Annotated in this window: 50 protein-coding genes and 2 pseudogenes (1 of these 52 cut by a window edge); 34 read left to right on the forward strand and 18 right to left on the reverse strand. The window is 69.9% G+C overall.

Annotated features, from left to right (window positions below):
* Nucleotides 1-193: the 3' end of an ATP-binding protein gene (locus tag ACLVWQ_RS07655; RefSeq protein ID WP_414107467.1), read on the forward strand. 215 nt of this gene lie to the left of the window's left edge; 193 of the gene's 408 nt are visible here — the last part of the coding sequence; the start codon falls outside the window, past its left edge; the stop codon is at nt 191-193.
* 250 nt (nt 194-443) lie between these two features.
* Nucleotides 444-3,131 (forward strand): SpoIIE family protein phosphatase, encoded by a 2,688-nt coding sequence (locus ACLVWQ_RS07660; protein WP_414107468.1) that lies wholly within the window; start codon nt 444-446, stop codon nt 3,129-3,131.
* A 45-nt stretch (nt 3,132-3,176) separates the two neighbouring features.
* Here the strand turns inward: ACLVWQ_RS07660 and ACLVWQ_RS07665 are convergent, their stop codons facing one another.
* From ACLVWQ_RS07665 to ACLVWQ_RS07680, 4 genes are read right to left on the reverse strand one after another with little or no spacing between them, the layout of a single operon-like run.
* Nucleotides 3,177-3,953: a succinate dehydrogenase/fumarate reductase iron-sulfur subunit gene (locus ACLVWQ_RS07665; protein WP_414107469.1), complete on the reverse strand. Its 777-nt coding sequence runs from the start codon at nt 3,951-3,953 to the stop codon at nt 3,177-3,179.
* A complete protein-coding gene (locus tag ACLVWQ_RS07670) occupies nt 3,950-5,941 on the reverse strand; it encodes a fumarate reductase/succinate dehydrogenase flavoprotein subunit (RefSeq protein WP_414107470.1) in 1,992 nt (663 codons plus the stop codon). Before ACLVWQ_RS07670 ends, ACLVWQ_RS07665 begins: the two co-directional genes overlap by 4 nt.
* A 23-nt stretch (nt 5,942-5,964) precedes the next feature.
* A complete protein-coding gene (locus ACLVWQ_RS07675) occupies nt 5,965-6,786 on the reverse strand; it encodes a hypothetical protein (protein ID WP_414107471.1) in 822 nt (273 codons plus the stop codon).
* A gap of 19 nt (nt 6,787-6,805) precedes the next feature.
* Complete coding sequence (locus ACLVWQ_RS07680; protein ID WP_414107472.1) at nt 6,806-7,096, reverse strand: hypothetical protein; 291 nt, start codon at nt 7,094-7,096, stop codon at nt 6,806-6,808.
* 375 nt (nt 7,097-7,471) lie between these two features.
* Between ACLVWQ_RS07680 and ACLVWQ_RS07685 the strand changes: the two genes are divergently transcribed.
* The 8 genes from ACLVWQ_RS07685 to ACLVWQ_RS07720 all read left to right on the forward strand — a co-directional run bounded on the left by ACLVWQ_RS07685 (nt 7,472) and on the right by ACLVWQ_RS07720 (nt 19,670).
* On the forward strand, nt 7,472-9,679 hold the full coding sequence (locus ACLVWQ_RS07685; protein ID WP_414107473.1) for an ABC transporter family substrate-binding protein: 2,208 nt from the start codon (nt 7,472-7,474) through the stop codon (nt 9,677-9,679).
* Between the two features lie 180 nt (nt 9,680-9,859).
* Nucleotides 9,860-11,767, forward strand: coding sequence for a translational GTPase TypA (typA, locus tag ACLVWQ_RS07690; RefSeq protein ID WP_414107474.1), 1,908 nt, complete (start codon nt 9,860-9,862; stop codon nt 11,765-11,767).
* A 434-nt stretch (nt 11,768-12,201) separates the two neighbouring features.
* A complete protein-coding gene (locus tag ACLVWQ_RS07695; protein WP_414107475.1) occupies nt 12,202-13,239 on the forward strand; it encodes an ABC transporter permease in 1,038 nt (345 codons plus the stop codon).
* 101 nt (nt 13,240-13,340) lie between these two features.
* Nucleotides 13,341-15,143, forward strand: a complete 1,803-nt coding sequence (locus ACLVWQ_RS07700; protein WP_414107476.1) for an ABC transporter substrate-binding protein — start codon at nt 13,341-13,343, stop codon at nt 15,141-15,143.
* Nucleotides 15,144-15,248: 105 nt separating this feature from the next.
* Nucleotides 15,249-16,226 (forward strand): ABC transporter permease, encoded by a 978-nt coding sequence (locus ACLVWQ_RS07705; protein ID WP_414107477.1) that lies wholly within the window; start codon nt 15,249-15,251, stop codon nt 16,224-16,226.
* A 10-nt stretch (nt 16,227-16,236) separates the two neighbouring features.
* Complete coding sequence (locus ACLVWQ_RS07710) at nt 16,237-17,298, forward strand: ABC transporter ATP-binding protein (RefSeq protein ID WP_414107478.1); 1,062 nt, start codon at nt 16,237-16,239, stop codon at nt 17,296-17,298.
* Between the two features lie 12 nt (nt 17,299-17,310).
* The gene (locus ACLVWQ_RS07715) at nt 17,311-18,423 is read left to right on the forward strand and encodes an ABC transporter ATP-binding protein (RefSeq protein WP_414107479.1); all 1,113 of its coding nucleotides are present in this window, start codon (nt 17,311-17,313) and stop codon (nt 18,421-18,423) included.
* Between the two features lie 194 nt (nt 18,424-18,617).
* Nucleotides 18,618-19,670 carry a DUF6924 domain-containing protein gene (locus tag ACLVWQ_RS07720; protein ID WP_414107480.1) on the forward strand — a complete coding sequence of 351 codons (1,053 nt, stop codon included), beginning with the start codon at nt 18,618-18,620 and terminating at the stop codon, nt 19,668-19,670.
* A 97-nt stretch (nt 19,671-19,767) separates the two neighbouring features.
* Here the strand turns inward: ACLVWQ_RS07720 and ACLVWQ_RS07725 are convergent, their stop codons facing one another.
* The gene (locus ACLVWQ_RS07725; protein WP_414107481.1) at nt 19,768-20,025 is read right to left on the reverse strand and encodes a hypothetical protein; all 258 of its coding nucleotides are present in this window, start codon (nt 20,023-20,025) and stop codon (nt 19,768-19,770) included.
* A gap of 104 nt (nt 20,026-20,129) precedes the next feature.
* Here ACLVWQ_RS07725 and ACLVWQ_RS07730 point away from each other — a divergent pair, with 104 nt between their 5' ends.
* Together ACLVWQ_RS07730 and ACLVWQ_RS07735 are read left to right on the forward strand one after the other, a co-directional pair.
* On the forward strand, nt 20,130-20,960 hold the full coding sequence (locus ACLVWQ_RS07730; protein WP_414107812.1) for a helix-turn-helix domain-containing protein: 831 nt from the start codon (nt 20,130-20,132) through the stop codon (nt 20,958-20,960).
* Entirely contained in the window at nt 20,957-21,163 is a 207-nt protein-coding gene (locus ACLVWQ_RS07735; RefSeq protein WP_414107482.1) for a DUF397 domain-containing protein, read from the forward strand. Before ACLVWQ_RS07730 ends, ACLVWQ_RS07735 begins: the two co-directional genes overlap by 4 nt.
* A gap of 29 nt (nt 21,164-21,192) precedes the next feature.
* Here ACLVWQ_RS07735 and ACLVWQ_RS07740 read toward each other — a convergent pair whose 3' ends face one another.
* Nucleotides 21,193-21,594 carry a DUF4440 domain-containing protein gene (locus ACLVWQ_RS07740; RefSeq protein ID WP_414107483.1) on the reverse strand — a complete coding sequence of 134 codons (402 nt, stop codon included), beginning with the start codon at nt 21,592-21,594 and terminating at the stop codon, nt 21,193-21,195.
* Nucleotides 21,595-21,799: 205 nt separating this feature from the next.
* Here ACLVWQ_RS07740 and ACLVWQ_RS07745 point away from each other — a divergent pair.
* Nucleotides 21,800-22,165, forward strand: a pseudogene (locus ACLVWQ_RS07745) (VOC family protein); the annotation flags it as partial.
* Nucleotides 22,166-22,282: 117 nt separating this feature from the next.
* Nucleotides 22,283-22,753: a GNAT family N-acetyltransferase gene (locus ACLVWQ_RS07750; RefSeq protein ID WP_414107814.1), complete on the forward strand. Its 471-nt coding sequence runs from the start codon at nt 22,283-22,285 to the stop codon at nt 22,751-22,753.
* A 991-nt stretch (nt 22,754-23,744) separates the two neighbouring features.
* On the opposite strand, the gene tgmC is transcribed toward ACLVWQ_RS07750, so the two are convergent.
* From tgmC to tgmA, 3 genes are read right to left on the reverse strand one after another with little or no spacing between them, the layout of a single operon-like run.
* Complete coding sequence (tgmC, locus tag ACLVWQ_RS07755) at nt 23,745-24,887, reverse strand: ATP-grasp peptide maturase system methyltransferase (RefSeq protein WP_414107484.1); 1,143 nt, start codon at nt 24,885-24,887, stop codon at nt 23,745-23,747.
* Nucleotides 24,884-25,846 carry an ATP-grasp ribosomal peptide maturase gene (tgmB, locus tag ACLVWQ_RS07760; RefSeq protein WP_414107485.1) on the reverse strand — a complete coding sequence of 321 codons (963 nt, stop codon included), beginning with the start codon at nt 25,844-25,846 and terminating at the stop codon, nt 24,884-24,886. Before tgmB ends, tgmC begins: the two co-directional genes overlap by 4 nt.
* Nucleotides 25,846-26,118 (reverse strand): putative ATP-grasp-modified RiPP, encoded by a 273-nt coding sequence (gene tgmA / locus ACLVWQ_RS07765; RefSeq protein WP_414107486.1) that lies wholly within the window; start codon nt 26,116-26,118, stop codon nt 25,846-25,848. Before tgmA ends, tgmB begins: the two co-directional genes overlap by 1 nt.
* 851 nt (nt 26,119-26,969) lie before the next feature.
* Here tgmA and ACLVWQ_RS07770 point away from each other — a divergent pair.
* The 8 genes from ACLVWQ_RS07770 to ACLVWQ_RS07805 all read left to right on the forward strand — a co-directional run bounded on the left by ACLVWQ_RS07770 (nt 26,970) and on the right by ACLVWQ_RS07805 (nt 35,477).
* Nucleotides 26,970-28,310 carry a tetratricopeptide repeat protein gene (locus ACLVWQ_RS07770; protein WP_414107487.1) on the forward strand — a complete coding sequence of 447 codons (1,341 nt, stop codon included), beginning with the start codon at nt 26,970-26,972 and terminating at the stop codon, nt 28,308-28,310.
* 123 nt (nt 28,311-28,433) lie between these two features.
* Nucleotides 28,434-28,727: a GNAT family N-acetyltransferase gene (locus tag ACLVWQ_RS07775; RefSeq protein WP_414107488.1), complete on the forward strand. Its 294-nt coding sequence runs from the start codon at nt 28,434-28,436 to the stop codon at nt 28,725-28,727.
* A 264-nt stretch (nt 28,728-28,991) separates the two neighbouring features.
* A complete protein-coding gene (locus ACLVWQ_RS07780; protein ID WP_414107489.1) occupies nt 28,992-29,486 on the forward strand; it encodes a hypothetical protein in 495 nt (164 codons plus the stop codon).
* 269 nt (nt 29,487-29,755) lie between these two features.
* Nucleotides 29,756-31,405, forward strand: coding sequence for a peptide ABC transporter substrate-binding protein (locus ACLVWQ_RS07785; protein WP_414107490.1), 1,650 nt, complete (start codon nt 29,756-29,758; stop codon nt 31,403-31,405).
* 60 nt (nt 31,406-31,465) lie between these two features.
* Nucleotides 31,466-32,389 (forward strand): ABC transporter permease, encoded by a 924-nt coding sequence (locus tag ACLVWQ_RS07790; RefSeq protein WP_414107491.1) that lies wholly within the window; start codon nt 31,466-31,468, stop codon nt 32,387-32,389.
* A complete protein-coding gene (locus tag ACLVWQ_RS07795) occupies nt 32,382-33,422 on the forward strand; it encodes an ABC transporter permease (RefSeq protein WP_414107492.1) in 1,041 nt (346 codons plus the stop codon). Before ACLVWQ_RS07790 ends, ACLVWQ_RS07795 begins: the two co-directional genes overlap by 8 nt.
* A 5-nt stretch (nt 33,423-33,427) precedes the next feature.
* Nucleotides 33,428-34,411: an ABC transporter ATP-binding protein gene (locus ACLVWQ_RS07800; protein WP_414107493.1), complete on the forward strand. Its 984-nt coding sequence runs from the start codon at nt 33,428-33,430 to the stop codon at nt 34,409-34,411.
* Entirely contained in the window at nt 34,404-35,477 is a 1,074-nt protein-coding gene (locus ACLVWQ_RS07805; RefSeq protein WP_414107494.1) for an ABC transporter ATP-binding protein, read from the forward strand. Before ACLVWQ_RS07800 ends, ACLVWQ_RS07805 begins: the two co-directional genes overlap by 8 nt.
* A gap of 163 nt (nt 35,478-35,640) precedes the next feature.
* On the opposite strand, the gene ACLVWQ_RS07810 is transcribed toward ACLVWQ_RS07805, so the two are convergent.
* Nucleotides 35,641-37,806: a prolyl oligopeptidase family serine peptidase gene (locus tag ACLVWQ_RS07810; protein WP_414107495.1), complete on the reverse strand. Its 2,166-nt coding sequence runs from the start codon at nt 37,804-37,806 to the stop codon at nt 35,641-35,643.
* 194 nt (nt 37,807-38,000) lie between these two features.
* Between ACLVWQ_RS07810 and ACLVWQ_RS07815 the strand changes: the two genes are divergently transcribed.
* The gene (locus ACLVWQ_RS07815; protein ID WP_414107496.1) at nt 38,001-38,195 is read left to right on the forward strand and encodes a hypothetical protein; all 195 of its coding nucleotides are present in this window, start codon (nt 38,001-38,003) and stop codon (nt 38,193-38,195) included.
* A gap of 65 nt (nt 38,196-38,260) precedes the next feature.
* On the opposite strand, the gene ACLVWQ_RS07820 is transcribed toward ACLVWQ_RS07815, so the two are convergent.
* Entirely contained in the window at nt 38,261-39,130 is an 870-nt protein-coding gene (locus ACLVWQ_RS07820) for a helix-turn-helix transcriptional regulator (RefSeq protein ID WP_414107497.1), read from the reverse strand.
* A gap of 197 nt (nt 39,131-39,327) precedes the next feature.
* Between ACLVWQ_RS07820 and ACLVWQ_RS07825 the strand changes: the two genes are divergently transcribed.
* Nucleotides 39,328-40,077 (forward strand): SDR family oxidoreductase, encoded by a 750-nt coding sequence (locus ACLVWQ_RS07825; protein WP_414107498.1) that lies wholly within the window; start codon nt 39,328-39,330, stop codon nt 40,075-40,077.
* A gap of 52 nt (nt 40,078-40,129) precedes the next feature.
* Here ACLVWQ_RS07825 and ACLVWQ_RS07830 read toward each other — a convergent pair whose 3' ends face one another.
* The gene (locus ACLVWQ_RS07830; protein WP_414107499.1) at nt 40,130-41,023 is read right to left on the reverse strand and encodes a LysR family transcriptional regulator; all 894 of its coding nucleotides are present in this window, start codon (nt 41,021-41,023) and stop codon (nt 40,130-40,132) included.
* Between the two features lie 237 nt (nt 41,024-41,260).
* Between ACLVWQ_RS07830 and ACLVWQ_RS07835 the strand changes: the two genes are divergently transcribed.
* The 4 genes from ACLVWQ_RS07835 (at nt 41,261) to ACLVWQ_RS07850 (ending at nt 46,083) form a co-directional block, all read left to right on the forward strand.
* Nucleotides 41,261-42,028, forward strand: a complete 768-nt coding sequence (locus ACLVWQ_RS07835; RefSeq protein WP_414107500.1) for an enoyl-CoA hydratase/isomerase family protein — start codon at nt 41,261-41,263, stop codon at nt 42,026-42,028.
* A 194-nt stretch (nt 42,029-42,222) separates the two neighbouring features.
* On the forward strand, nt 42,223-43,242 hold the full coding sequence (gene mshB / locus ACLVWQ_RS07840) for an N-acetyl-1-D-myo-inositol-2-amino-2-deoxy-alpha-D-glucopyranoside deacetylase (RefSeq protein ID WP_414107501.1): 1,020 nt from the start codon (nt 42,223-42,225) through the stop codon (nt 43,240-43,242).
* Nucleotides 43,242-43,667 (forward strand): DUF6113 family protein, encoded by a 426-nt coding sequence (locus ACLVWQ_RS07845; protein WP_414107502.1) that lies wholly within the window; start codon nt 43,242-43,244, stop codon nt 43,665-43,667. Before mshB ends, ACLVWQ_RS07845 begins: the two co-directional genes overlap by 1 nt.
* A 160-nt stretch (nt 43,668-43,827) precedes the next feature.
* Nucleotides 43,828-46,083 carry a hypothetical protein gene (locus ACLVWQ_RS07850; protein WP_414107503.1) on the forward strand — a complete coding sequence of 752 codons (2,256 nt, stop codon included), beginning with the start codon at nt 43,828-43,830 and terminating at the stop codon, nt 46,081-46,083.
* A 96-nt stretch (nt 46,084-46,179) separates the two neighbouring features.
* Here ACLVWQ_RS07850 and ACLVWQ_RS07855 read toward each other — a convergent pair whose 3' ends face one another.
* Nucleotides 46,180-47,031 carry a tetratricopeptide repeat protein gene (locus tag ACLVWQ_RS07855; protein WP_414107504.1) on the reverse strand — a complete coding sequence of 284 codons (852 nt, stop codon included), beginning with the start codon at nt 47,029-47,031 and terminating at the stop codon, nt 46,180-46,182.
* Nucleotides 47,032-47,228: 197 nt separating this feature from the next.
* Nucleotides 47,229-48,269, reverse strand: a pseudogene (locus ACLVWQ_RS07860) (GNAT family N-acetyltransferase); the annotation flags it as partial.
* A gap of 111 nt (nt 48,270-48,380) precedes the next feature.
* On the opposite strand from ACLVWQ_RS07860, the gene fdxA reads away from it, so the two are divergent.
* Nucleotides 48,381-48,701 (forward strand): ferredoxin, encoded by a 321-nt coding sequence (gene fdxA, locus ACLVWQ_RS07865; protein ID WP_003973842.1) that lies wholly within the window; start codon nt 48,381-48,383, stop codon nt 48,699-48,701.
* Nucleotides 48,702-48,880: 179 nt separating this feature from the next.
* Nucleotides 48,881-49,987, forward strand: a complete 1,107-nt coding sequence (locus ACLVWQ_RS07870) for a bifunctional succinyldiaminopimelate transaminase/glutamate-prephenate aminotransferase (protein WP_414107505.1) — start codon at nt 48,881-48,883, stop codon at nt 49,985-49,987.
* A gap of 176 nt (nt 49,988-50,163) precedes the next feature.
* Here ACLVWQ_RS07870 and ACLVWQ_RS07875 read toward each other — a convergent pair whose 3' ends face one another.
* Complete coding sequence (locus ACLVWQ_RS07875; protein WP_414107506.1) at nt 50,164-50,568, reverse strand: ATP-binding protein; 405 nt, start codon at nt 50,566-50,568, stop codon at nt 50,164-50,166.
* Nucleotides 50,569-50,952: 384 nt separating this feature from the next.
* On the reverse strand, nt 50,953-51,927 hold the full coding sequence (locus tag ACLVWQ_RS07880; protein WP_414107815.1) for a heavy metal transporter: 975 nt from the start codon (nt 51,925-51,927) through the stop codon (nt 50,953-50,955).
* A gap of 166 nt (nt 51,928-52,093) precedes the next feature.
* Here ACLVWQ_RS07880 and dapE point away from each other — a divergent pair, with 166 nt between their 5' ends.
* Nucleotides 52,094-53,173, forward strand: a complete 1,080-nt coding sequence (gene dapE / locus ACLVWQ_RS07885; protein ID WP_414107507.1) for a succinyl-diaminopimelate desuccinylase — start codon at nt 52,094-52,096, stop codon at nt 53,171-53,173.
* A gap of 89 nt (nt 53,174-53,262) precedes the next feature.
* Nucleotides 53,263-54,021 carry a TIGR00730 family Rossman fold protein gene (locus ACLVWQ_RS07890; RefSeq protein ID WP_414107508.1) on the forward strand — a complete coding sequence of 253 codons (759 nt, stop codon included), beginning with the start codon at nt 53,263-53,265 and terminating at the stop codon, nt 54,019-54,021.
* 114 nt (nt 54,022-54,135) lie between these two features.
* Here ACLVWQ_RS07890 and folP read toward each other — a convergent pair whose 3' ends face one another.
* Nucleotides 54,136-54,996, reverse strand: coding sequence for a dihydropteroate synthase (gene folP, locus ACLVWQ_RS07895; RefSeq protein WP_414107509.1), 861 nt, complete (start codon nt 54,994-54,996; stop codon nt 54,136-54,138).
* 149 nt (nt 54,997-55,145) lie between these two features.
* Here folP and ACLVWQ_RS07900 point away from each other — a divergent pair, with 149 nt between their 5' ends.
* Nucleotides 55,146-55,496, forward strand: coding sequence for a DivIVA domain-containing protein (locus ACLVWQ_RS07900; protein WP_414107510.1), 351 nt, complete (start codon nt 55,146-55,148; stop codon nt 55,494-55,496).
* A gap of 8 nt (nt 55,497-55,504) precedes the next feature.
* Nucleotides 55,505-56,098, forward strand: coding sequence for a DNA-3-methyladenine glycosylase I (locus ACLVWQ_RS07905; protein WP_414107817.1), 594 nt, complete (start codon nt 55,505-55,507; stop codon nt 56,096-56,098).
* Between the two features lie 89 nt (nt 56,099-56,187).
* Here ACLVWQ_RS07905 and ACLVWQ_RS07910 read toward each other — a convergent pair whose 3' ends face one another.
* Nucleotides 56,188-56,994 (reverse strand): enoyl-CoA hydratase/isomerase family protein, encoded by an 807-nt coding sequence (locus tag ACLVWQ_RS07910; protein ID WP_414107511.1) that lies wholly within the window; start codon nt 56,992-56,994, stop codon nt 56,188-56,190.
* Nucleotides 56,995-57,177: the final 183 nt, after the last annotated feature.

Consider the following 57,177-nt stretch of genomic DNA (forward strand, 5'->3'; position numbering starts at 1 on the left):
CGAGGGCCCCCTCGGCGTGCTGCTCGTGGAGGTCTCCGACCCCCTGCCCGACCCACCCCGCGCGCGTTCCGCCCAGCCCGACGACGAAACCGGCAGAGGACTCCAGCTGGTGGCGAACTCCTCGCGCCGCTGGGGCACCAGACCTGGCGAAACGGGCAAGACGGTGTGGTTCGAACTCGCCGTCCCCGGCTGATCGCGGACCCGCCGGAGGCAACCGCGGGCGATCAAGCCGGCCCCGTGCGCGGAGGACCGGCCCAGACGTGGTTCGACGGGGCGCCACGTGGTTAGAAGACTGGGAGTGTTTGTCGCAGCCGGTCCTAAAAGCATCGGGACCGTGCTGTGATCGTGAACACCGTGTTGTGCGGCACCGTAGTGCTGGATACTGCGGGCAGCCGCTGTCGGTGACCGGTGCCGGGCGCGGTGAGCTGGAGGGGACGGTTCGCGTGAGCGAGATACCAGCGAAGGCCACGGAGTCCGAGATTCCGTCGGGCGGCGCGATGGCTGATGCGATGGCTGATGCGACGGCCGGCGATGGCGCCGCGCCCGCGGTGGGCGGCACGTCGGACAGGACGCCGCGCCAAGTGCCGTACGGCGCGGACGCTCCGAGCGGTACGCACGGCGAGGCGACCGGTGACGTCGTCTGGCAGAGCAGCCCGCCCGGCTCGATCTACGACTACATCAAGGTCGCCTCGTTCTCGATCGGCCCCGACGGCCTCGTCGACCAGTGGAGCCTGCGCGCCGAGCAGCTCTTCGGCATCCGCGCGGACCGAGCCGTGGGCATGGACCCCATCGAGGCCTTCGTCGCCGAGGACCGACGCGACTTCGGGCAGCGGAAGATGGCCGAGGTGCTCGACGGCAGGGAGTGGACCGGCGTGGTCCCCTTCCGGCTGCCCGACCCCGAGGGCACCGGCGAGGTCACCGAGGGACTCGCCGAGATCTACGTCATGCCGACGCGGACCGAGGAGGGCGAGCGGGCCGCCGTGTGCATCGTCGTGGACGTACGCACCCTGCGCAGCATCGAAACGGACCTCGCCGCCTCACAGGCAATTTTCGGTCAATCTCCCTTCGGCTTCCTCCTGATCGACCCGGACCTGCGGATCCGCCGCGCCAACCAGCGGTTCGCCTCGACCTTCGGCGGCACGGTCGACGAGCACCGCGGCCGCACCGTGCGGGACTATCTGCCGCCGGGCGAGGCCGACCGGGTCTCGGCGATACTGCACCGGGTCCTGGAGACGGGCGACTCCGTCACCGAGATGCTGGTCACGGGCACCACGCCCGGCTCCACCGAGCGCCGCCACTGGTCCATCAACCTCTACCGCGTACACGGCGGTTCGGGCCGGCCGATCGGTATCGCATGGCTGGCCACCGACATCACCGCGCGCCGCGCCGCCGCCCGCGAGGCCGCGCAGGCCCGGCGCAATCTCGCCCTGCTGAACGAGGCGGGCACCCGGATAGGGAACTCGCTCGACCTGGAGACCACCGCCCGCGAACTCCTCGACGTGGCCGTCCCCGGCTTCTGCGACCTGGCCTCCGTCGACCTCTACCAAGGTCTGCTCGCCGGTGACGAGACCCCGCCGGGCCTGCCCGACGGCAGCGCCGAACTGCGCCGGGTCGCCTTCGCCAGCGCCGTCGCCGACGCGCCCTTCGTCGGCGGCACGAAGCCCGTCAGCGTCGGCGCGGTCCACCACTTCGCCTTCAACTCCACCTGTGCGGACGCCCTGCGCACCGCCCGGCCGCAGTTCGTCCCGGCCGAGGAGGGTGGCCTGATCCAGTCCACGCTCGCGGTGCCGATGGTCGCCCACGACACGGTCGTCGGGCTCGTCCAGTTCTCCCGTACCAAGGGCAGCGAGCCGTTCGGGGAACGCGACCGGCTGCTGGCGGTCGAGCTGGCGGCCCGCGCGGCCGTCTGTATCGACAACGCCCGCCTGTACCGCCGCGAGCACGAACGCGCCCTGATCCTCCAGCGCTCCCTGCTGCCTCCCGACGACCCGGAGGCCTCCGGCCTGGACATCGCCTGCCGCTACCTCCCGGGGAACGCGGCCACGGAGGTCGGCGGCGACTGGTTCGACGTCATCGAACTGCCGGGGCACCGCACGGCGCTGGTCGTCGGCGACGTCATGGGGCGCGGTCTGCGGGCCGCCGTCGCGATGGGCGAACTGCGCACGGCCGTACGCACCCTGGCCCTGCTCGACCTCGAACCGGCCGAGGTGCTCTCCGCGCTGGACGAGATCGCCCGCGGTCTGGGCGCACCGGGCGGCACCCAGCAATCTACGCGCGGTGCCCGGCAGTCCCGGGACGCCGACCTCTCCGAGGTGTACCTCGCCACCTGCGTGTACGCGGTCTACGACTCGGTCACCCGCCGCATCACGTTCGCCAACGCCGGCCATCTCCCGCCGGTCCTGGTCGAGCCGGGCGAGAGCGCGCTCATGCTCGACGTACCGCCGGGGATGCCGCTCGGCGTCGGCGGCGAGCCCTTCGAGGAGGTGGAGGTCGAACTCCCCGAGGGCGCCCTCCTGGCGCTCTACACGGACGGTCTGGTCGAGTCCCGCGACCACCCCCTGGACGAGGGCCTGCAGGCGTTCGTCGGCGCTCTCACCGACCCCTCCGACCCGCTGGAGGACGTCTGCGACCACGTCCTCAACACCCTCGACACGCACCACGGCGAGGACGACATCGCGCTGCTGATGGCACGTGTCCAGGGGCTGCCGGCCGATTCGGTCGGCGACTGGACGCTGCCGCGCGAACCGCGCAGTGTGGGCCGCGCACGCGAACTGGCCCGGAACCAACTGGTCGGCTGGGGCCTGGAACCGCTCGTCGACACGGCCGAGCTGCTGGTCAGTGAACTCGTCACCAACGCCCTGCGCTACGGCGAGGGCGAGATCCGGCTGCGGCTCCTCCTCGACCGCACCCTGGTCTGCGAGGTCTGGGACGCCGGCCTGGTCCAGCCGCGCCGCCGCCGGGCCCGCGACACGGACGAGGGCGGCCGCGGACTCCAGCTGGTGGGCCTCCTCAGCGCCGCCTGGGGCTCCCGCCGCACCCCCCGCGGCAAGACGGTGTGGTTCGAACTCCCCCTGCCCAACGGAGGGAAGCCCCTCGCTGACCCGGCGGAGGCCATCCTGAGCCTGTTCTGAAGCCCGTACGGGCCCGCCCGCCCCCGCCGCCGCCGGCCCACCGCCTCAGTCTCCCGGGGACCGCCTCCTGATCTTCGAACCCAGCCAGACCAGGGGGTCGTACTTGCGGTCGGCCGCCCGTTCCTTCAGAGGGATCAGCGCGTTGTCCGTGATCTTGATGCCCTCGGGGCAGACCTCCGTGCAGCACTTGGTGATGTTGCAGTAGCCGAGCCCGTGCTCGTCCTGCGCGGTCCTCTTGCGGTCCAGGCCGCTCGCGTCGGCCGCGTCCAGCGGGTGCATGTCCAGCTCGGCCACCCGCATCAGGAAGCGCGGGCCGGCGAAGGCGGTCTTGTTCTCCTCGTGGTCGCGCACCACATGGCAGGTGTCCTGGCACAGGAAGCACTCGATGCACTTGCGGAACTCCTGCGACCGGTCCACGTCCTCCTGCATCATCCGGTACTCACCGGGCCCGACCCCGTCCGGCGGCACGAACGCGGGCACCTCCCGCGCCTTCGTGTAGTTGAAGCCGACGTCGGTGACGAGGTCGCGGATCACGGGGAAGGCCCGCAGCGGAGTCACCGTGATGGTCTCCGCGCGCGTGAACACCGACATCCGGGTCATGCACAGCAGCCGCGGCCGGCCGTTGACCTCCGCCGAACACGAACCGCACTTGCCCGCCTTGCAGTTCCAGCGCACGGCGAGGTCCGGGGCCTGGGTCGCCTGGAGCCGGTGGATGATGTCGAGGACCACCTCGCCGTCGTTCACCTCGACCCCGAAGTCCTCCAGGCCGCCGCCCCCGACATCTCCGCGCCACACCTTGAAGCGGGCTTCGTAGCTGCTCACTCGTAGAGCTCCTCTTCGGCGAGGTACTTGACCAGCTCCTCCTTCTCGAAGAGGGCGAGCAGGTCGGGGCGGATGGGCTCGGTGGTCTCCCGGGCGAGGTCGATCTGGCCGTGCACCGGGTCCGTGGCGGCCAGGCCGCCCGTGGGATCGGTCAGCCGGCACAGCAGGTTGACGCGCCGCCAGGCCCGGTCCATCGCCGGATGGTCCTCCCGGGTGTGGCCGCCGCGCGACTCGGTGCGCTCCAGCGCGGCCCGTGCCACGCATTCGCTGACGAGCAGCATGTTCCGCAGGTCCAGCGCGAGGTGCCAGCCCGGGTTGAACTGCCGGTGCCCCTCGACCCCGGCCCGCCGGGCCCGTACCCGCAGGTCCGCGAGTTTCTCCAGGGCCGTCTCCATCTCGGCCTCCCGGCGGATGATGCCGACGAGGTCGTTCATCGCCTGCTGGAGCTCCTGGTGGAGGGTGTACGGGTTCTCGGGCGGGCGGCTGACACGGGGGGCGTCCTGGGGGCCCTCGCCCGCCCCCTCGCCCTCGGCGGCCGGCTCGGGGCCCTCCGCCGAGAAGGGGCGCAGCGCCTCCGCGGCCGCCGTGTCGATCTGCACCTCGTCCACCAGGGGGCGTTCACCGGCGGGCCCGGTGAGGCCGGTGGCGTACCGGGCGGCGTGCAGTCCGGCCCGCCGCCCGAACACCAGGAGGTCGGAGAGGGAGTTCCCGCCCAGCCGGTTGGAGCCGTGCATACCGCCCGCGACCTCACCGGCCGCGAACAGGCCCGGCACCCCGCGGGCCGCCGCGGTGTCCGACTCGACCGCGATCCCGCCCATCACGTAGTGACAGGTCGGCCCGACCTCCATCGCCTCGGCGGTGATGTCGACGTCCGCGAGCTCCTTGAACTGGTGGTACATGGACGGCAGCCGGCGCCTGATCACCTCGGCGGGCATCCGGGTGGAGACGTCCAGGAACACTCCGCCGTGCGGCGAGCCGCGGCCCGCCTTCACCTCCGAGTTGATGGCCCGCGCGACCTCGTCCCGGGGAAGCAGTTCGGGTGGCCGCCGGTTGTGGTCCGGATCCTCGTACCACCGGTCGCCCTCCTCCTCGGACTGCGCGTACTTCTCCTTGAACACGTCCGGGATGTACTCGAACATGAACCGCTTGCCCTCGGAGTTCCTGAGCACCCCGCCGTCCCCGCGCACCGACTCCGTGACGAGGATCCCCTTCACGGACGGCGGCCAGACCATGCCGGTCGGATGGAACTGCACGAACTCCATGTTCAGCAGCGGCGCCCCCGCGAGCAGCGCGAGGGCGTGCCCGTCGCCCGTGTACTCCCACGAGTTCGACGTCACCTTGAAGGACTTGCCGATGCCGCCGGTGGCGACCACCACCGAGGGCGCCTCCAGGACGAAGAACCGGCCGGACTCCCGCTCGTAGCAGAAGGTCCCGGCGACCCGGGGGCCCTCCTTCAGGATCCGGGTGACCGTGCACTCCTGGTAGACCTTCAGGCGTGACTCGTAGTCGCCGGTCTCCTTGAAGTCCTCCTGCTGGAGCGACACGATCTTCTGCTGGAGCGTGCGGATCAGCTCCAGGCCCGTACGGTCGCCGACGTGGGCGAGCCGCGGGTACTCGTGCCCGCCGAAGTTGCGCTGGGAGATGCGCCCGTCGCCGGTGCGGTCGAAGAGCGCGCCCCAGGTCTCCAGCTCCCACACGCGGTCGGGGGCCTCCTGCGCGTGCAGCTCGGCCATCCGCCACTGGTTGAGGAACTTCCCGCCGCGCAGGGTGTCGCGGAAGTGGACCTGCCAGTTGTCGCCGGAGTTGACGTTGCCCATGGCGGCCGCGATGCCGCCCTCGGCCATCACCGTATGGGCCTTGCCGAACAGCGACTTGCAGATCACGGCCGTACGCGCGCCGCGTTCCCGCGCCTCGATGGCGGCCCTCAGGCCGGCGCCCCCGGCACCGACCACGACGACGTCCCACTCCTGCCGGTCGACCACGGACATCAGAAGCACCTTTTGTCTGTCTGTTAGAAGAGGGTCGGATCGTCGAAAGCACCGGACGCGACCAGGTACACGTAGAAGTCGGCGAGCGCCACGCTCACCAGCGACGCCCAGGCGAGCAGCATGTGCCGCTCGTTCAGCCGGCCGACCAGCTGCCAGGCCCGGTAGCGCACGGGGTGCTTGGAGAAGTGCTTGAGCTTGCCGCCGACGATGTGCCGGCACGAGTGGCAGGAGAGGGTGTAGGCCCAGATCAGCGTGATGTTGACGAGGAACACGAGCGTGCCGAGGCCCATGTGGCCCCACTCGTACTCCTCGTTGCGGAAGGAGAGGACCGTGTCGTATGTGAGGATCCCGGCGACCGGCACCGCCGCGTAGAAGAAGTAGCGGTGGATGTTCTGCAGGACCAGCGGGAAGCGGGTCTCACCCGAGTACTTCTTGTGGGGCTCGGCGACCGCGCAGGCCGGTGGCGAGGCCCAGAAGCCGCGATAGTAGGCCTTGCGGTAGTAGTAGCAGGTCAGCCGGAAGCCGAGCGGGAAGATCAGAATGAGCAGCGCGGGGGACAGACCCCACCAGCTGCCGAACAGCTCCCAGTTGGGCCCGCTCCTCATCGGCGCGCAGTTCTCCGCCAGGCACGGGGAGTAGAACGGCGAGACGTACGGGGCGGCGTAGTAGTCGGAGTTCGAGAACGCCCGCCAGGTCGAGTAGACGACGAAGGCCAGCAGCCCGGCCGCGGTCACGGCGGGCGCCAGCCACCAGCGGTCGGTCCGCAGATGCGGGGCGGTGATCGCGGCGCGCGTACCGTTGCGTACGCCGCCGCTCTTCAGATGGGGTTCCGTACCAGTGGCCAAGGAGAGCTCCGGTCGGGGATCAGGGGGCGCGACGGTCGCGGGCGCCGAGACCCTCGTCGTCGGAGTCCGTCCACAGGGTGGTGTCGTACGGGGTGTCGGGGATGGACACGAGGTCGGGGCGCTTGGGCTCGGTGAGAGACGGCGTGGCCTCGCGCAGCAGCGCCACGCTCTCGCGCAGGTGATCGGCGTCGGTGCGCACCCGGCGCATCTCCAGGCCGCCACCACCGAACTGGTGTTCCAGACGCTTCACCGATCTCACCAGATCGTCGAGGCAGCGCTGGACGGACGTCAGGTCGTCGTGCACGGACATGGCTAGCCCTCACTTTTGTGGACCCATGGTCCGAGGCGGCAACGTTCATGCGCCTGCGAGTGTCGCGCGTCACACCCGCTGGTGTGAAGGGATGTGCATGGATTGGCGGGGGCGTACGGGTGCATGACCGCTCCGGCGCGCGGGCCCGGCGTGTGGGGCCGGGGGTGTGGGGCCGGGGGTGCGGCCGGGGTGTTGCGCCGCACGGGTGGGCTTCGGCGGCCCTTCGCCGTGTCGCCGCCCGTCGCCGGACCCTTTCCCCTTCAGTGGCCGCAGAGATCTGCGTAGATCTGATCAACTCCAAATAGCACCGAACAGTCACATATCTGATCAGACCGTCCGTGTTCACCTGTGGAGCGGCCCCCGGAGGTACCAGTCATGTCCCACGACGGCGTCGGACTGCGCGCGGTGACGCGCTCGGTCGCGTTCCTCACGGCGGGGGTCCTCGCGGTGCCCGCCCTCGCCGGGTGCAGCGAACAGGACGAGGCCGGGCGGCCCGCCGCCGGCCAGGACATCGCGCCCGCGCAGCGCGACCGGGTCGCCGACGGCGGCACCGTGCGCTGGGCCGTGGACGACGTCCCGGAGACCCTCAACACCTTCCAGGCGGACGCGGACGCCGCCACCTCCCGGGTCGCCGGCGCCGTGCTGCCCTCCCTGTACCGGCTCGACGCGAACGGCAGGCCGCAGCGCAACCCCGACTACCTGGAGTCGGCGAAGGTCGTCGAGCGCGAGCCCCACCAGGTCGTGCTCTACAAGCTCAACCAGCAGGCCGTCTGGAGCGACGGCCGCGAGATCGGCGCCGCGGACTTCGCCGCCCAGTGGCGCGCCCTGTCCGGCAAGGACTCCGCGTACTGGACCGCCCGCAACGCCGGCTACGACCGCATCGAGAAGATCCAGCGGGGCGCGAACGACCTGGAGGTGCGGGTCACCTTCAAGAAGCCGTACGCGGACTGGCAGTCGCTCTTCTCACCGCTGTACCCGAAGAGCGTCATGGGCACCCCGGACACCTTCAACGACAGCGCCCGCCGCAAGCTGAAGATCACCGCGGGGCCGTTCGCCGTCGACTCGATCGACCGCGAGGCCGGCGACATCACCCTGAAGCGCAACCCCCGCTGGTGGGGCAGCCCCGCCAAGCTCTCCCAGCTGGTCCTGCGGGCGGTGCCCCGGGACGAACGGGTCGCCGCGCTGGCCGGCGGGCGGCTCGACCTGGCCGAGATCGACGCGGCCGACGCGCAGCGCGTCACCTCCGCGGGGCGGGGCGGGGACAAGGGCGCACCGCCCGCCCACGGTCCCGGCGCGGCCCTCACCCCGGGCAAGGCGCTGCGTTCCTGGGCGATCGCGAACGGTTCCGACGAGGAGGCGGCCGACGAGGAGGTCACGGCCCGCGAGAAGCGTGCCAAGGCCGTCGCGAAGTACGACCGCCAGCAGTCCGCCCTGAGCGGTTTCGTGGTCCGCAAGTCCCTCGAACCCGCCTTCACCCAGCTCGCGTTGAACGGCTCCAGCGGCCCGCTCGCCGACGAACGCGTCCGCAGGGCAGTGGCCCGCGCCCTGGACCGGGAGGAGCTCGCCCAGGCCGTGCTGAAGCCCCTGGGGCTGCCCGCCGAGCCGGTCGGCAGCCATCTCGCGCTCGCCGGCCAGCACGCGTACGCCGACAGCAGCGGCGCGCTCGGCGGCCAGGACACCCGGGAGGCCCAGGCCCTGCTCTCCGACGCCGGCTGGGTGGCGGGCGGCCCCGTCAAGGAGGAGAAGAAGCCCAAGAAGGCGGCGGGCGCGGAGGCCTCCAAGGCGGCCAGGGCGAGCAAGGACTCCAAGGACTCCAAGGACTCCAAGGACGACACGGACGGCACGTACATCGTGGGGCAGACGGACGGCCAGGACGACAAGCCGGCCGACAGCGACAGCGGCAGCTCCGCCGTGCGCAAGCACCTCGTGCAGGACGGAAAACAGCAGGTCAAGCCGGGCGGCGCCCCGGGCGCGTACGCGCCGATGGGCACGGCCGCGCCGGGCGCCGCGGCGGCACCGCTCGCGAAGAACGGCAAGCCGCTGTCCCTGCGCTTCGTGCTCCCCTCGGGCCCGGGTTCCCAGTCGCTGCGGGAGGTGGGGGAGCGCATCGCCCGGATGCTGGACCGGGTCGGCATCCGCACGGTGATCTCCAAGGTCGAGGACGACAGCTACTTCAAGGACCACATCGCCTCGGGGGAGTACGACCTGGCGCTGTACTCCTGGCCCGCGTCCGCGTTCCCCGCGACCGACGCCCGGCCCATCTACTCCAAGCCGGTCCCGGCGGCCGACGGCTCCCTGAACGTCGAGCAGAACTTCACCCGGGTCGGCACCGACCAGGTGGACCAGCTCTTCGACCAGGCCGTCGCCGAACTGGACGCGGACGAGGCCCGCGCCCTGGTCCGCAAGGCGGACGCCCGCATCTGGGCCACCGCGGGCTCGATCCCCCTCTACCAGCGCCCCCAGCTCACGGCGGCCCGCCCGAACCTCTCCAACACGGGATCCTTCGGCTTCCAGACCCCGTCGTACGAAAACATGGGCTACCTGAAGAACGGTACGAAGCCGCAGGCAAGCAGCGCCCCGTAGGGGGCGCGGGGAACTACGCGCTCGGCCCCCACGGACCCGCACCGGGGGTCGAGGCCGGATCCCCGTCGAGCCCGAGCGGCAGCGTGCCCGTACGATGGGGTAAGGCCGTGGCACGTTTCAGCCCGGCAGGGCCCCGCGCAGCGGATGGCCGTCCACTCACTCCGGGAGAAGCGCCTCAATATGGCCACGCGCCACGACATCCGCAACGTCGCCATCGTCGCCCACGTCGACCACGGCAAGACCACACTGGTCGACGCCATGCTCAAGCAGGCCGGTGCCTTCGCCGCGCACGCCGCCGAGTCGCTCGACGACCGCATGATGGACTCGAACGACCTGGAACGTGAGAAGGGCATCACGATCCTGGCGAAGAACACGGCGGTCAAGTACCACCCGAAGGATGGCGGCGACGTCATCACGATCAACATCATCGACACCCCCGGCCACGCCGACTTCGGCGGCGAGGTAGAGCGCGGTCTGTCGATGGTGGACGCGGTCGTCCTCCTGGTCGACGCGTCCGAGGGTCCGCTGCCGCAGACCCGGTTCGTGCTGCGCAAGGCGCTGCAGGCCCGCCTGCCCGTCATCCTGTGCATCAACAAGACGGACCGTCCCGACTCGCGCATCGACGAGGTCGTGAACGAGGCGTACGACCTCTTCCTCGACCTGGACGCCGACGAGGAGCAGATCGAGTTCCCGATCGTCTACGCGTGCGCGCGGGACGGCGTGGCCTCGCTGACCAAGCCGGAGAACGGCACGGTCCCGGCCGACAGCGACAGCCTGGAGCCGTTCTTCTCCACGATCCTCTCGCACGTCCCGGCCCCGTCGTACGACGAGGACGCCCCGCTCCAGGCGCACGTCACCAACCTGGACGCGGACAACTTCCTCGGCCGTATCGCGCTGCTCCGCGTCGAGCAGGGCGAGCTGCGCAAGGGCCAGACCGTCACCTGGATCAAGCGCGACGGCACGATGTCGAACGTGCGCATCACCGAGCTGCTGATGACCGAGGCACTCACCCGCAAGCCCGCCGAGAAGGCGGGCCCCGGTGACATCTGTGCCGTCGCCGGCATCCCGGACATCATGATCGGTGAGACCCTCGCCGACCCCGAGAACCCCATCGCGCTGCCGCTCATCACGGTCGACGAGCCGGCGATCTCGATGACCATCGGAACGAACAACTCGCCGCTGGTCGGCCGGGGTGCCACCGGCAAGGGGGCGGACGCCAAGGCGGTGGTCAAGGACCGCAAGGTCACCGCCCGCCAGGTCAAGGACCGCCTGGACCGCGAGCTGGTCGGCAACGTCTCGCTGCGGGTGCTCGACACCGAGCGCCCGGACACCTGGGAGGTCCAGGGCCGTGGTGAGCTGGCGCTCGCCATCCTGGTCGAGCAGATGCGCCGCGAGGGCTTCGAGCTGACCATCGGCAAGCCGCAGGTCGTCACCCAGCAGATCGACGGCAAGACCCACGAGCCGGTCGAGCGCATGACGATCGACGTCCCCGAGGAGCACATGGGCGCGGTCACGCAGCTCATGGGCGTCCGCAAGGGCCGGATGGACAACATGTCCAACCACGGCTCGGGCTGGGTCCGGCTGGAGTTCGTCGTGCCGTCCCGCGGTCTCATCGGATTCCGGACGGAGTTCCTCACCGGTACGCGCGGCACCGGCATCGCGCACTCCATCCACGAGGGTCACGAGCCGTGGTTCGGTCCGCTGTCGACCCGTAACAACGGCTCGCTGGTCGCCGACCGCGCCGGGGCCGTCACCGCGTTCGCGATGACGAACCTCCAGGAGCGCGGTGTGCTGTTCACCGACCCCGGCACCGAGGTGTACGAGGGCATGATCGTCGGCGAGAACTCGCGCGCCGACGACATGGACGTGAACATCACCAAGGAGAAGAAGCTCACCAACATGCGGTCGGCCGCCGCCGACTCGTTCGAGGCGATCGTCCCGCCGCGCAAGCTCTCCCTGGAGCAGTCGCTGGAGTTCTGCCGCGACGACGAGTGTGTCGAGGTGACCCCGGAGTCCGTTCGCATCCGCAAGGTCAACCTGGACGCCCGTGAGCGCGGCCGCGCCGCGAGCCGCGCCAAGCACGGCTGACCTGCCCTGTCGGGCCCCTGGAGCGCGCTCCAGGGGCCCTGACGCAGGCCCACCGAAGCGCCCGGTCCTCCGCTCGGCGGAGAGCCGGGCCTTTGGCGTGCCCGCGTGCCGGCGTGGCTGAAACCGGCTCAGTTCGGGCAGCGGTGGAAACGGTACGGCGGCGTTCGCATATCGGGCATTGCCCAATCAAGTTTCGGACACGTAAACGAAATTATCTTCGTGGATGTCTCTTTTGCCGGATCTTGATCTCGCCTGTCAAGCGCGTGCAGGTGTCGTTCTCTGCAATTTTTGTTCAAAATTTCGACAGTAGGGAGATCCCTATGTCTTCCGCCCTTGACGCGCGTTGACCCACTTGGTGAAAGTTCCCTGAAACCACAGAACCTGCCGGTATCTGTGCTGCGCTCAACTCTCCATCCCCCGGGGGAAGAACAAAGATGACCAGTCCAACCAAGGCCGAGGGCTCCGGGCCGTCGGCGGCCTTGGACCCCGAGCTCGACTCGAACGCCGAGCCCGCCGAGGCCGAGAAGCTGGAAGGCCGTTCCCCCGGGCAGCTGATGTGGCATCGCTTCAAGCGAGACCGTACCGGAGTTGTCTCCGCGATCGTGGTGATTTTTTTCTTCGCGATCGCCGCTCTCGCTCCGGTCATCTCGGCGCTGTACGGCAAGGATCCCTACACGCTGTACGCACAGGAGCCCGACTACCCCTTCCTGCTCGACGACTTCGCCATGCCCACCGGCTCCCTCGGGGGAATTTCCGGTGACTTCTGGTTCGGCGTCGAGCCCAAGCTGGGCCGCGACGTGTTCACCATGCTGCTGTACGGCATGCGCACCTCGCTCTTCATGGCCGTGCTCGTCACGGTGTTCAGCGTCCTGACGGGCGTTGTCATCGGTATGGTCAGCGGCTACTTCGGCGGCAAGGTCGACTACTGGCTGGGTCGGATCACCGACTTCTTCCTGGCCTTCCCGCAGCAGTTGTTCTTCATCGCCTTCATGCCGGTGGTCACCGCGATGTTCGTCTCCCCGAAAGACGAGACCCCCACCTATCTGCGTGCGGTGGCGATCATCCTGGTGATGTGGTTCCTCGGCTGGATGGGCATGGCCCGTCTGGTGCGAAGCTCCGTGCTCTCCCTGCGGGAGCGGGAGTTCGTGGAGGCGGCGAAGGTCTCGGGGGCCTCTCCGGCGCGCATCGTGCGCAAGGAGATCCTGCCGAACATCGTCACGCCGATCCTGGTGCAGGGCACGTACATGCTGCCGAGTGCGATCCTCTCGATCGCGTTCCTCAGCTACGTGGGTGTGGGCTTCGTGGAGCCGACGCCGGACTGGGGCCGGATGTTCGCCATCGGCTCCGAGATCTATGAGCAGGACCCCGCGTTCATGTTCTTCCCGGGCATCGCGATGGTGATCTTCGTACTCGCTTTCAACCTTCTCGGCGATTCCGTCCGGGACGCATTCGACCCCAAGACCGGACGCTGACCGTCCATTGGTGGGTGGGGGGGCTGCCACCCCCGTTCCGGGAGACCGGGCCGTCAGGCAGCACTCGTGGACTACAACTGACAGGTAGGTGCATCGGCATCATGAAGGCCATCAGAACGCGCTCCGTGCGCGCCATAGTCGTCGCTGTCGCGGCGGGGTCGTTGGCGCTGACCGGCTGCTCCGACGACAGCGGCAAGAACACCAAGGACGACTCCAAGTCCAAGGAGGACGCCAAGGCGCAGTCGAAGCCTGTCGCCTACGGTGACGCCGCGGCGTCCAACGGTCCGGCCGAGCCGGTGGCCGGGGCCAAAACTGGTGGCACGATCAACGTGTACCAGCAGTCGGACCTGACCCACATGGACCCGGGCCAGATCTACGTCAGCGACGCCGGCCAGTTCTCCAACCTGATCCACCGCGGTCTGACGAACTACCAGGAGGACGCCAAGGGCAACCTGACGGTCGTCGGTGACATCGCCACCGACTCCGGCAAGTCGTCCGACGGCGGCAAGACCTGGACGTACACGCTGAAGGACGGCATCAAGGACGAGGACGGCAACGTCATCACGTCCGCCGACGTCCGCCACAGCATCGAGCGGCTGTACTCGAAGGTCATCTTCGACGGTCCGACGTTCGTGCAGAACTGGCTGTCCGGTGCCGACTACCGCAAGGCGCTGCCCGACGGCCCGTACAAGGGCAAGCACCTGCCGGACTCCGTCCTGGAGACCCCGGACGCCAAGACGGTCGTCTTCCACTTCAAGGCCGCCCAGCCGGACCTCCCGCAGGCCCTGAGCATGGCCGGCTACGCCATCGTGCCCGAGAAGCAGGACACGAAGGAGAAGTACGACAAGGCCCCGGCGGCGCTCGGCCCGTACAAGCTCGCCGAGTACAAGGCCGGCAAGTCCCTGAAGCTGGTCAAGAACGACCAGTGGGACGAGAAGACCGACCCGGTGCGCCACCAGTACGTCGACGGCTACAACTTCACCAACACCGTCAACCAGGCCAGCCAGACCAAGCGTCTGATCGCCGACCAGGGCGAGGCCAAGAACGCCATCCAGTTCACGGACTCGGTGGACCCGGCCCAGCTGTCGACGGTCATCCGTGACGCCGGCGCCAAGAAGCGCACGATCCAGGGCTACCAGGTCTATGTCTGGCAGCTCACCTTCAACCTGGACAGCGCCAAGGTGAAGGACAAGAAGATCCGTGACGCGATCGCCTACGCGATCCCGAACCAGTCCATGGTGCAGGCCGACGGTGGCCGGTACGGCGGTGAGGTCGCGGGTGGTCTGCTGGCCCCGACCCTGCCCGGCTTCGACCCGAAGTACGACCCGTTCGGCAAGCTGAAGAAGCCCAACGGTGACCCGGCGAAGGCCAAGGAGCTCCTCAAGGAGGCCGGCTTCAAGGAGGGCACCAAGCTCAGCTACGCCTACTCCAACACCCCGCGTGGCCAGGCGCAGATGCTGCTCATCAAGGACGCGCTGAACAAGATCGGCTTCGACGTCCAGGCCAAGGAGATCGACCGCGCGACCTTCTACGAGCAGGTCGGCAAGCTGGACAACCCGTTCGACCTGTACATGACCGGCTGGGGCCAGGACTGGCCGTCGCCGTCCACGGTCGTCACCCCCGTCTACGACGGCACGCAGGTCGCCGACGGTTCGTCGAACTACTCGCACATCGACGACAAGCAGGTCAACGACCTCATCCAGAAGGCCCTGACGGAGCAGCCCGAGCAGGCCGCCAAGACCTGGGAAGAGGCGCACCACCGCATCGTGGAGGAGATCAACCCGGCCGTTCCGGTCTACTACTCCAAGCAGATGCAGCTCTACGGTTCGAACATCGGCGGTGCCCGGTTCAGCACGAGGTCGAGCTACATCGACATCAACGACCTGTACCTGAAGCAGCCGTAACCCGTCAGCCCGGCTGATCCGCGGGGGTGTGCGCCAGGCGGAGCGCACCCCCGCGGACGGTAACCCCCTCCTGCCGCCGCGTTTCGAAGAGAGCACCCACCCGCCATGCTTCAGTTCCTCATCCGCAGGCTGAGCGGCGCCGTCGTGATCATGTTCCTGATCGGCGCTTTCACGTTCTTCCTGTTCTACTCGATCCCGCAGGACTTCGCCGAGCTGGCCTGCGGCAAGAACTGCTCCCCCCAGAACATCGCGGTCATCCGCGAGAACCTCGGCCTCGACAAGCCCATCACGACCCAGTTCTGGGACTTCATGACGGGCGTCGTGGCCGGCCGGGACTTCCCGCAGGGACACTGCGACGCACCGTGCCTCGGTGTCTCGTTCAGCAGTGGCGACTTCGTGTGGGACTCCATCATGGACCGCTTCCCGCTGACGCTCTCGCTGACCGTCGGCGGACTGGTGATCTTCCTGGTGCTCGGCCTCGGCACGGGTCTGCTGGCCGCCTGGAAGCGCGGTACCTTCCTCGACAAGGCCGTCAGTGGCGCCTCGATGGTGCTCAGCTCGTTCCAGATCTACTTCCTGGGTCCCATCGTCCTCGGCCTGCTCGTCTACAGCACGGGCTGGCTGGACAGTCCCACGTACGTGCCCTTCACGGACAACCCGGGCAAGTGGTTCGTCGGCATGCTGATCCCCTGGGCAGTGATGGCCACGATCTTCACCGCCCAGTACACGCGTATGGCCCGCTCGACGATGATCGAGCAGTTGCAGGAGGAGCACGTCCGCACCGCCCGCGCCAAGGGCATGCGGCAGCGGTACGTCTTCTTCCGCTACGCCTGGCGCGGTTCGCTCATCCCGATCGTCACCATCATCGGCATGGACCTCAGCGCGCTCCTGTCGGGCGCGGTGGTCACGGAGTTCACCTTCGACCTCGCCGGTATCGGACGGCTCGCGGTCAACGGTTCGCTGACCAAGGACCTGCCGCTGACGATGGGCGTCATGCTGTTCGGGGCCTTCTTCATCCTGATCCTGAACATCATCGTGGACCTCGCCTACGCCTACATCGACCCGCGCGTGCGCCTCGCCTAGGAGAAATACCGTGACCACACTGACCAAGACCGAAGGCGAGAGGGCCCCCAGCGGTCCGGAGGCCTTCCTCTCGGTCCGCGACCTGCGGGTGCGGTTCTCCACCGAGGACGGCATCGTGAAGGCCGTCGACGGACTCTCCTTCGACGTCGAGCGCGGCAAGACCCTGGGCATCGTGGGGGAGTCGGGGTCGGGCAAGTCCGTCACCAACCTGACCGTGCTCGGACTGCACAACTCCAAGACCGCCACCGTCGAGGGCGAGATCGTCCTCGACGGCAAGGAACTGGTCACCGCGACCGAGAAGGAGATGGAGAAGCTTCGCGGCAACAAGGTCGCGATGATCTTCCAGGACCCGCTGACCGCGCTCTCCCCGTACTACACGGTGGGCCGGCAGATCGCGGAACCCTTCATGAAGCACACCGGCGCCTCCAAGAAGGAGGCGAAGGCGCGGGCCGTCGAGATGCTCGACAAGGTCGGCATCCCGCAGCCCGCGATGCGCTACGACGACTACCCGCACCAGTTCTCGGGCGGTATGCGCCAGCGCGCGATGATCGCGATGTCGCTGATCTGCAACCCCGACCTGCTGATCGCCGACGAGCCGACCACCGCCCTGGACGTCACCGTGCAGGCCCAGATCCTGGACCTGCTCAAGGATCTCCAGCAGGAGTTCGGCTCGGCGATCATCTTCATCACCCACGACCTCGGCGTCATCTCCAAGATGGCCGACGACCTGCTGGTGATGTACTCGGGCCGGGCCGTGGAGCGCGGCAGCGTCCGCGAGGTACTGCGCGCCCCCCAGCACCCGTACACCTGGGGCCTGCTGAGTTCCATGCCGCGACTGGGCGGTGACACGGCGCAGGCGCTCACCCCGATCCCGGGGACACCGCCCAGCCTGCTGAACCCGCCGTCGGGCTGCCCGTTCCACCCCCGGTGCGGCTTCGCGTCCGAGGTCGGCGGCACCCGCTGCGCCGACGAGCGGCCGACGTTGCCGGACGGCCGCGGCGCCGCCTGCCACCTGGGCGACGAGCAGCGGACGAACCTTTTCCTCGAGCAGATCAAGCCCCGGCTGGGCTAGGGAGAACGACACATGAGCGACAAACTCACCCTGCCGAAGCCGCAGGGCCCGGTGGACGGAGCCGCCGAGCCGCTGCTCTCCGTCGAGGGCCTGACGAAGCACTTCCCGATCTACGGCGGCTTCCCGATCAAGCGCAAGGTCGGCGCCGTACAGGCGGTCGACGGGGTCGACCTGACCGTCGGCGTCGGCGAGAGCGTCGGCCTGGTCGGCGAGTCCGGCTGCGGCAAGTCGACGACCGGGCGGCTCATCACCCGGCTCCTGGAGCCGACGGCCGGCAAGATCACCTACGCGGGCCAGGACATCTCGCACGCCTCGCGCCGGCAGATGGCGCCCGTGCGGTCCGAGATCCAGATGATCTTCCAGGACCCGTACTCCTCGCTGAACCCGCGGCAGACCGTCGGCACGATCATCAAGTCGCCGATGGAGGTAAACGGGATCAACCCGAAGGGCGGCATCGAGAAGCGCGTCCACGAGCTGCTCGAACTCGTCGGTCTCAACCCCGAGCACTACAACCGCTTCCCGCACGAGTTCTCCGGCGGGCAGCGCCAGCGCATCGGGGTGGCCCGCGCGCTGTCCCTGAACCCGAAGCTGATCGTGGCGGACGAGCCGGTGTCGGCCCTGGACGTGTCGATCCAGGCGCAGGTCGTCAACCTGCTCCAGAAGGTCCAGGAAGAGATGGGCATCGCCTTCCTCTTCATCGCCCACGACCTGGCGATCGTCCGGCACTTCTCGCAGCGCCTCGCGGTGATGTACCTCGGCAAGGTGGTGGAGGTCGGCGACCGCGACTCGATCTACAACCGGCCGCGTCACCCGTACACGCACGCGCTGCTGTCGGCCGTGCCCGAGGTCACGCTCGACGACGAGGTCGAGGACCGGGAGCGGATCCGGCTCTCCGGCGACGTGCCCTCGCCGATCCACCCGCCGTCCGGCTGCCGCTTCCGCACCCGCTGCTGGAAGGCGCAGGACAAGTGCGCGACGACGGAGCCGCCGCTGGTCCAGATCTCCGGCAACCGTGAGGGCCACCTGACGGCCTGCCACTTCCCGGAGGACCCGACGACGGAGGCCCGCGCCGAGGACATCGTCCTGGACCCGGCGCTGGCGGCTCTGGAGGGCGAGGCGGAGTAGCCAGAGTTGCCGGCGGCGGGAGTAGCCGCCTGAGGGCTCGGGGGGTCGCCCTCACGCCCCCTCACACTCCCGCGCACGCCGGTGCTGCGCGCGGGAGTGAGGTGTCGGCGCCGGGCCGGGTGACTTCGCCTGCGGTTGTCGGTGGCGGGTGGTTGAGTGGTCGCCCGACAACCGATCTGATGAGGTGCAAGCCGATGAGGTCCCCCCTGCCTCTGCCCCCCGACGACGACGCGGCCCGTGTTCCCGGGATGCTGCTGATACGTACCGGTGACGGAGACGGTGACGGTGATGGAGACGAAGCCGATGTCTGGAACGACGTGCTGTCGCGGATGGGTGAACTCCCCGGCATGCGGGGGCCCGTTCACGGGCCGGGGGCCGATACGGAGACATCGCTTCCCCGGCGTCTGATCGTGGCGCACGATCCGGCGTGGCGGGGCGCCACCGTCGAAGAGGTCGCCGAGGCCCTCGAACAGCCCGGGATCTGGATCCCCGACCTCGTGGTGCTCACCGACGACCGGACCGCGCGCAATCAGCGGACGCGCCCGCTGCTGGCCTTCGGCGGCAGTGACGGCGACATCAGTTCCTTCTGGATCACGCCGCGGCAGGCGGCCATGACGTATCTGGTCCTGAACCGCCCCTACACCTCCTCCGCCATCGACGACTTCGCCGAACGGGCCCCCACCGACCCGGAGTGGGAGGTGGCGGAGGACGAGGAGTTGGGGGAGGACCACTTCTACGAGCCGGTCGGCGTGGCGCTGGAGACGCTGAGCACCCCGCCTCGCTACACCCGCCCGGCCCGTGAACTGCCGTTGCTGAGCCACGAGACGGACCTGTTGGTGCGCACGGACTTCTCGGACGACGCGGCGTGGGCGTCCCTGGTGGAGCGGGTCTCTCAGCCGCCGTACGACACGTCGGTTGATGACGACGATGACGATGCCGAGGACGACGGGGATGACGAGGTCGAGGGCATCCGGTTCGTGGACGACCCGGCCTTCGCGGGCGCCACTCCGGAGCAGCTGATGGCTCAGGTCCGGCCCAGCGAGGACGTGGAGGAGATGGTCGCGGACGTGATACTGATCGCCGACACGACCACCCTGCACGAACCTGAACACCGCGTCCTGGTGATCCCCCTGACGGACGACATAGGCCTCACTTTCCGGGTGGACCCCGACCAGGTGGGCGTCATGCTGCCCAACCTGGCACTGGGCAACCAGGACATCGAGGACTGGCGCAAGGACGAGGGGTAGGGCCCGCCCTGGCCGCCGGCGGGGAACCATGGCGAACGCGACCAGGGCGGGGGTTCATGGGGTGCTACGAACGGGCGGGCGCAACAGGGGGGGAACCTCACAGCAATTCCCCTCGGCTCCGTGCGTTGCATCGTGCGTTGTGCGCCTGTAGCCGCTCTATGGGGTCCGCCGGGCGGACGTGCTCGGGTTCCGCCTCCCACTCGGTCCCGCCGGAGACGGGACGCAGCGACCAGTACGGACCGGCGACCCCGCGGAACTGTCCGACGCGGCCACGGGTGGTGTCCACCACGAGGGCGCCGGGTTCGGGCGGGCGTTGAGGGCCCTGGGCGTCCGGGGGAGCGTTCTGTGCGGGCATCGATGACTCCTCTCCGTAGTCATTCGGTTACTCGGTGGACTCAGATTGGCTCACAGTGGGGATGTCTTCAACTTGCGGAAGTCGTCCAGAGAGTTGGGTGTTCGCTGTTGAATCGGAAAGAGCTGAACCCTGAAAAGTCACCTGAAGCAGCATTCGGGCAGCGTTTGCGCACGTTGCGAGATGAACGCGGCTGGACGCAGGACGAGTTGGCTGCACGTATGGGGTGCTCCGGGACGCACGTATCGGCCGTTGAAACCGGCCGACGCTCTCCAACTCCACGTTTCGCGACAACTGCTGACAAGGTGTTCGGGACCGGGGACCGGCTCGAACGTCAGAGTCGGGCCGTTCGGCACACCGCGCTCCTTGAGGGATTCCCGGAGTACGTCAGGCAAGAGGCGCGCGCGGCCGAGATCCGGCTCTATGAGGTAGGCGTCATCCCTGGGCTGCTCCAGACTCCGGAGTACGCGGCAACACTGGAGGCCGACGCCGTACGGCGAGCAGCGATCACCCCTGAACAAGCCGACGAGCGGGTCGCGTTGGTGGCCGAGCGGCAGGCCACGCTTGCCCGCCACCCATCTCCCCTGGTCTTCGCGGTGCTTGACGAGAGTTGCGTACTCCGGCCGATGGGTGATCGCGCGGTCATGGACGCTCAGTTCGACCGGTTGCTGGAGTTCGCCGACTCCCCGAACACGGTCCTCCACATCGCCCCGTTCAGCATGGGGGAGCGACGGCCGTTCAGTCTGCCCGTCACGGTGCTGACGTTGCCGGATCGCTCGCTCATCTCGTACGCCGAATCAGCGCAGCGAGGACACTTGGAACGGGAAACCAGCTTCGTGCTGCCCGTACTCACGGCCTACCATCAGTTACAGGCTGAAGCCCTGTCCCGAGCGGCATCCGTAGCCATGATCGAGCAGTTGCGAAAGGGCACCCCGTGACCGAATCCCCCCGTTGGTCCACGTCCTCCTACAGCGGCAACGGCGGCCAGTGCGTCGAGGTCGCCACCAACCTCGCCGCATCCCGCGGGGCGGTCCCCGTCCGTGACTCCAAGAACCCGACCGGTCCGGTACTGGACCTCCCGACCGGCTCGTTCGTGGCCTTTGTGGCGAGCGTCAAGGCCGGAGAGTTCGACACCGTCTGACAGGTCGGCCGGCTTGGGATGCGGTGGGGCTACGCCACGCCGGGCGGCACGCGTGTGGCCTGGTGGTAGTACATCCGCCAGACCGCCGCTCCGTCCGACCCGCTCGACCTGCGCCAGATCGAGCTGTGCCTGGTCCGGCGCTCGCCGAGCACCGTCTCGAACGTCAGATGCACCAGACCTGGCGCGAGCAGCACTCCCGAGATGTCCGAGGGCTCGTAGCAAGGAGCATCCGCTGAGCCGCCCTGAAGCTCGGGCAGTTCGGCGAGCATGGTCTCGTACGTCCAGCGCCGCCCGGAGCCGCCGACCTCCACGAACTCCGGGTCGAGGAGTCGCCCGGCGAGTTCTCGCGAGGCACGTACCCAGGGATCCATGAGCCGCAGCTCGCCCGCGATCGCCTGGTTCACATCGTCTGCCGCACCGTGCGTGTCCATGGGAGCATCCGATCAACCTCACCGGGGCGACGGCAACCGAGTTCATCGGGCGCGGTTATTCGTTCGACACGGCCGGAGGGTTTGGTGAAACTGCCCTGCGGCGACTCGGCCCGCCGCGCCATCCGTACAGGTCAGGGTGGACAGCGGGACGGGACGGGACGTGCGCTTCGACAGCGACCCGCGGCAAGACTCCTGGAGGAGCCAGTTGAACCCTGCCATCCACAGCATCACCTTCGACTGCACGGGCGACCCGTACGATCTCGGGCTGTTCTGGAGCGAGTTGCTCGGCCGGCCGCTGGCCGACGACGACAAGCCCGGTGACCCGGAGGCGCTGATCCAGGACCCGGACGGCGGGCCGCGGCTGCTCTTCGTGCGGGTTCCGGAGGGCAAGACGGCCAAGAACCGTATCCACTTCGACCTGCGGCCGACGGAGCGCACCCGGGCGGCGGAGGTGGAACGGGCGCTCGCGCTCGGCGCCCACCTGATCGCGGACCGGACGCGGCCGGACGGAGGCGGCTGGTTCCTCCTGGCGGACCCCGAGGGCAACGAATTCTGTGTGGAGCGGGGAGATTCCGACCTTGCTCCGATGCCCGGCATCGAGGTGGCTGAGTCGGTCGACGCGGTCATCGCGATCGAGGCGGTCGAGGCGGCGAACCCCGCGCGTCCGTCGGGCGGCCGGGAGCCCGCCCTGCGCCTGGAGAAGGTCACCCCCGACAACATCGAGGCCGCCATCGCCCTGAAGGTCCGTCCCGACCAGGAGCGCTTCGTCTCCACGGTGGTGAAGTCCCTCGCTGAGGCGTACGCACAGCCGCAGCCTGGGACTGCCTGGCCCCGGTTGGTCTACGAAGGTGACGAGCTTGTCGGCTTCGTCATGGCCTTCTTCGACGTCCGCTTCGACCCGGACACCCCCGAGGACCGGCCCCGCTCGGGCCTGTGGCGGCTCAACATCGCCGAGGGCAGGCAGGGGCGTGGGTACGGCACTTTCGCCGTGCGTGCGGTCTGTGAGGAGGTCCGCCGCCGCGGCCGTACCCGGCTCGTCACGGTCACCTGGGAGGAGGGCGAGGGAGGCCCCGAGCCGTTCTACCAGCGCCTCGGCTTCCGCCGTACGGGGGAGATGAACGGTGGCCAGGTGGTGGGGGAGCTGGACCTGGACGCGTGAGCGAAGTCCGCCGGCTCCGCAACGCCGCCAGGACGAACCTCGCACAGCTGGGCAACTGCTGATCTGCACATCAACTCATCCGGGAGACTTGGTCGTTACCCCGGCATCGCAGCGGGGCGTCGATACAAGAAGGGGCTGATTCCGGAGGAATCCGCCTGGTTGCCGCGGCGGGAAGCGGCTTATGTCGCATTTCTTCAAGGCCCTCTCCGCGTACAGGTGCTCGTTCCCTACGCGTTCCGCGTTTCATCTGCTCTAAGGTGGAGCAAGTTTGATCACCTACCGATCCGGACGCAAACGGCTACGCAGTGGGGGACCTACATGCGCTTTCGTATCGCTGCAGCCTCAGCTGCGCTCGCCGTGTGTGCCATGACGGCAGCAACAGCGTGTTCGTCGTCACCGGACGCTGTCGGCAACGGCTCAACCGGCTCGGAGAAGCCTGCCTCCGTCGACGGTTCGGTGGGGCACCCCGAGGCAGGCAAGCGCCAGGCGGGTGGCCCCACGATGGATGTCGGATCGGGGTCGGTGGGCCCTTCGGAGTGTGAGACCTCCGCTGCCGAAATCCCGGAAAAGTGTGTTCTCGACCTCTCGTTCTCCGAGAGCAGCAACGGGGAGCCCGCCACCGGGGCGCCTGTCACACCGTGATCCTGCGGCAGTCCCGGGTCAGAGGTCAGGATGACGGCGCCTTCATGGCGCGCGGCGACGACCGTCACGAAGGCGTCCACCACGTCAGGCGCCTTTTTGCCGGGCAGGACGGCTCTCGCCGCCATGACACCCGCGCGCTTGCCGTTGTCGACAGTGTGCCCGCTTGGCACAGTTCGCACGTGCCGAGGTCCCGCCGCGCCGAGAACACCACGCAAACGGCCAACGCTATGGACAAAGGTGTCCAATGACCGGGCTGCGGGCGCCAGACCTGTGCCAGGACGGGAACGAGCGTTGTGTTGTCTGGCCACCCGCCAGGACAGTGCGTGATCCTGACCGCCGGGCCCGCGTGTCAGATCGGCAGGTCCCACCCGGGGCCGTCCTCGGTGCCGAGCCACACCCGCTGACCGGCGGCCGAGACCGTGATCCCGAACTTCTCCTGGTGAGGCTCGTCGGCGGCTTGCCAGCGCTCCACGGCCCGTTCCACCCGGTCCCACAGGCGGACGGGACCGCGCTGGACAACGGTCCACCCGCCGTCGAGGTCGGCGGCCGTCCGGGCCTGCGAACCGGTGGACACGTCCCAGAGGATCTGTTTCGCCCCAGCCCCCAGGCGTTCGGCCGAGGGGGCCGCGAGCTGTGCGACCCAACCGCCGGTCCAGTGGTCGAGCTTCGCGGGGTCGATCCTGCTCGGGCGCTCGTCCCCGGGCAGCAGGGCCAGCGTCGGGCGGGGCGGCCGGTCGTGCGGTCGGGCGATCATGAAACTGGTGTAGCCGGGGAGGAACCGGCCCGTGGCCTCCCCGGGGCCGGTCACGTCGAGCAGCGCGAGGGCGTTGGCGTAGCTCCACCCGGAGAGGGTGGCCAGGATCTTCCCGCCGGGCCTCACCTGGTGCAGCCACGGCAGCGGGACGTACCGGACCGAACAGGTGGCAATGAGTCGGTCGTACTGCTCGCCCTGCTGGTCGCCGCGCAACCCGTCACCGACGATCAGCCGGGGCGCGAACCCGGCCGCCTTGAGTGCCGCAGCGGCAGCGCTGCCGACCACCGGGTCGTACTCGATGCTCGTCAGGTTGGCGTCCCCGAGGCGGTGCGCACCGAGAGCGGTCGAGTACCCGGTTCCGGTGCCGATCTCCAACACCCGCTGACCCGCCTCCGCGCCGAGCTGCTGCCACATCCGCAGCACCAGGGACGGCAGGGTGGACGACGATGACGGGGAACCGGTCGCGGCGTTCTCGGTCACGTCGTCGGGCCTGATCCTGCCGTCCAGTTGGGTGATCAGCGTCTCGTCGGAGTACACGCCCTCCAGCCACCCGGGATCGCCCTCGCGCACGGGCCGGTAGCTGGTGGGGACGCTGCCCGCCACCGGCAGGAAGTAGGACCCCGTGAACAGCTCGCGGGGAACCGTGGTGGCCGCGCTGCGCCACTCGGGTCCGGTCAGGGTGCCGTCCTCGGCGAGTCTGTCCGCCAGGGCGCTGCGAAGCTGAGCCGATGTGCTCACGTGTCGGGGCCTTTCTCCAGCTGGTCGGTAAGGGCTTGGGCGATGGCGGCGGTTGTCTGCGCCGGCTGCCACGCCCATTGGCCGTTCGGGTTGCACTCAAGGAAGTACCAGTCACCCGCAGGGGTCACAGCGAAGTCGAACGCGCCGTAGTGCAAACGGAGTTCGGCGAGATAGGCCACGACCGCACGTGCGACTGACGCGGGTACCTCGATCGGGGTGCACGTCATCAGGTCTTGACGGTAGCGCCAGTCGAGATCGGGGCTGTCGATCCGGACCCCGAACAGCCGGCCGCCCACGGCGGTCACCCGCACGTCGAACGCCTTGTCCACCTTGGCTTGGAACATGTGGGGGCAGACGGACACGGCGTCGGTGATCTCGGCCGGCTTCACCTCCCGGACCCACACGCTCTGTGGCTGGTCGTCCACGCGGTAGGGCGTGTTCCACACGGGCTTGTAGACCACTCCGCCGGACTGGTGGGCGGCGAACGTCCGTGCCTCGTGCGGGTTGTCCGTGATCACCGTGCTGGGCACCAGGAACCCGCAGCGCTGCGCGGTCGAGAGCTGCGCGGGCTTGAACTCGGCGGCTCGGTTGTCCCAAGGGTGATTGACGTAGTGCACGCCAGGCAGTGACGCGAGGATGCCCCCGGCGCCCCACTGGGCCTGTTCGGCGGCGAACCGGCGGTCTTGGCCGCTCAACTCCGGCGATCCCTCGTAGGGCGAGGGCCTGCGCACCCACACGGACCGAATCCGCGTGGTGTCGATCTTCCGGCTTGCCGTGCGCAGGGTGCCCCGCTGGTCGCCCGTGCGGTACGTGGCGGTCAGCGAGGCATCTGTGTGCAGGTCGGTGCCGGGGTCGAGACGGACCACGGGAACCCGGCGCTCGGCGAGAAGCCGCAGCACCACGTCTGCTGTCACGTCGTAGGGGTTGGTCAGCACCAGTACCGACCTGCTGTCGCTCATCAGCCGGAACTCTGGTCCTGGTCGTATGACTCGGTGCTGTCGGAGTCGGCCGCGCCACCCGGGCCGGACCCGTCACCCGGGGTGGTCGTGGTGGGCGTCAGGCCGCTCGTGCTGGTGCCGTGGTTGCCCAGCTCGACCGTCCGGCCGTACTCGTCCACGATCACCGCGATCTGGGTTTCGGGGTCGATCACGGGCGTGTTCTGCGGAACCGTTGTGGTGACCGCGTAGGGCCCCATTCGCTGCGTGCCCCACGGGGCGGGCGTCTGTGTCATCTGTTCTGCGCCTCCGTTTCCTGGTGCTGAGACTTCAAAAGCTCGGGCCAAACGGCCCAGGCTGCCAATCCCGCCCCGGCCACTTGACCTGTCCAGGGTTTCCGCCGCCGGGGCGGGAGTTGGAACCCGTTCCCCTCGTGGGTCTGTGCGATCAGCACGGGGGGTGTGCGACACCGCGAGGGGAACGGAGGTCAGAGGAGACGGCCAGTGGCCGCGAGGGTCGGAATCGCCGTTGCCAGAGCGGCGACCGTGAAGACGAACGCGGCCCACCCGAACCGGCGGACCCGCCTCACGGGCTGTCCCGTCGAGGGATGCAGTTCGGGCAGTCCTCCGGGTGGAACGGCGACGGCGGGTGCGTCGGGCCCGGGAGGTGGACCACGCGCGATGTCAGGTTCAGGGCCCCTCCGTACTGGTTCCACCACCCGGGCGGGGAGTCCGCGTAAGGGCCGCCCGAGTTGTCTATGAGGCTCACAAGTTGCGGGGCCGGGAGAGGGCACATAGGGCGTTGCTGACGCCGCGCCGGAGTGGCGGTCATCGGTGAGCGTCCGCGAGATGCCGACGCAACCGCACGTTGCAGTCACTCACGCGGCTGGCGTCACCTTTCGCCTTGGCGTGGTCGCGGTCCATGGCGACTGTGTCGCAGTGCGCGCATCCCGGTACCGACTGCGGGTCTCCCTCCAGCCTCAGCGGGAGGTCTACGGGGTTCTCCATGTCCAGGCTCTCCTTGCGGTGTCATCCCTGCGGTGGCCGTGCTCGGACTAGACAACCGCCCGACCACGCACAGCGGTACCGTTGGGAAGAGGGCAGGAGTTAAGAGCGTTAAGTGGTCAGAGCACGGGAGTTGGGGGCCAGTGACGACACGACAGCCGAACGCCGGACTTGAGCGGCTGTATCGCGAAAGCGGGTGGACGCTGCGGCAGTTCGCCCAAGAGGTCAACCGCATCGGGACTGAGCGCGGGACCCCTCTCAAGTATCAACAGCCGTCAGTGCACCAGTGGTTGAGCGGCCACCTGCCGAAAGAAACTGTTCGGCCGCTGATTCTGGAAGCACTCGCCCGGAGACTGCTCCGTCCCATCACGCACGCCGATGCAGGATTCCCGGCACCCCCGGAAGGTTCCAATAGCCATCCGACTACCGTTGAAGGGCTGGTAGACCTCGGGAGGCAAGACATGGACCCCTCACGCCGTAGCGTCCTGAGTGCGGGACTGTTCTCCGTGGCCCTTACCGTCCCTGGGTGGCCGGATGTTGTGGGGCGTATGGAAGCGGTTCAATCGGGAAAGACCCAACGCATAGGGATGGCCGACGTAAACATGGTCATCGCCATGACGGAACGCGTGTCTGAATTGGACGACCAATTCGGAGGTCGGCACGCTCGCCCGATGGCAGCGGCATTCCTCGTGAATACTGTAGCCCCATACCTTCGAGCCGACGCAACAGAGGAAGTCCGCAAGGCGATGATGTCGGCGGCTTCCGATCTATGCTATCTCACCGGATATATGGCTGTGGACGAGGGGGTCCACGGCCTGGCGCAGCGGTATTACCTGGAAGCGCTAGAGCTAGCAGGTGCTTCGGAAGACCACCTCACGTATTGCACGACCCTAAGGGGAATGAGCGTTCAGGCAGTCGATCTGGGCCACGGAAAGGCTGCGATGCGTCTTGCTGACGCCGCCGCGTCTGCATCTCCGCAGGCTGGTCCTCGAATGCGCGCCTTTCTGGCCGGGCAGCAAGCGCACGCCTCCGCGCAGCTTGGTGAGCGCACAAAGGCGCTTATGTATCTGCGCGAGGCTGAAGTGGCAATGGAAAAGGCCGAATCCCAGACCAAGACATTCGGCTCGTACAACCCGTCTTCTCTTGCCTGTCACGCAGGGCAGGTGCGGTACGAGCTGGGCGACATTCGGGGATCGGTCAAAGATCTAGAGGAATCCGATAAGCTGCGGCATAGCTCGTTCAAGAGGAATCGGATTCGCTACCTCGCCATGCTTGCCGAACGTCAGCTGGAAATCGGCCATCTCGAAAGTGCGTGTGCTACATGGGTCAAAGTCGTGGAAATTTACCCTGCCGTCCAATCGGGGCAGTGCGATAAGGCCATGTCAACGATGCAGGCTCGGCTTCGACCCTATCTCAAGAATCAGACTGCCCGGAATCTCTACGAGCGCGCACGTCTCGTTACCCCGCCATCGGTTGCGGTCTGAACGCAAAACAAGAACGCCCCCGCACCCATCATTCTCGCAGAGGCGTACGCGCAGCCGCAGCCGCAGCCCGGGACCGCCTGGCCCCGGCTGGTCTACGAGGGTGACGAACTCGTCGGCTTCGTCATGGCCTTCTTCGACGTCCGCTTCGACCCGGACACCCCCGAGGACCGGCCCCGCTCGGGCCTGTGGCGGCTCAACATCGCCGAGGGCAGGCAGGGGCGTGGGTACGGCACTTTCGCCGTGCGTGCGGTCTGTGAGGAGGTCCGCCGCCGCGGCCGTACCCGGCTCGTCACGGTCACCTGGGAGGAGGGCGAGGGAGGCCCCGAGCCGTTCTACCAGCGCCTCGGCTTCCGCCGTACGGGGGAGACGAACGGTGGCCAGGTGGTCGGGGAGCTGAACTTGGACTTGGACACCTGAGCGAAGCACACCGGGCCGGCGCCTCGCACCCGCCGCAGGGCCGAGAGCGCCCGTCCCGGCGGTTGTCCGCAGTCCTGGTGGGGGCGCGCGGCATCACGGGGTACGCCGGCGTCGCAGCCGAAGCCGACATACGGGTTGTCGTGACATGAGGTGGCGATTTTCGGCGGGGATCGAGCCCTGTGATCCACGGCACATTGGGCGACGGCGGGAGTCGGTGGCAGGCAGGATGCCTTCTGGCGGCTGACTCGAATCGAAGGCGGCGCGGTGATCCTCTTCGTACCAGTGGTAGCTCTTGCCGCCTTCGCGCTGACCGTCTTCTTCGTCGGCAAGGGCATCGGAGTAGCTCTCCCAGGACATGAGCGCTGGTCAGGATGGCGTCGTCCGCTTGTTGCCGTGTCCTTTGCCTGCTCCGCCTCGGCCACGATCTTCTACTCGCTGGGCGTCCTCACTTTGATGATGACGGTGTCCACTGCTCAGGACGGCGGGACGGACTCTGCCCCGTTCCCGTACAACCACCCATGCCGTACCCACCTGACGGGATCTGTGGACTATGAGGTTCAATTCCACAGTTTGCGCACTCTGTGCGTGATGGAAGACGGGGAGCGCATAGCGGTGGACGACGTTCCGCAAGAAGTTCGGATGGCCGCAGCGGGATCGATCGTTGCCGCCGCTGTGTCAGCGGGCGTCGTAGGGGCGTCCTCTCACCGCTTGTCGAACGGTGCCTCCTCGTCCGGTGAGTCTTCCCCGTCGCAGCGGTGAGTCCGGCCGATTCCGCATAAGACACTCACGACGGATCGCGCGCATCTTCGCGTAGTCCGTACCGTCAGGGTGGAGGGCAGGCCACGTTCCAGGGGGCCCGTGTCGCGTTCCGCGTACCCCCGGCAGCGGGCCGCGATACGTGCATCTGGAGGGTCTCCCCACTCGTAAGGGTGGGTGAATGTGCGCTATGGGGCTTATGCATCGATATTGGGCGCTAAAGGTACTGGCTCCGGCGCCGGAGCCGCAGCGCACCGATGAGGAGGCACTCCATGCGTGGAGCCACGCACGCCAGATGGGCCGCATGCGCGACGGCGGTCGCCCTTGCCGCGACGGCTTGTGGAGGCGGCGGAGACGACGGGGGCGGCGGCAGCAGCGGCGGTGGCGACGGTTCCGGCATCGTCAGTTCCTCGTGGGGCGACCCGCAGAACCCCCTGGAGCCCGCCAACACCAACGAGGTGCAGGGCGGCAAGGTCCTCGACATGGTCTTCCGCGGTCTCAAGCGCTACGACGCCAAGACCGGCAAGGCCACCGACATGCTCGCCGAGAAGATCGAGACCTCGGACTCGCAGACCTTCGACGTCACCGTCAAGCGCGGCTGGAAGTTCAGCAACGGCGAGGCCGTCACCGCCAAGTCGTTCGTGGACGCCTGGAACTACGGCGCCAGCCTCAAGAACAACCAGAAGAACGCGTACTTCTTCGGGTACATCGACGGCTACGACAAGGCGCACCCCGAGGACGGCGGCAAGCAGACCGCCGACACCCTCTCCGGCCTCAAGGTCACCGGCGACAACACCTTCACCATCAAGCTCAACCAGAAGTTCTCGACCTTCCCCGACACCCTCGGCTACGCCGCCTTCGCGCCGCTGCCCAAGGCCTTCTTCGACGACCACGCCGGCTGGCTGAAGAAGCCGGTCGGCAACGGCCCGTACACCGTCGACTCGTACGCCAAGGGCTCGGTGATGAAGCTGCGCAAGTGGGACGCGTACCCCGGCGAGGACAAGGCGCAGAACGGCGGGGTGGATCTGAAGGTCTACACCGACAACAACACCGCCTACACGGACCTGATGGCCGGCAACCTCGACCTCGTCGACGACGTGCCCGCCTCGCAGCTCAAGAACGCCAAGAGCGACCTCGGCGACCGGTACATCAACACCCCCGCCGGCATCATCCAGACCCTCGCCTTCCCGTTCTACGACAAGAACTGGAAGAAGGCCGGCATGGAGAAGGTCCGCACCGGGCTCTCCAAGGCGATCAACCGCAAGCAGATCACCGAGACCATCTTCGAGAAGACGCGCACCCCCGCCACCGACTGGACCTCGCCCGTCCTCGGCGCGGACGGCGGCTACAAGAAGGGGCTGTGCGGCGACGCCTGCGAGTACGACCCGGCAGGCGCCAAGAAGCTGATCAAGGAGGGCGGCGGGCTGCCCGGCGGCCAGGTCAAGATCACCTACAACGCCGACACCGGCTCCCACAAGGAGTGGGTGGACGCCCTCTGCAACTCCGTCAACAACGCCCTGGACAACGACAAGGCGTGCGTCGGCAACCCGGTCGGCACCTTCGCCGACTTCCGCAACCAGATCACCGACCTCAAGATGTCGGGTCCCTTCCGGGCCGGCTGGCAGATGGACTACCCGCTCATCCAGAACTTCCTGCAGCCGCTGTACTACACCAACGCCTCGTCCAACGACGGCAAGTGGACCAACAAGAAGTTCGACGACCTCGTCGACAAGGCCAACGCGGAGACCGACCAGGCCAAGGCCGTCGACCTGTTCCAGCAGGCCGAGGGGGTCCTGCGGGACGACATGGGCGCCATCCCGCTCTGGTACCAGAACGGCAGCGCCGGCTACTCGGACCGGATCACGAACGTGGCGCTGAACCCGTTCAGCCTGCCCGTCTACAACGAGATCAAGGTCAGCTGAGCCCGCGGGGGCACCCGCCGGCCCGCGCCGCGGGTGCCCCCGCCTACCTCCGGAGCCCTCATGGGACGGTATGTGATCCGGCGTCTGCTGCAGATGATCCCGGTCTTCATCGGCGCCACCCTGTTGATCTTCCTGATGGTGAACGTGATGGGCGACCCCATCGCGGGCCTGTGCGGCGACCGGCAGTGCGACCCCGCGACAGCGGCCCAGCTGCGCAAGGAGTTCGGCTTGGACAAGCCGGCGTGGCAGCAGTACGCGACCTACATGGGCAACGTCTTCACCGGCGACTTCGGCACCGCGTTCAACGGCCAGAAGGTCACCGAGCTGATGGCCGCCGCCTTCCCGGTCACCGTCCGGCTCACCGTCGTCGCGATCCTCTTCGAGATCGTCATCGGCATCGCGCTGGGCGTCGTCACCGGGCTGCGCCGCGGCCGGCCCATCGACACCGGCGTCCTGCTGATCACCCTCGTCGTCATCTCGGTGCCCACCTTCGTGACCGGCCTGCTGCTCCAGCTGCTCCTCGGCGTGAAGTGGGGCTGGATCAGCCCGTCCGTCTCCTCCGAGGCCCCCTTCCGCGAGCTGATCGTGCCCGGCCTGGTGCTCGCGTCCGTCTCCCTCGCCTACGTGACCCGGCTGACCCGCACGTCCATCGCCGAGAACCGGCGCGCCGACTACGTCCGTACGGCCGTCGCCAAGGGCCTGCCCCGGCGCCGGGTCATCACCCGGCACCTGCTGCGCAACTCGCTGATCCCGGTGGTCACCTTCATCGGCACCGACATCGGCGCGCTGATGGGCGGCGCGATCGTCACCGAGCGGATCTTCAACATCCACGGCGTCGGCTTCCAGCTCTACCAGGGCATCCTGCGCCAGAACACCCAGACCGTCGTCGGTTTCGTGACCGTCCTCGTCCTCGTCTTCCTGGTGGCCAACCTGCTGGTCGACCTGCTCTACGCCGTACTCGACCCGAGGATCCGCTATGCCTGAGCAGCCGACGCCGCCCGAGCGGCCCCTGCCCTCCATGCCCCCGGGGCCGCACCTGTCCGGCGGCGGCCGTGCCCCCGAGGACGGCGCCGTCGCCGCGACCGGCATGGGCGGCGCGATGGACCTCGCGACGGAGGAGGCCGCCTCACTGCAGAAGGCACCGGGGCCCGACGCGGGCGGCCCGCAGGACCGGCCCCGCTCCCTCTGGTCCGACGCCTGGCGCGACCTGCGCCGCAACCCCGTCTTCATCATCTCGGCGCTCGTCATCCTCTTCCTGCTCGTCATCTCCCTGTGGCCCTCGGTGATCGCCTCGGGCAACCCCCTCAAGTGCGACCTCGCCAAGGCGCAGGAGGGCTCCCAGCCGGGCCACCCCTTCGGCTACAACGGCCAGGGCTGCGACGTCTACACCCGCACGGTGTACGGGGCCCGCGTCTCCGTCACCGTCGGTGTGTGCGCCACGCTCGGTGTGGCGATCCTCGGCGCGGTGCTCGGCGGACTCGCCGGGTTCTTCGGCGGGGCGTGGGACGCGATCCTCTCCCGGATCACCGACATCTTCTTCGCGATCCCCGTCGTCCTCGGCGGTCTGGTGCTGCTGTCCGTGGTCACCAGCTCCACGGTCTGGCCGGTGATCGGCTTCATGGTGCTGCTCGGCTGGCCGCAGATCTCCCGTATCGCCCGAGGGTCCGTCATCACCACCAAGCAGAACGACTACGTCCAGGCCGCCCGCGCGCTGGGCGCCTCCAACTCCCGCATGCTGCTGCGGCACATCACGCCCAACGCGATCGCCCCGGTCATCGTCGTGGCGACCATCGCGCTCGGTACGTACATCTCGCTGGAGGCGACCCTGTCCTACCTCGGGGTCGGGCTGAAGCCGCCCACGGTGAGCTGGGGCATCGACATCTCCTCGGCGTCCCAGTACATCCGCACGGCCCCGCACGCGCTGCTGTGGCCGGCCGGGGCGCTGGCCGTCACCGTCCTCGCGTTCATCATGCTCGGCGACGCGGTGCGCGACGCCCTCGACCCGAAGCTGAGGTGAGTGACGTGCTGCTCGAAGTACGCGACCTGCACGTGGAGTTCCGTACGAGGGACGGGGTCGCCAAGGCCGTCAACGGGGTCACCTACGGGGTGGACGAGGGCGAGACGCTCGCCGTGCTCGGCGAGTCCGGCTCCGGCAAGTCCGTGACCGCGCAGGCCGTGATGGGCATCCTCGACACCCCGCCCGGGAAGATCACCGCGGGCGAGATCCTCTTCCGGGGCCAGGACCTCCTGAAGTTCAAGGAGGAGGAGCGGCGCAAGGTCCGCGGCGCCCAGATGGCGATGATCTTCCAGGACGCGCTGTCGTCCCTGAACCCGGTGCTCAGCGTCGGCGCCCAGCTCGGCGAGATGTTCATCGTCCACCGGGGCATGTCCAGGAAGGCCGCCAGGGCGAAGGCCGTCGAACTGATGGACCGGGTACGCATCCCGGGCGCGGCCTCCCGCGTGGGCGACTACCCGCACCAGTTCTCCGGCGGTATGCGCCAGCGCATCATGATCGCGATGGCGCTGGCCCTCGAACCGGCCCTGATCATCGCCGACGAGCCCACCACCGCCCTCGACGTCACCGTCCAGGCCCAGGTCATGGACCTGCTCGCGGAGCTCCAGCGCGAGCTCAACATGGGCCTCATCCTCATCACCCACGACCTCGGCGTGGTCGCGGACGTCGCCGACCGCATCGCCGTGATGTACGCGGGCCGGATCGTCGAGTCCGCCCCGGTCCACGACATCTACAAGGCCCCGGCGCACCCGTACACCAAGGGCCTCCTGGAGTCGATCCCCCGCCTCGACCAGAAGGGCAAGGAGCTCTACGCGATCAAGGGCCTGCCGCCGAACCTGATGCACATCCCACCGGGCTGCGCCTTCAACCCCCGCTGCCCGATGGCCCAGGACATCTGCCGCACCGACGTACCGCCGCTGTACGAGGTCACCGAGGCCGGCGAGGAGCGCGTGAGCGCCTGCCACTTCTGGCGGGAGTGCCTCCATGGCTGAGCCGATTCTTCAGGTGCGGGACCTGGTCAAGCACTACCCGCTCACCCAGGGCATCGTCTTCAGGAAACAGGTCGGCGCGGTCAAGGCCGTCGACGGCGTCGACTTCGAACTCGACGCCGGGGAAACCCTCGGCATCGTCGGCGAGTCCGGCTGCGGCAAGTCGACCGTCGCCAGGATGCTGGTCAACCTGGAACGGCCGACCGCGGGCGAGATCAAGTACAAGGGCGAGGACATCACCCGGCTGTCCGGGCGCGCGCTCAAAGCGGTCCGCCGCAACATCCAGATGGTCTTCCAGGACCCGTACACCTCGCTCAACCCCCGGATGACCGTCGGCGACATCATCGGCGAGCCCTACGAGATCCATCCCGAGGTCGCGCCGAAGGGCGACCGGCGCCGGCACGTCCAGGACCTGCTGGACGTGGTCGGGCTCAACCCGGAGTACATCAACCGCTATCCGCACCAGTTCTCCGGCGGCCAGCGCCAGCGCATCGGCATCGCGCGCGGCCTGGCCCTGCGCCCCGAGATCATCGTCGCGGACGAACCGGTGTCGGCCCTCGACGTGTCCGTCCAGGCCCAGGTGATCAACCTGATGGACCGGCTCCAGAGCGAGTTCAACCTCAGTTACGTCTTCATCGCGCACGACCTGTCGATCGTGCGGCACATCTCCGACCGGGTCGGCGTGATGTACCTCGGCCGGATCGTGGAGATCGGCCGGGACGCCGAGATCTACGACCACCCGACGCACCCCTACACGCAGGCGCTGCTGTCCGCCGTGCCCGTGCCGGACCCGGAGGCCCGGGAGCGCCGGGAGCGGATCATCCTCTTCGGCGACGTGCCCTCACCGGCGAACATCCCCTCCGGCTGCCGCTTCCGCACCCGCTGCTGGAAGGCGGCGGAGCGCTGCGCGATGGAGGTCCCGCTGCTCGCGGTCCCCGCGGAGTTCCGGTACGGGGCCGGCCCGGCCGCCCACGACTCGGCGTGCCACTTCGCGGAGGAGAAGCAGGTCGTACCGCCGGACGAGCCGATGGACGAGTCGGCGGACGAGCCGACGGACGGGGCGAAATAGGATGACAAATGCGCGTCAACTTCGTTAACACGCAGGCAACTTGGCCGACCCGGCACCGATATACGGACGCGTCAGTCTGAGCAGCGTACGGCCGTGCGGGTGCCGTAGACCGGCCGGGGGCGCCATGTCTCCCGGCCGGTCGCCGTTCCCGCTCCTGCTGCCGCTACCGCATGCCGAGCGACCGCTTCAGGAAGTCCACCTGGAGCAGCAGCAGATTCTCCGCGACCTGCTCCTGCGGGGTCATGTGCGTGACCCCGGACAGCGGCAGCACCTCGTGCGGACGGCCCGCGGCCAGCAGCGCGGAGGACAGCCGCAGCGAGTGCGCGACCACCACGTTGTCGTCGGCGAGACCGTGCACGATCATCATGGGCCGCGCCGGCTCCACGGCGCCCACCAGGCCGTTGTCGTCGATCATCGAGTTCGCGGCGTAGACCTCGGGCTGCCGGTTCGGATCGCCCAGGTAGCGCTCCGTGTAGTGGGTGTCGTAGAGCCGCTGGTCGGTGACCGGCGCGCCCACCACGGCCGCGTGGAAGACGTCCGGGCGGCGCAGCGCCGCGAGCCCCGCGAGATAGCCGCCGAAGGACCAGCCGCGGATCGCCACCCGGGTCAGATCCAGCGGGAAACGCCCGGCGAGTGCCTGGAGCGCGTGGACCTGGTCGTCGACGGTGATCGCCGCCAGATCGTCCTTGACCGACTTCTCCCAGGCGGGCGAGCGGCCCGGCATGCCCCGGCCGTCCGCCACGACCACGGCGAACCCCTGGTCGGCGAACCACTGCGGCGTGAGGTAGGCGTTGTGCGCGGCCAGCACCCGCTGTCCGTGGGGCCCGCCGTACGGATCCATCAGCACCGGAAGCAGGCCGTCCGTATAACCCGTGGGAAGCACAACGGCGCACGGCACCCGGCGCTCACCCGCTTCCGTGAGGTGCACGCGCGGGCTCATTCCGGGCTGCTCGGCGTACGAGGCCACGGTCAGCGCCTCCGCCCGGCCGCCGGGCCGGCCGCTCCCCGCCCCCTTGCGGTCCCCCCGGTCGCTGTCGCGCACCACCTGGACCCGGGCTCCCGGCCGGTCGGGCACGGCCGACACGAGCACGGTCACGCCGCCCGCCCGCACCGCGGAGTGCACACCGGGCTCCTGCGAGATCCGCTCCACGCCCAGGTCGTTGACCCGGTAGACGTGCACTTCGCCGATCTCCGCGTCGGCCGCCGCCGTACCGGCCGACGCGGAGACCAGCACGTCGTCGGCCGAGACGTCGAGCACGGCGCGCACATGCAACTGGGGTCCGGTGAGGGGGCGTTCGCCCACCGCGAGCACGCGCGCCCCGCCCTCGTCGGCGATGCGTACGAGCTGTCCGCTCGGGCTCCAGCTCGGCACACCAGGGAAAAGATCAAGCCATTGTGGATCTTCGTCCGCGTGGACCATCCTGGTCGTCCCGGTGTCCGGGTCGACGGCCAGATAGAGCTGACTCGCCTGGTCGCGCGCCTGTACGAGCAGCAGCGGGGCCCCGGCCGCTGACCAGTGCACTCGCGCCAGATACGGGTAGCGGGCGCGGTCCCACAGGACCTCCGTGCGCCCCCCTTCGAGACCGACCACGAAGAGCCGTACGTCCGCGTTGTCCGTCCCCGCCGCCGGGTACGCGACCTGCTGCGGCTCCCGCTCGGGACGCGAGGGATCGGAGATCCACCAGCGGCGTACGGGGGCGTCGTCGGCCCGTGCGACCAGCAGCCGGTCGGACTCCGGGGACCACCAGAAACCGCGCGAACGGGCCATCTCCTCGGCCGCGATGAACTCGGCGAGCCCGTAGGTCACCGTGTCCGACTCGGGTTCCGCGAGAGCCCTGTCGCCCTCGCCCTCGGCGCCGACGACACGCAGGGCGCCCCCGGCGACGTACGCGACGAACCGTCCGTCGGGGGAGGGGCGGGGGTCGAGGACAGGCCCCGGAACCCGCAGTTCACGTGCGGTGCCGGCTTGCAACTCGGCGGTGAAGAGCCGCCCGGAGAGGGCGAAGGACGCCAACTCCACGGCCGCGTCCGTGGCGTAGCCGACGATGCCCGCGCCGCCCTCGCGGCTGCGCTCGCGCCGGGCCCGCTCCGCCGCCGAGAGCCGCTCCGAGGAGCCTCCGAGGAGTGCCGCCGGGTCGGCGGCAGGGCGTTCCTTGCCGGTCGGTACGTCGAGGACCCACAGCTGGTTGGCCCGGTCGGTACCGGAAGAAGAGCGCAGGAACGCGACACGCGAACCGTCGGGCGCCACGGTGAACGCACGGGGCGCACCGAGAGTGAAGCGCAGGGTACGCGCCTGCCTGCGTGGGAAGGAGAGAGGCTCGGTCGTCATGACCCGACCATATTGGCCATGCGCCCCCTTGTGCGGCCGTGCGCCGATCAATGCGCGCGCACGAATAGTTATGATCACTAGCGCTGTGTGGGTATCAACCTGCTGGCCGTTGTACGGATTTACTCCCCCCGTGTTCGAGCTCCCCCGGGTTCGGACTTCCCCCCGTGTCCCTGGATCTTTGGAGGTGAGCCGCCGTGGCACTTTCGATTTCGGCGGTCGTGCTACTGGCGATCATCGTCTTCATCCTGGTCAAGAAGTCAGGGCTGAAGGGACCGCACGCTCTTATCTGCGTGCTGTTGGGCTTCTACTTGGCCAGCTCGACGATCGCGCCGACCATCAACGACCTGACCACGAGCATCGCCGGCGTGATCGGGGACATCAAGTTCTGATCCCCGCCGGGTGGTGGGCTCCGGGCCGCGGGAGGCCGGAGCCCACCACGGGCCGGTGAACGGGGTCAGGTCGACGTCCGCCGCCCGGACGGCGGGTCGGCGGCGAACTCCTGGCGCCCTATGACCGAGAGCAGTTGCAGTTTCCCGTGGCTCTCCGTGCCGGGCCGTGTCGTCAGCACCAGCAGCGTCTGTGCGCGGTTGTCGGTGTGGAGGGCCTGGCAGTCGACGTCGATGCGGCCCAACTCCGGGTGGACGAGGGTCTTGTGGTCCTCGAACCGCCTGGCGACCTCGTGCCGTTCCCACAGGCGGACGAACTCCGGGCTGCGCTCGTGCAGTTCGGCGACGATCCGGGCGGCTCTTGGGTTGGCGCTGTCGGCGGTCAGCGCGGCCCGCAGGGCGGCTGCCTGGATGCGGCTCTGCGCCGCGTGGTCCTCGTCCGGGTAGTGAGCCCGCTCCTTCGGGTCGGTGAACCAGCGGTAGTAGGCGCTGCGCGCCAGACCGGTGTGGCGGGTCTGGTCGCCGAGCAGCGCCATCGCGAGCGGATTCTGCACCAGGGTGTCGGCGAGATCGGACAGCACCAGGGCCGGAGTGTCGTCCAGGCGGTCCAGGACGCGCAACAGAGCCGGACCGACGTGCTCGGAGTGCAGGAAGCGCGCCGGGGCGCTGTGCCCGATGAGGCGGAAGAGATGGTCGCGCTCGTCCAGGGTCAGACGCAGGGCGCGGGCCAGGGAGGCCGCCATCTGCTCGGAGGGCTGCGGGCCGCGCCGCTGTTCCAGCCGGGCGTAGTAGTCGGTGGACATCCCGGCGAGCGCGGCGACCTCTTCGCGGCGCAGGCCCCGGGTGCGCCTGCGGGGGCCGTCGGCCAGCCCGACATCGGCGGGCTGCAGCGTCCCACGCCGCCGGCGCAGGAAATCCGCCAGTCCTTCTCTGTCCATACCTCCCATAGTGGCTCCTGCCTGCGGATCCATCCAGGGACCGCCGATCCATGGCTCGCTCCCGCCCACCGGGCGGACCTCGGACATGGATCGCCGATCCATGGACAAGCGCTCCTCTCCCGCCCGTCCGCGGACGCCCGCAAGGTGGGTGCCGTGCGGGGTGCACCGGCCCCCGCGGCGAAGGAGAGAAGACCCCCATGCGAACCACGGGCAACACGATTCTGATCACGGGCGGCACCTCGGGCATCGGGCTCGGCCTGGCCCTGCGCTTCCGCCGGGCGGGCAACGAGGTGATCGTCGCCGGGCGGCGCGAGGACCTGCTCGACCGGATCGCGACCGACCACCCGGGCATCGGGACGATCGTCCTCGACGTCACCGACCCCACGTCGATCGCCCGTGCCCGCGAGACGGTGGCCTCCGACCACCCGGAGGTGAACGTCCTGGTGAACAACGCGGGCATCATGCTCCCCGAGAACCTCCTCGACGCCGACGCCGACTCCCTGCGCGTCGCCGAGGACACCGTGACCACCAACCTGCTCGGCCCGATCCGGATGGTCAACGCGCTCCTGCCCCATCTGAGGGCCAAGGACGACGCGGTCGTCATCAACGTCAGCTCCGGACTGGCGTTCGTACCGCTGCCGGTCACCCCGACCTACAACGCCACCAAGGCGGCGGTCCACTCCTTCAGCGAGAGCCTGCGCGTCCAGCTCGCCGGCACCTCCGTCAAGGTCGTCGAACTGGTCCCGCCGGCCGTGCGGACCACGCTGATGGGTCAGCAGGACAGCGAGCGGGCGATGCCGCTGGAGGACTTCCTCTCGGAGGCGATGACCCTCCTGCGCGACCAGCCCGACGCCACGGAGATCCTCGTGGAGAACGTCAAGTTCCTCCGCCACGCCGAGACGAACGGGACCTACGAGAAGGTCCTGGCCATGCTCGGCGGCCACTGAGTGCGGCGCGCCGCGGGCCGTGCCCGGCTGGACGGTCCGGGGACCGGTCCGGTCACCGGGGCTGGTCCAGGGCGGCGATCAGGTGGCCGAGGTCGAGGCGGTGGGAGCCCGCGTTCCACACGGCCCAGGTGCGCCGGACGATGGGGTGGCCGGCCAGCGGGAACCAGGCGACGGTGTCGGGCAGGGGCTGGGACCAGCTCGGGGGTGCCAGAGTGAAGGCGCGGCCGGCACTGACGGAGGCGAGTTTGACCTCGGCGATCAGTGGCTGTCCGTCGGGGACCTGCGGGCCCGGGTCGATGCCGTGGCTGCGCAGGACGGCGGTGAGCTCGTCGTACCAGGCCGGGCTGCCCGAGCGCGGGAAACCGACCCAGGTGAGTTCGTTCAGCGCTTCCAGCGGGATGCCGTCGGGTCCGGTCAGGTCGGCGCCGCGCTCCGCTGCGACCAGGACTCCCAGCTGTTCCTTGACGACCAGCATCGCGTCGAATTCCTGCCCCTGGGGGCGTTCCCGCAGCAGTCCCAGCTCAAGGTCGCCGCTGCGAAGTCGTGCGACCTGCTCGGAGGTGGACAGGTGCCGGGCGGTGACTCGCGTGCCGGGATGGGCGATGGACAGGTCGAGCAGGGCCTTGGACAGCAGGTCGGCGGGGAGTTCCAGGGGGATACCGATCCGGAGCGGGCCGGCGCTCCGCCCGGTCCGTGCGGCCATGACCGCGAGTGCCTGGTCGTAGCGGGCGAGTACGGCACGCGCCTCGGCCAGCAGTGTCAGGCCGGTCTCGGTGGCCCGCACACCGGTGGAGGAGCGGACGAGCAGCCGCTGGCCGAACTCGCGCTCCAGGGCGCCCACGGTCTGGGAGAGGGCGGGCTGGCTGATGTGCAGCCGCCGTGCCGCCGCCGACAGACCGCCCTCCTCCACCACCGCCACGAACGCACGCATCGCTCTGATCTCCATGCGCCCATCGCATCACAGCGCGCGTACGAGGAGCTGTGCGTGTGCGTGTGCGTGACCGCGGTGTGGCCGGCGGAGGCCGGGCCGAGCCACGTCCGACCCCATTCGCGGTGCTTATGGCGACCCTCGGCAGGTGCTCTGGCCTGGCACTGTGCGGGACTCCGGGACAGGAGTTGAGTAGGGGGCACAGGGCGGAACGACCGTCCGCCCACCCCCTTGCCGATGACCGAGGAGCTTTCCGTGTCCGAGCAGATCCCGTCCTATTTCACCGCGTTCAAGAACCTCGCGATGAGCCGCACGGCGTCAGGCGTGCTCACGCTGCGTTTCCACACCGACGACGGTCCGGCCACCTTCACCGGCGAGATGCACACCGACTTCCCGCGGGCCCTGTTCGAGATCGGTGAGGATCGCGACAACCGGGTCCTGGTGCTGACCGGCACCGGCGACCGGTTCATGACGGACATCGACGGCGCGAGCCTGGGCGACATCACCAAGCCGGCCCAGTGGGACCGCACCATCGCCGAGGGCCGCCGCGTGCTCCAGCGCCTGGTCGATCTGGAGATGCCGGTCATCGCCGCGGTCAACGGCCCCGTCTCCGTCCACAGCGAGTACGCCCTGGTGGCGGACATCGTCCTCGCCGCCGACACCACGGTCTTCTCCGACTTCCCGCATCTGACCTTCGGCATCGTCCCCGGCGACGGCATCCAGATCGCCTGGGAGGAGGCACTGGGCGTCAACCGGGCCCGCTACCTGACCCTCACTCAGGGCTCCTTCACCGCCGAGCAGGCCGAACGCTGGGGCGCCGTCGCCGAGGTGCTGCCCCTGGCGGAGGTCCTGCCCCGCGCCCAGCGGCTCGCCGAGGACCTGGCAGCCAAGCCGCAACTGCTCACCCGCTACCTCGCCATCACCCTGCGCCAGCGCATCAGCCGCCGGATGGCGGAGGGCCTCCAGGTCGGCATGGCGCTCGAAGGACTCACCGCCGCGGACCTCGCGTACCAGCAGCAGTGAGCGGGCACCGGCTGGACCTGGTCGGGCGAACGGGCCCCCACCGGACCCACCCGGCGTGGCCGGCGGCAGGCCGGCGCGGGCCTCGTGCCGGACCGGTGATCAGATCGGTGATCAAGGGCATGTCGTGCGGCCCCACCACGAGCGGACCCGGAGTGAGGCCACGGCGGGCGGCCGTGTCCTCGTAGGGTGGGCCCATGACCGAACCGCCCTCCTTCGGCCCCCGGCCAGGGGAACCCCCCTCCCGCTCCGCCGGGCGCCTGCTGCTCGTGCACGCGCATCCGGACGACGAGGCGATCAACAACGGCGCGACCATGGCCGGGTACGCGGCCACGGGCGCCCACGTCACCCTCGTGACCTGCACGCTGGGTGAGCTGGGCGAGGTCATCCCGCCCGAGCTCGCCCATCTGTCGGGACAGGCACTCGGCGCGCACCGGCGGACCGAGCTCGCCGCGGCCATGCGGGTGCTCGGGGTGCGGGACGCGCGGTTCCTCGGCGGTGCCGGCCGGTATCAGGACTCCGGGATGATGGGCGCCCCGGAGAACGACGACCCGCGCTGCTTCTGGCGGGCCGACGTCGACGAGGCCGCCGCGGACCTGGTGCGCGTGATCCGTGAGGTACGCCCTCATGTGCTCGTCACCTACGACCCGGACGGCGGCTACGGCCACCCGGACCACATCCAGGCCCACCGGGTCGCCATGCGGGCCGCCGACCTGGCGGCCGAGCCGGGCTTCCGGCCGGACCCCGGTCCCGGTACCGGCCTCGACGCCGGCCTCGGCGAACCGTGGACTATCGCAAAGATCTACTGGAACCGCGTACCGCGCTCGGTGGCCGAAGCGGGCTTCGCCCGGCTCAAGGACGTACTCGACGAGCTGCCGTTCCCCGCCTCCGCCGCACTCGACGACGTGCCGGGCGTGGTGGACGACTCCGTCGTCACCACGGAGATCGACGGCACCGCCCAGGCCGCCGTCAAGGCCGCCGCGATGCGGGCGCACGTCACCCAGATCGAGGTCGCGGAACCGTGGTTCGCCCTCTCCAACCGGCTCGCCCAGCCCCTCTTCCCCGTGGAGTACTACGAGTTGGTGCGTGGCGGGCGCACCGGCGCGGCGGACGAACACAAGACCGGCCTCGCACGTGAGACCGACCTGTTTGCAGGAATTGCGGCAGGAACCACGGCAGCGACAACCACGGCAGGCAGCACCGAAGGCGGTACCTGATGAACTCGGCGGACAAGACGAACGCGGGCAGCGCCCTCGCCCAGCCCCTGCGACCGCCCTCGGCCGCTCGGACCGTCGCCCACCTGGGACTCTTCGTGCTCGGTGCCGTCGTCGCGGTGGCCGGGGCGCTGATCCAGTCCGGCTGGTTCCCCGGCGGGCTGCTGCTGGCCCTGGCCGGTGCGGCGGGGCTCTTCCTGGGCGGCTCGCATGCCACCGGCGGCCGGGCCGGAGCGGTCGCCCCCGCGGCCGGCTGGATGGTCGCCGTGGTCCTGCTCACCGCCAGCCGCCCGGAGGGAGACTTCCTCTTCGCCGCGGGAGCCGGCTCGTATCTCTTCCTGCTCGGCGGGATGGCTGTGGCTGTGATGTGCGCCACCCTTGGCCAAGGGTGGCAACCACGAGGCTCCGCCGCCCGACTTGGGAAGTGACGTACCACTTCGCCACAGCGGGCAGGTGCAAGTCCGGTGTGGGTTTCCCTGACGGCCGCAAGATGAGGGAGTCAAGTGGCCAGTATGGTGGTGCGCGCCGCCGAGCCGCCCGAATCGAGGTCGAGTAAACGGGCGGTGGAGCCAACCAGGAGAACCTGCCTTGAGTCGTGAAACTGACAGTTCGTCCTCCGGGCCCAACGGGCGCGGGGGAACCGCATACCCGTCGGGGACTCCGCCGTACGGAACGCCGATGGCTTCCGACGCCGCCACCGACGCGGCTCGTACCGCTGGTGACCAGCCGGAACAGCCCAAGACCGAGACCACGTTGACGACGCGGATCCGCATCAACATCCCCGGATCCCGGCCGATTCCGCCGGTCGTCGTGCGCACGCCCGTCGCGAACGGGGAGTCCTCCGACGCCACGAGTGTGCCCAGGCCCGCCGCTCCGGACGCCGGACCGGGACCCGGTGCGGGCGCGCCCGTGGACTCCGACACGGGGACCCACACCATGCCCGCCGTCGGTGCGCCAGGTGCCGGAGGCGGCGTCCCCGCTCCCGGCGGCGAGAAGTCCAGCGACTGGTTCGCGCCACGCAAGTCCGGTGCGCCCAAGGGCGGTCCGGGCGGCGGCAACGCCAACGGCGCCGGAATGGCCGCGGGTTCGGCCGCTCAGGGCCCGGCCACGGGCACCGGCGCGGGAGCCGGCCCGGCGGCCGCTCCGCCCGGAGCGCGGCCCGGCGGTGCGGGTGCCCCGCCGAAGGGCACCGGCGGCACCGGCGCGGGACTGCCCGGCGCGGGCGGCACCGGTCCGGTGGCGCCCGGACACGGCGGCGGCACCGGGTCCTTCGACGTCTCCCGGGCACTGGCGGCCGGACCGCTGGGCTCAGGCCCCGGCACGTCCCCGTACCCGGCTCCGGCCCAGGCCGGCCCCGCGGCGGGCGACACCGGCACCGAACCCCGACGCGACGGACTCCCGTACTTCTCCGACGGCGCCCAGAGCGGCCAGGGGGGCCAGGGAGGTCCCTCCGGCCCGACCGGCGGACCCGTCACCGGGGGTACGCCACTGGCGGCACCCGGCGCCCCGGGTGCTCCCGGTGCTCCGGGCGGACAGGGCGGCGGCCCCGGCGTTCCGGACGCCTCCGCCTTCCCCGGCGGCAAGGGTCCGCAGAGCGGTTCCGCCTTCACCGGCGCCCCCGCGGGGGCCGGCGGCCCCGGTGGCGGGATGAGCGACGACACCGCGATCCTCACCCCGCAGAAGCCCGCCCCCGGACCCGGCGCCCCCGGCTACGGCGGCGTCGGCGACAACGTCTCCGGACACACCCTGACCAGCGGCATCCCCGTCGTGCCCCCGGCCCCGAACTCCCCGTTCGGACCGGGCGCGCACACCGAGGGGCCGCTGCCGCACCAGCCCCCGAAGCTGCCCGACCCGGTCTCACCGGCCGCGCCCGCGGCCTCGCGGCCCAAGAAGAAAAAGGGCCGCAACAAGCTGGTGCTCCTGGTCACCGGCGTGGTGACCCTGGGTGGGATCGTGTACGGCGCCGGACTGCTCATGAACCACTCCGACGTGCCCAAGGGCACCAGCGTGCTCGGCGTGGACATCGGCGGCGGCACCCGTGACGATGCCCTCCAGAAGCTCGACGACACCTTCAAGGCCCGTGCCGCCCAGCCGCTCCAGCTCTCGGTCGAGGGCGACACCGTCGCGCTCAAGCCGGACCAGGCCGGGCTCCAGCTCGACAGCCAGGCCACCGTGCGGGCCGCCGCGACCAGCGACTACAACCCGGTCTCGGTGATCGGCTCGCTGTTCGGCAACGGGCGGGTCGTCGCCCCCGTGATGCCCGTCGACGAGGAGAAGCTGGCTGCCGCCCTGGAGGGCGCCGCGGGCGGCTCCGGCTCGGCGACCGAGGGCACGATCAAGTTCCAGTCGGGCAAGGCCGTCGCCGTCTACGGCAAGGCGGGCAAGGGCATCGACATCGGCCGGTCGACCGAGGCCGTCGAGGCGGCGTACCGCACCCAGGTGGAGACCGGGAAGTCGGCCGCCGTGCGGGTGCCCACCACGGACAGGGAACCCAAGGTCGCCAAGGCCGAGGTCGACCGCATGATGAAGACGTTCGCGCAGCCGGCGATGTCGGGCCTCGTGACCGTCAAGGCGGGCTCGGCGGTGGTGCAGTTCAGCCCGGAGAACTCCCTGTGGAAGTTCCTCGCCGTCAAGGCCACCCCCGAGGGCAAGCTGGTCGACTACTACGACCTGCCCAAGCTGAAGGAGCTGTACGGCGGCGCGTTCGACGGCGTGCTGATCACCCGGGGCAACGGCAACAAGACCGCCGTGACCCCGCAGGACGTGGTCGGCGCACTGCGCCAGGCGCTGGTCGGCAAGACGGCCGCGGACCGTGTCGGCGTGATCGAGACCGACCCGAGCTAGGCCCTGGCCGGTCGCCGGAGTTGAGGCTGAAAGAGGGGGGGCACCCGGTGATCACCGGGTGCCCCCCCTTCAGCCTTGACAGGCATCCGTCTCGCCTCAGTTGAGCATCGCGCGGGCCGCGTGCGCCTGGCTCCGTACGCGGTCGGCCGCCGGCTCGTCGACGGCGGCCACGATCTCCGCGTACGCGTCGAGTTCGGTGGCCCCCGTGACGAAGTCCCCGCGCTGGACGAGGAGCTGGGCGCGCTCGTACCGCAGCCTCGCCGGGTGCGAGGGGAGCAGGAGCGAGAGGTCGACCGCCCAGAGAGCGACCTCGGAACGCTCGGGACGGGCGGCCGCCCAGGCACGGATGTTGTTGAGGACGCGCAGCACGACGTCGAGCGGATCGGCGGGCGAGAGCATCGAGGGGTCCAGCGGCGAACCGGTGGCGCCGGCCACCAGCAGATCGGCGTCGGAGCCCGTCAAAACCCGGCCGCCGTCGAAGGGGTCGACCAGGATCTGCTGTTCGGGCGGCCCGAAGCCGACGACGAAGTGACCGGGCAGCGGGACCCCGTAGACGGGCGCCCCGGCTCTCCTCGCCACCTCCATCCACACCACCGAGAGCAGGATGGGCAGCCCGCGGCGGCGCCGCAGCACCTCGTGGAGCAGCGAGGACTCCAGCCGCTGGTAGGCGCCGGGGGTACCGCGGAAGCCGTGGGTGCCGCCGAGGTGCTCGGCGAGCGCCGAGGCCCAGGACCGGGGTCCGCCGGGCCGGAACGGGAGTTCGCCGGCCAGCCGGTCCAGCTCGATCTGTGCCGCGTCCATCCCGGCCTCGGTCAGTTCCCGGTCCGCCTGGGCGCCCACCAGCAGGCACAGGGCCGACAGGTCGGGGCGCTCGGAGCGCGCCTCGTCGGCGAACCGCCGCCGCCATGTGGCGCTCCGCTCCGGGCCGGGGGGATGAAGAGGACGCATAGGTGCTTCGTGCCCTGTCATGCCGATCGATACCGGTCGGTGGCCCCACCACGGGGTTCCCTGCGGGAGCTGGGCGGGTTTTTGGCGGGGCCGGGGCCGGGAGTGTCGGTGTCGTGATCGGGTGCGGGTGCGGGTGCGGGTGGGTGGGGGCTGGTCGCGCGGTTCTCCGCGTCCCTTGCGGGGCTTGCCTCGGCGTCTCCTGCGGGGGCGGGGGCCCGGTAGTGGTGGTAGGCGTGATGGGTGGTGAAGCCCATGCGGGTGTAGAGCGTTCGGGCTCCCGTGTTGTCGGTCTCCACCTGCAGCCAGCCCGCCGAGGCGCCCTCGGCCAGGGCCCGGCGGGCGAGGGCCGTCATCACCGTGGTGGCGAGGCCCTGCCGGCGCAGCGCGGGGTCCACCTCGACCGCGGCGAACCCGGCCCAGCGGCCGTCGACCACACAGCGGCCGATCGCCGCGGGCACGCCCGGTTCGGCGCCCGGCACGGTCGCGAACCACACCGAGGGGCCGCTGCCCAGCACCTTCAGGGCCACCTCGCTCACCCCCTTGCGCTGGTAGCGGCCCAGCCATCCCTCGTCGGCCTCGCGCGACAGCGTGACCGTCCGCCCGGGGGCCGGGTCGGGAAGGTCGGCCACCGGTGCCAGCGCGCCGATCCACAGCTCGGCGCTCACCTCACGCACCCACCCGCGCGCCTCCAGCTCCGCGCACAGCGGCTCCTGCGTGCCCGCCGCGCCCGTCGCGGTCTGCGCGTACGCGGGCAGGCCCCGGGCCGCGTACCAGTCGCGTACGGCCGCCAGCGCCTCGTCCAGGGGTATGCCCGGATCGCCCAGGGGCAGCACCGAGTTGGCGCGCCGGGTGAAGCCGGACGCGGCCCGCAGCTCCCACCCGCCGAGCCGCTCGTGCTCCAGCGGGGGCCAGGCCCGTGCGGCGACACGCGCGAGTTCCTCGTACGAGGTGGCGGGGCCTCGTCGGCGGGCCGGGGCCGCGGGCACGACCTTGCCCGCCACCAGCGCCGATTCCGGAATACGGACACTTTCTCCGGACCGTCGTGTGATCAGCAGCACACCGTCGTCCCAGGATGTGAGAACGCCCACCGTGTCGGTGAACTTCTCACCCTCGGGAGCCCCTTCGCGCAACCGTCGCACCGAGATACGTTTCCCCACGTCAGCGGGGGTAACGCGGACCTCGAGCCGGAAGTGTGCAGAGAAATCCACAGCTCTGTCCAACCCTCCTGTTCGGATCATGCCCAAGAACGGAGATACTAGGTGCGGGCATCGACGACGCCGCGCTCCCGCGCGCCAGGTGGCGGGGCCTGAAGACGGCTCGCCAGCGCCCTATCGAGGAGGAACGACAGCGTGACCTACGTCATCGCGCAGCCTTGTGTCGACGTCAAGGACAAGGCGTGCATCGAGGAATGCCCGGTCGACTGCATCTACGAGGGCCAGCGGTCCTTGTACATCCACCCGGACGAATGCGTCGACTGTGGTGCCTGTGAGCCGGTCTGCCCGGTCGAGGCGATCTTCTACGAGGACGACACTCCTGAGGAGTGGAAGGACTACTACAAGGCGAACGTGGAGTTCTTCGACGAACTCGGCTCGCCCGGTGGTGCCAGCAAGCTGGGGCTCATCGAGCGCGACCATCCCTTTGTCGCAGCGCTGCCGCCGCAGAACCAGTAAGCGGTCCGTGCGTCCGCGGCCCCGCCCGGTGGTGTCCGGGGGTGTGCCGTCCGGGGCGTTGAGAAGCGTCCCAGGTCCCGTACGGCCCCGCCGCCGTACGGGACTTCGGTGTTTGCCGCACGCGCCGCACGCGCCCCACGCATTGCCGTACGCGCCCACACGAAAGCGAGCCTGAACCCGTGTCCGTAGTCTCCGACCGGCTTCCCGCCTTTCCCTGGGACAAGCTGGAGCCCTTCAAGGCGACGGCCGCCGCTCACCCGGGCGGCATCGTCGACCTCTCCGTCGGCACCCCGGTCGACCCGGTGCCCGCGCTGGTCCAGAAAGCTCTGATCGCGGCCGCCGACTCGCCCGGCTATCCCACGGTGTGGGGTACCCCGGAGCTGCGGGACGCGCTGGTCGACTGGTGCGGGCGACGGCTGGGCGCACGGGGCCTCACCCACCGCAACGTCCTGCCGGTGGTCGGCTCCAAGGAACTGGTGGCCTGGCTGCCGACCCAGCTGGGGCTCGGCCCGGGGGACACGGTGGCCCACCCGCGCCTGGCGTACCCGACGTACGAGGTCGGCGCCCGGCTGGCCCGCGCGGAGCACGTCTCCTACGGCGACCCGCTGGAGCTGGACCCCGCCGGGGTGAAGCTGCTGTGGCTCAACTCCCCGTCGAACCCCACGGGCCGGGTGCTCTCCCAGCAGGAGCTCACCCGGATCGTCGCCTGGGCGCGCGAGCACGGCATCCTCGTCTTCGCCGACGAGTGCTACATCGAACTGGGGTGGGAGGCCGACCCGGTCTCGGTCCTGCACCCCGAGGTGTGCGGCGGTTCGTACGAGGGGATCGTGGCGGTCCACTCGCTGTCGAAGCGGTCGAACCTCGCGGGCTACCGGGCGGCGTTCCTGGCCGGTGACCCCGCGGTCCTGGGCGACCTGCTCCAGATCCGCAAGCACGGCGGCATGATGACGTCCGCGCCCACGCAGGCCGCCACGGTCGCCGCGCTCTCGGACGACACCCACGTCCATGAGCAGCGCGAGCGGTACGTGGCCCGCCGCGAGATCCTGCGCGACGCCCTCGTGAAGCACGGCTTCCGTATCGAGCACAGCGAGGCGAGCCTCTACCTCTGGGCGACCCGCGACGAGTCCTGCTGGGCCACGGTGGCCCACCTGGCCGCCCTGGGCATCCTGGTGGCCCCGGGCGACTTCTACGGCCCCGCGGGCGACACCTTCGTACGCGTAGCCCTGACAGCCACAGACGAACGGATCAAAACAGCGGCAACCCGCCTCTCCGACAACACCCCCTGACAAGACCGATCGCTTTTCAGGGGCGCGGGGAACTGCGCGCTCGGCCACGACGCACCCGCACAAGCCCTCCGGCCCGTCACACACTCCAGGCACACGCGAAGGGGCCCAGGGAAACCCCCTGGACCCCTTCGACCGTGCCGTACAGCCCCGGCGGCAAGCCGACAGCGCGAGACCGACTAACCGAGCGGCAACCCCTGCAGCGGCAGCTGCCCGGTCGGCAGCCCCTCACCGGCAGACCCCGCGGCGTCACCGAGCACGGACCCCGCGGTCCCGGCGACATCCCCGGCGGCCTTCTGCGCGGCGGGCTTCGCGGGCTTCGCGTGCTTGCCGCCCTTCTTGCCCGCGGCCGGCACGGCCTTCTTCGCGGCCTTGCCGCCCGCGTCGCCGACCTTCCCGGTGGCCTGCTGCGCGACACCGTCGACGGTGGTGCCCGCGTGGTCCAGAGCGGACAGACCGCCGAGGTCGGGGGCGGCCGGCAGTTCGGCCGCGCTCGCGGAGCCGGCCGCAGCGACCATGGGCACCGCTCCCGCTGCGATGAGCAGCGCGGTGCGGGCGATCCGGCGGGTCAGGGGGAGGGACATGGTGCTCCTTTGACGGAAGGGAACGGTGAGGTGTGCCACCGAGCCCGGCAGTCGACCGACTGGATGTCGGACGGCTGTCGATCGACCGGCTGCTGATCGTCCGGGCTCGGACGCAGTGACTACCGCTCGAACTCCGCGAAGGTTGCGGTGGTCCGACGTAAAGAGTTGGTAATGCGTCGCATTATCGGCTGCGGATAAACCCGGGCGAAGCGGTCCTGGGCGGAAAGCCCGCAGAACCCCTACAGCCCTTTGTCCTCAAGGGATTTGCCGTACCCGAGGCGGGCGTGGGGGCGACACGCGGAAAGCCGCGGAGAGGCGTCGGAACGGCACGCCGGAAGTGCCCCCGACGAGTGAGGAACCGTACTGCTGCCCGGTACTACCGCACTACTGCCCGGTGACGATGCGCACTTCTGCCGTGGAGCTCTTCGCGGAGCGCCCGGCGGCCGGCCCGTCGCTGCGCCACTCGCTCCGGGTGTTCCCCGCCGTCCACACCCGGCCCGCGTACGCGACCTGCTCGATGTGCAGCGCGGACGAGTTGGCCACGGCCCAGTGCGCGAGGGCCCAGCCGCGCTGCCGCTCCCCGCCCCCGGCGGCCGAGGCCCTCGGCACGGTCACGGTCATCGTGCGCGCGCCGCCGGGACCACCCGCTCCGGCGGACGGCGCCGAGGACGGGTCGGTGTCCGAGGAGGTGGCCGGGGGACTGGAGGCGGTCACCTCGGCCCCCGCCTCCTGGAAGACGCCGCGCCCGAAGTCCCGCGCCAGCGCGGCACGCACCGGCTCGGGACCGCCCGGCCGTGCGTCCCGGCGGCCCTCGCAGGTGAGCGTGGCGGCGGCGTGTCCGGTCAGGGCCGCCGCGAGGAGCGTGGCGTCCGGTTCGTGCTTCGCGTACGCCTCCGGGTAGGCGCTGCGCTGGACGCGCTGCGCGGCGACGGTGAGCGGCAGTCGCGCGTAGTCCCGCACCTTGTCCAGGTGTTCGTAGAACTCGGTCGCCGCGTACGTCGGGTCCAGGATCTCCTTCCTGGTGCCCCAGCCCTGCGAGGGCCGCTGCTGGAAGAGTCCGAGCGAATCACGGTCGCCGTGGCGGATGTTGCGCAGGGCGGACTCCTGGAGCGCCGTCGCAAGCGCGATCGTGACGGCCCGCTCGGGCATGCCGCGGTTGGTGCCGACCGCCGAGATCGTCGCCGCGTTCACCGCTTGCTCCGCCGTGAACTCGTACGCCGTGCCGTCGCCCTTGCCCGAGACGACGGTGCACTTCGGCACTCCGGACCCGCCGGTCACGTACTGGACGGTGAGATAACCGGCGACGCCGAGCAGCACGACGAGGGCCGATCCGAAACGGAGGAAACGGCTACGGCGCACCGGAGGGGCGGCGGCGTCGGCAGTGGCGGAGGAGGCGGTTTGCTCTTGCACGGGGCCAAGATACTGGAGAGTACTGTCGGGTCTTCGTGAGCTTGTGGACAAGCGAGTGAGGTTGTGGACAACCGGTCGGGAAGCCCGAAGCGCTGGGCGCGTTAGGGTCGACGGCATGGCCGACACCCCACTTGACCTCACGCTGGACGCCGCCGGGCTCACCGCGCAGCTCGTCGACTTCCCTTCGGAGAGCGGCGCCGAGAAGCCCCTCGCGGACGCCGTCGAGACCGCCCTGCGCGCCCTGCCGCACCTCACGGTCGACCGGTACGGCAACAACGTCCTCGCGCGTACGAACCTGGGCCGGGCCGAGCGCGTGGTCCTGGCCGGACACATCGACACGGTCCCCATCGCGGGGAACGTGCCGTCGCGCCTCGACGAGGACGGCGTCCTCTGGGGCTGCGGCACCTGCGACATGAAGTCGGGCGTCGCGGTGCAGCTGCGGATCGCGGCCACGGTTCCGGCCCCCAACCGCGACCTCACCTTCATCTTCTACGACAACGAAGAGGTCGCCGCGGACCTGAACGGCCTGAAGCACGTGGCCGAGGCCCGCCCGGAGTGGCTGGAGGGCGACTTCGCGGTCCTCCTCGAGCCGTCCGACGGGCAGGTCGAGGGCGGCTGCCAGGGAACCCTGCGGGTGCTGCTGAGGACGACGGGCGAGCGGGCGCACTCCGCGCGCAGCTGGATGGGCTCCAACGCCATCCACGCGGCCTCCCCGATCCTCGCGCGCCTGGCCTCCTACGAGCCGCGCTACCCGGTCATCGACGGCCTGGAGTACCGCGAGGGCCTGAACGCCGTCGGGATCACGGGCGGGGTGGCGGGCAACGTCATCCCCGACGAGTGCGTGGTGAGCGTCAACTTCCGTTACGCGCCCGACCGCAGCGAGGAGGAGGCCCTCGCCCATGTCCGTGAGGTCTTCGCGGACTGCGGTGTCGACGAGTTCGTCGTCGACGACCACAGCGGCGCCGCGCTGCCGGGCCTGTCCCACCCCGCCGCGGCCGCCTTCATCGAGGCCGTCGGGGGCACCCCCCAGCCCAAGTACGGCTGGACGGACGTCTCCCGCTTCAGCGCGCTCGGTGTCCCGGCGGTCAACTACGGTCCCGGCAATCCGCACTTGGCGCACAAGCGGGACGAAAGGGTGGAAACGGCGAAGATCCTCGCGGGTGAAGAGCGGCTGAGGGCCTGGCTGACGGCTTGACGTTCGGTGAAGACATGCCTGCGTCCCCCCTCCGTAACCGGCGTGGATCTACGCTGAGGTGGAACGATCGGCAAGCGGAGGGAGCGGACATGGCTACCGGCAACCCCGAGGGCAGCAAGCAGCCACCGGAGGAGCAGCAGCTGGGCCCCGTGCTGCGCAGGCGGGGGCAGGTGCAGGCGAGCACGACGGACCAGCGGCTGCTGGACGCGGGCGGGCCGTCGGACTGGGTGCACACCGATCCCTGGCGCGTGCTGCGCATCCAGTCGGAGTTCATCGAGGGCTTCGGCACCCTCGCCGAACTCCCGCCCGCCATCAGCGTGTTCGGCTCGGCGCGCACACCGGCCGGCTCTTCCGAGTACGAGGCCGGGGTCGCGCTCGGCCGCGGCCTGGTCGAGGCGGGCTTCGCGGTGATCACCGGCGGTGGGCCCGGGGCCATGGAGGCGGCCAACAAGGGCGCCTGCGAGGCGAAGGGCGTCTCCGTCGGCCTCGGCATCGAGCTGCCCTTCGAGCAGGGGCTCAACGAGTACGTCGACATCGGCCTCAACTTCCGGTACTTCTTCGTCCGCAAGATGATGTTCGTCAAGTACGCGCAGGGGTTCGTGGTCCTGCCCGGCGGCCTGGGCACCCTCGACGAACTCTTCGAGGCCCTCACCCTCGTCCAGACCCAGAAGGTGACACGCTTCCCGATCGTGCTCTTCGGCACGGAGTACTGGGGCGGCCTGGTGGACTGGCTCAAGAACACCCTGATCGCCCAGGGCAAGGCCTCGGAGAAGGACCTGCTCCTGTTCCACCTGACGGATGACGTGGACGAGGCGGTGGCACTGGTGTCGAAGGAGGCGGGAAGGTAGACCCGAGCCCCTGTCTTTTCGGGGGCGCGGGGAACTGCGCAGTCTTTTGGCGGGGGCCTGGGGGCGGCAGCCCCCAGGGACGGGACGGGAAGGGGCGGCGGGGGCGAAACCCTCTCAGGCAAGCCCCCGCCGGGCCACCGCCGGCGCCCGATGCCCCGCGATCGACGCCACCATGTCCAGCACCTGCCGCGTCTCCGCGACTTCGTGAACCCGGTACACCTGAGCCCCCAGCCACGCCGAGACCGCGGTCGTCGCCAGCGTCCCCACCACCCGCTCCTTCACCGGCCGGTCGAGCGTCTCCCCCACGAAGTCCTTGTTGGACAGCGAGACCAGCACGGGCCACCCCGTCTCCACCATCTCCCCGAGCCGACGCGTCGCCTCAAGACTGTGCCGCGTGTTCTTCCCGAAGTCGTGCCCCGGATCGATGAGCACGGACTCCCGGGGCACGCCCAGCGAAACGGCCCGCTCGGCCAGCCCCACGGTCACCCGAAGGATGTCCGCCATGACGTCGTCGTAGGTGACGCGATGCGGCCGCGTACGAGGCTCCGCGCCCCCCGCGTGCGTACACACGATCCCCGCCCCGTACCGCCCGGCGACCTCCGCGAGCCGCGGATCGACCCCGCCCCACGCGTCGTTGAGCACGTCCGCGCCGGCCTCGCACACGGCCTCGCCCACCTCGTGCCGCCAGGTGTCGACGCTGATGATCACATCGGGGAAGCGGCGCCGTACCTCGGCGACGAAGCCGACGGTCCGCCGTGCCTCTTCCTCGGCGGTCACCTCTTCACCCGGTCCGGCCTTCACCCCGCCGATGTCGACGATGGCGGCTCCCTCGGAGACCGCCTGCTCCACGCGCGCGAGCGCGGGCTCGTCGCGGAAGGTGGCCCCCTGGTCGTAGAAGGAGTCCGGGGTGCGGTTCACGATCGCCATGATCACCGGTTCGTGCGCGCCGAACTCGCGCCTGCCCAGCCTGAGCATCCCCTGTGACCTCTCCAGTAGTCGGCAGCGGAGGTCGCTGTTCCGCCGCCTGCGACCCTAGCTGTCACCGTCGCATGGCACGATCGGTGCCTGACACTTTCCGTGCCGACGCGCCCTGCGCCGGCATCAGAGCGTGGGGACCCTCAGAGATGTACATGTTCCTGTTCCTGGTCGTCGCCCTCGTCGTCGTGGTCGGCGCGGTGACCCTTTCCGTGGTGGGAGGCGGCGACCGCGGAGTCCTCCCCGAGGCGTCGCCGGAGCGCCTGCGGGACCCGCTGCCCCTGGACCGCCCGGTGCACCGCCCGGACGTGGAGGCACTGCGCTTCCCGGTGACCCTGCGCGGCTACCGCATGGCCGACGTGGACGACGCCCTGGGCCGCCTCGGCGCCGAACTGGCCGAGCGGGACTCCCGGATCGCCGACCTGGAGTCCGCGCTGGCCGGCGCCCGCTCGACCGCGGTCACCTCCTTGCGGAAGCCCGAAGAGGAGGACCACCGGTGAGTGATCCGGTGAGCGACGCGGTGAAGGGCGCCGACGGGGCGCCGCGCTGCCCCTGGGCCCTGTCCACCGAGGACTACGTGGCGTACCACGACGAGGAGTGGGGCCGCCCGGTCCACGGCGACGACGCGCTGTACGAGCGGCTGTGCCTGGAGGCCTTCCAGTCGGGCCTGTCCTGGATCACGATCCTGCGCCGCCGCGAGGGCTTCCGCGCCGCCTTCGCCGACTTCAAGATCTCCGAGGTGGCGAGGTTCACGGACGCCGACAAGGAGCGCCTCCTCGCCGACACGGGCATCATCCGCAACCGCGCCAAGATCGACGCGACGGTCGCCAACGCGCGCGTGCTGGCCGACTGGGCCCCCGGCGAACTGGACGGGCTGATCTGGTCCTTCGCGCCCGACCCGGCGACGCGCCCGGCCCCGAAGAGACTCTCGGACGTCCCGGCCGTCACCGACGAGTCGACCGCCCTCTCCAAGACCCTCAAGAAGCGAGGCATCCGCTTCGTGGGTCCCACGACGGCGTACGCCCTGATGCAGGCGTGCGGTCTGGTCGACGACCACCTGGCGGACTGCAAGGCCAGAGGCAAGGCCGGAGGCGCCGCGTAAGCCGTGATGAGGGGCGCCCTGAGAGGGGCGTGGGGACCGCGCGACCAGCCCCCACCGGACGGCACCGGCGAACCCGGCCCCGTCCCGTCCTACCGGCCCAGGTACTTCGGCTTCTCCTTGTTGACGAACGCCTGCACGGCGATCACATGGTCCTCGGAGGACCCGGCCCGCGTCTGCAGCTCGTCCTCCTTCTCCAGCGTCTCGTCCAGCGAGTGCGAGAGCCCGAACGCGAGGGACTCCTTGAGCGCGGCGTACGCCAGGGTCGGCCCCTCGGCCAGCGAGCGGGCCAGCTTCAGGGCCTCGGCGGCGAGATCGGCGGCGGGCACGATCCGGTTCGCGATCCCCAGCTCGTACGCCTCCTGCGCGGTGATGCTGCGCGGGAAGAGCAGCAGGTCAGCGGCGCGCGAGGGGCCGACGACCCGGGGCAGTGTCCAGGAGATCCCGGAGTCGGCGGTCAACGCGACCCCGGCGAACGACGTGTTGAAGGCGGCCGTGTCGGCGACGATGCGGTAGTCCGCGGCGAGCGCGAATCCGAAACCCGCGCCGGCCGCCACGCCGTTGACCGCGGCCACCACCGGCTTCGCCGCCCCGGTCAGGGCCCGCACGATCGGGTTGTAGTGCTCCGCGACCGTGCTCATCACGCCTTCGTCCGAGCCCGACTCGCGTGTCGCCAGCAGCAGACCGATGTGTTCCTTGAGATCCTGGCCCACACAGAACGCGCGGTCGCCGGCGGCGGTGAGCAGCACGGCCCGAACGGAGTCGTCCGCCGCGGCCGACCGAGCCGCCTCCCGGAAGGCGACCTTGGTCTCGGTGTTCATCGCGTTCATCGCCTCGGGGCGGTTCAGCGTGATCGTCGCGAGTCCGTCGGTCACCTCGTAGAGCACGGTGTCGGTCATGATGGTCCCCTCAGAGGTCGCGGCTCCGTCGTACCCGCCGGTACGACTGCTTCCGATGACAGCATGGCGGAGATCATGGTGAGCGGCGGGGTTCGTACATGTGACCTGCGTCAAAGAATTCCGCTGTCCGAAAGTCCATGCGGTGGCGCAGTATCGCAGTCACACCGCCGAATTGGGTGGTTT

The sequence above is a fragment of the Streptomyces sp. CWNU-52B genome, from assembly GCF_047444975.1.
Taxonomy (GTDB): Bacteria; Actinomycetota; Actinomycetes; order Streptomycetales; family Streptomycetaceae; genus Streptomyces.

Coding starts and splice junctions, on each gene's coding strand:
- ACLVWQ_RS07670 (WP_414107470.1), bottom strand. CDS start 5,941: ATGTCCGTGGTCGACCGGCAGGAGTGGGACGTCGTCGTGGTCGGTGCC.
- ACLVWQ_RS07680 (WP_414107472.1), bottom strand. CDS start 7,096: ATGTCCGTGCACGACGACCTGACGTCCGTCCAGCGCTGCCTCGACGAT.
- ACLVWQ_RS07685 (WP_414107473.1), top strand. CDS start 7,472: ATGTCCCACGACGGCGTCGGACTGCGCGCGGTGACGCGCTCGGTCGCG.
- typA (WP_414107474.1), top strand. CDS start 9,860: ATGGCCACGCGCCACGACATCCGCAACGTCGCCATCGTCGCCCACGTC.
- ACLVWQ_RS07695 (WP_414107475.1), top strand. CDS start 12,202: ATGACCAGTCCAACCAAGGCCGAGGGCTCCGGGCCGTCGGCGGCCTTG.
- ACLVWQ_RS07700 (WP_414107476.1), top strand. CDS start 13,341: ATGAAGGCCATCAGAACGCGCTCCGTGCGCGCCATAGTCGTCGCTGTC.
- ACLVWQ_RS07705 (WP_414107477.1), top strand. CDS start 15,249: ATGCTTCAGTTCCTCATCCGCAGGCTGAGCGGCGCCGTCGTGATCATG.
- ACLVWQ_RS07715 (WP_414107479.1), top strand. CDS start 17,311: ATGAGCGACAAACTCACCCTGCCGAAGCCGCAGGGCCCGGTGGACGGA.
- ACLVWQ_RS07720 (WP_414107480.1), top strand. CDS start 18,618: ATGAGGTCCCCCCTGCCTCTGCCCCCCGACGACGACGCGGCCCGTGTT.
- ACLVWQ_RS07725 (WP_414107481.1), bottom strand. CDS start 20,025: ATGCCCGCACAGAACGCTCCCCCGGACGCCCAGGGCCCTCAACGCCCG.
- ACLVWQ_RS07740 (WP_414107483.1), bottom strand. CDS start 21,594: ATGGACACGCACGGTGCGGCAGACGATGTGAACCAGGCGATCGCGGGC.
- tgmB (WP_414107485.1), bottom strand. CDS start 25,846: ATGAGCGACAGCAGGTCGGTACTGGTGCTGACCAACCCCTACGACGTG.
- tgmA (WP_414107486.1), bottom strand. CDS start 26,118: ATGACACAGACGCCCGCCCCGTGGGGCACGCAGCGAATGGGGCCCTAC.
- ACLVWQ_RS07775 (WP_414107488.1), top strand. CDS start 28,434: ATGGCCTTCTTCGACGTCCGCTTCGACCCGGACACCCCCGAGGACCGG.
- ACLVWQ_RS07785 (WP_414107490.1), top strand. CDS start 29,756: ATGCGTGGAGCCACGCACGCCAGATGGGCCGCATGCGCGACGGCGGTC.
- ACLVWQ_RS07790 (WP_414107491.1), top strand. CDS start 31,466: ATGGGACGGTATGTGATCCGGCGTCTGCTGCAGATGATCCCGGTCTTC.
- ACLVWQ_RS07795 (WP_414107492.1), top strand. CDS start 32,382: ATGCCTGAGCAGCCGACGCCGCCCGAGCGGCCCCTGCCCTCCATGCCC.
- ACLVWQ_RS07805 (WP_414107494.1), top strand. CDS start 34,404: ATGGCTGAGCCGATTCTTCAGGTGCGGGACCTGGTCAAGCACTACCCG.
- ACLVWQ_RS07810 (WP_414107495.1), bottom strand. CDS start 37,806: ATGACGACCGAGCCTCTCTCCTTCCCACGCAGGCAGGCGCGTACCCTG.
- ACLVWQ_RS07820 (WP_414107497.1), bottom strand. CDS start 39,130: ATGGACAGAGAAGGACTGGCGGATTTCCTGCGCCGGCGGCGTGGGACG.
- ACLVWQ_RS07825 (WP_414107498.1), top strand. CDS start 39,328: ATGCGAACCACGGGCAACACGATTCTGATCACGGGCGGCACCTCGGGC.
- ACLVWQ_RS07830 (WP_414107499.1), bottom strand. CDS start 41,023: ATGGAGATCAGAGCGATGCGTGCGTTCGTGGCGGTGGTGGAGGAGGGC.
- mshB (WP_414107501.1), top strand. CDS start 42,223: ATGACCGAACCGCCCTCCTTCGGCCCCCGGCCAGGGGAACCCCCCTCC.
- ACLVWQ_RS07845 (WP_414107502.1), top strand. CDS start 43,242: ATGAACTCGGCGGACAAGACGAACGCGGGCAGCGCCCTCGCCCAGCCC.
- ACLVWQ_RS07855 (WP_414107504.1), bottom strand. CDS start 47,031: ATGCGTCCTCTTCATCCCCCCGGCCCGGAGCGGAGCGCCACATGGCGG.
- ACLVWQ_RS07875 (WP_414107506.1), bottom strand. CDS start 50,568: ATGTCCCTCCCCCTGACCCGCCGGATCGCCCGCACCGCGCTGCTCATC.
- dapE (WP_414107507.1), top strand. CDS start 52,094: ATGGCCGACACCCCACTTGACCTCACGCTGGACGCCGCCGGGCTCACC.
- ACLVWQ_RS07890 (WP_414107508.1), top strand. CDS start 53,263: ATGGCTACCGGCAACCCCGAGGGCAGCAAGCAGCCACCGGAGGAGCAG.
- folP (WP_414107509.1), bottom strand. CDS start 54,996: ATGCTCAGGCTGGGCAGGCGCGAGTTCGGCGCGCACGAACCGGTGATC.
- ACLVWQ_RS07900 (WP_414107510.1), top strand. CDS start 55,146: ATGTACATGTTCCTGTTCCTGGTCGTCGCCCTCGTCGTCGTGGTCGGC.
- ACLVWQ_RS07910 (WP_414107511.1), bottom strand. CDS start 56,994: ATGACCGACACCGTGCTCTACGAGGTGACCGACGGACTCGCGACGATC.